The organism is Jatrophihabitans fulvus, assembly GCF_054781375.1.
In genome coordinates this window covers 790,780-846,663 of the sequence record NZ_BAAGUN010000001.1, presented here as the reverse complement: position 1 = coordinate 846,663, position 55,884 = coordinate 790,780, and the positions used below count along the sequence as shown (strand labels likewise).

56 protein-coding genes and 1 riboswitch (2 of these 57 cut by a window edge) are annotated in these 55,884 nt (G+C 71.1%); of the genes, 23 read left to right on the top strand and 33 right to left on the bottom strand.

Features of this window, described 5'->3' with window-relative positions; translation table 11 throughout:
- The 3 genes in view from ACYVP9_RS04120 to ACYVP9_RS04110 are tightly spaced (at most 4 nt apart) and all read right to left on the bottom strand, a layout consistent with a single transcriptional unit that may run on beyond the window.
- Positions 1-437, bottom strand: the 5' portion of a protein-coding gene (locus ACYVP9_RS04120; protein ID WP_460603425.1) for a tetratricopeptide repeat protein. It extends 658 nt beyond the left edge of the window; 437 of the gene's 1,095 nt are visible here — the first part of the coding sequence; it begins with the start codon at positions 435-437; its stop codon lies beyond the left edge, outside the window.
- The gene (locus ACYVP9_RS04115) at positions 434-1,468 is read right to left on the bottom strand and encodes a tetratricopeptide repeat protein (RefSeq protein WP_460603424.1); all 1,035 of its coding nucleotides are present in this window, start codon (positions 1,466-1,468) and stop codon (positions 434-436) included. Before ACYVP9_RS04115 ends, ACYVP9_RS04120 begins: the two co-directional genes overlap by 4 nt.
- A 4-nt stretch (positions 1,469-1,472) precedes the next feature.
- The gene (locus ACYVP9_RS04110) at positions 1,473-2,705 is read right to left on the bottom strand and encodes a tetratricopeptide repeat protein (protein ID WP_460603423.1); all 1,233 of its coding nucleotides are present in this window, start codon (positions 2,703-2,705) and stop codon (positions 1,473-1,475) included.
- A gap of 119 nt (positions 2,706-2,824) precedes the next feature.
- On the opposite strand from ACYVP9_RS04110, the gene ACYVP9_RS04105 reads away from it, so the two are divergent.
- Positions 2,825-4,618 carry an AMP-dependent synthetase/ligase gene (locus ACYVP9_RS04105; protein ID WP_460603422.1) on the top strand — a complete coding sequence of 598 codons (1,794 nt, stop codon included), beginning with the start codon at positions 2,825-2,827 and terminating at the stop codon, positions 4,616-4,618.
- Positions 4,619-4,720: 102 nt separating this feature from the next.
- Here ACYVP9_RS04105 and ACYVP9_RS04100 read toward each other — a convergent pair whose 3' ends face one another.
- The 5 genes from ACYVP9_RS04100 to ACYVP9_RS04080 all read right to left on the bottom strand — a co-directional run bounded on the left by ACYVP9_RS04100 (position 4,721) and on the right by ACYVP9_RS04080 (position 10,225).
- Positions 4,721-5,845, bottom strand: coding sequence for a glycosyltransferase family 4 protein (locus ACYVP9_RS04100; RefSeq protein WP_460603421.1), 1,125 nt, complete (start codon positions 5,843-5,845; stop codon positions 4,721-4,723).
- Positions 5,842-6,927, bottom strand: a complete 1,086-nt coding sequence (locus tag ACYVP9_RS04095; protein ID WP_460603420.1) for a hypothetical protein — start codon at positions 6,925-6,927, stop codon at positions 5,842-5,844. The genes ACYVP9_RS04100 and ACYVP9_RS04095 overlap by 4 nt, the downstream gene beginning before the upstream one ends.
- Before the next feature lie 203 nt (positions 6,928-7,130).
- Positions 7,131-8,159, bottom strand: coding sequence for a C40 family peptidase (locus ACYVP9_RS04090; RefSeq protein ID WP_460603419.1), 1,029 nt, complete (start codon positions 8,157-8,159; stop codon positions 7,131-7,133).
- Positions 8,160-8,172: 13 nt separating this feature from the next.
- Positions 8,173-8,337: riboswitch (cyclic di-AMP (ydaO/yuaA leader) on the bottom strand.
- A gap of 144 nt (positions 8,338-8,481) precedes the next feature.
- Complete coding sequence (locus ACYVP9_RS04085; protein WP_460603418.1) at positions 8,482-8,745, bottom strand: hypothetical protein; 264 nt, start codon at positions 8,743-8,745, stop codon at positions 8,482-8,484.
- 118 nt (positions 8,746-8,863) lie between these two features.
- Positions 8,864-10,225 (bottom strand): NYN domain-containing protein, encoded by a 1,362-nt coding sequence (locus ACYVP9_RS04080; RefSeq protein ID WP_460603417.1) that lies wholly within the window; start codon positions 10,223-10,225, stop codon positions 8,864-8,866.
- A 69-nt stretch (positions 10,226-10,294) separates the two neighbouring features.
- Here ACYVP9_RS04080 and ACYVP9_RS04075 point away from each other — a divergent pair, with 69 nt between their 5' ends.
- A complete protein-coding gene (locus tag ACYVP9_RS04075; protein WP_460603416.1) occupies positions 10,295-12,121 on the top strand; it encodes a DEDD exonuclease domain-containing protein in 1,827 nt (608 codons plus the stop codon).
- Positions 12,122-12,130: 9 nt separating this feature from the next.
- Positions 12,131-12,409, top strand: a complete 279-nt coding sequence (locus ACYVP9_RS04070) for an Lrp/AsnC family transcriptional regulator (protein ID WP_460603415.1) — start codon at positions 12,131-12,133, stop codon at positions 12,407-12,409.
- Positions 12,410-12,413: 4 nt separating this feature from the next.
- On the opposite strand, the gene ACYVP9_RS04065 is transcribed toward ACYVP9_RS04070, so the two are convergent.
- From ACYVP9_RS04065 to ACYVP9_RS04055, 3 genes are all read right to left on the bottom strand, one after another.
- Positions 12,414-13,529 carry a cytochrome c oxidase assembly protein gene (locus ACYVP9_RS04065; RefSeq protein WP_460603414.1) on the bottom strand — a complete coding sequence of 372 codons (1,116 nt, stop codon included), beginning with the start codon at positions 13,527-13,529 and terminating at the stop codon, positions 12,414-12,416.
- 61 nt (positions 13,530-13,590) lie between these two features.
- Positions 13,591-14,652, bottom strand: a complete 1,062-nt coding sequence (gene trpD, locus ACYVP9_RS04060) for an anthranilate phosphoribosyltransferase (RefSeq protein ID WP_460603413.1) — start codon at positions 14,650-14,652, stop codon at positions 13,591-13,593.
- The gene (locus ACYVP9_RS04055; RefSeq protein ID WP_460603412.1) at positions 14,649-15,068 is read right to left on the bottom strand and encodes a hypothetical protein; all 420 of its coding nucleotides are present in this window, start codon (positions 15,066-15,068) and stop codon (positions 14,649-14,651) included. Before ACYVP9_RS04055 ends, trpD begins: the two co-directional genes overlap by 4 nt.
- A gap of 181 nt (positions 15,069-15,249) precedes the next feature.
- On the opposite strand from ACYVP9_RS04055, the gene ctaE reads away from it, so the two are divergent.
- From ctaE to qcrB, 4 genes are all read left to right on the top strand, one after another.
- On the top strand, positions 15,250-15,873 hold the full coding sequence (gene ctaE, locus ACYVP9_RS04050) for an aa3-type cytochrome oxidase subunit III (RefSeq protein WP_460603411.1): 624 nt from the start codon (positions 15,250-15,252) through the stop codon (positions 15,871-15,873).
- On the top strand, positions 15,870-16,772 hold the full coding sequence (gene qcrC, locus ACYVP9_RS04045) for a cytochrome bc1 complex diheme cytochrome c subunit (RefSeq protein ID WP_460603410.1): 903 nt from the start codon (positions 15,870-15,872) through the stop codon (positions 16,770-16,772). Before ctaE ends, qcrC begins: the two co-directional genes overlap by 4 nt.
- Positions 16,769-17,893: a ubiquinol-cytochrome c reductase iron-sulfur subunit gene (gene qcrA / locus ACYVP9_RS04040; protein WP_460603409.1), complete on the top strand. Its 1,125-nt coding sequence runs from the start codon at positions 16,769-16,771 to the stop codon at positions 17,891-17,893. Before qcrC ends, qcrA begins: the two co-directional genes overlap by 4 nt.
- Before the next feature lie 82 nt (positions 17,894-17,975).
- The gene (gene qcrB / locus ACYVP9_RS04035; protein WP_460603408.1) at positions 17,976-19,628 is read left to right on the top strand and encodes a cytochrome b; all 1,653 of its coding nucleotides are present in this window, start codon (positions 17,976-17,978) and stop codon (positions 19,626-19,628) included.
- 179 nt (positions 19,629-19,807) lie between these two features.
- Here the strand turns inward: qcrB and ACYVP9_RS04030 are convergent, their stop codons facing one another.
- A complete protein-coding gene (locus ACYVP9_RS04030; protein ID WP_460603407.1) occupies positions 19,808-20,920 on the bottom strand; it encodes a glycosyltransferase family 39 protein in 1,113 nt (370 codons plus the stop codon).
- A gap of 92 nt (positions 20,921-21,012) precedes the next feature.
- Between ACYVP9_RS04030 and ACYVP9_RS04025 the strand changes: the two genes are divergently transcribed.
- A complete protein-coding gene (locus ACYVP9_RS04025; RefSeq protein WP_460603406.1) occupies positions 21,013-21,663 on the top strand; it encodes a DedA family protein in 651 nt (216 codons plus the stop codon).
- A gap of 28 nt (positions 21,664-21,691) precedes the next feature.
- Here ACYVP9_RS04025 and ACYVP9_RS04020 read toward each other — a convergent pair whose 3' ends face one another.
- Positions 21,692-22,138 carry a cytochrome c oxidase subunit 4 gene (locus ACYVP9_RS04020; RefSeq protein ID WP_460603405.1) on the bottom strand — a complete coding sequence of 149 codons (447 nt, stop codon included), beginning with the start codon at positions 22,136-22,138 and terminating at the stop codon, positions 21,692-21,694.
- A 1-nt stretch (position 22,139) separates the two neighbouring features.
- Positions 22,140-23,168, bottom strand: coding sequence for an aa3-type cytochrome oxidase subunit II (ctaC, locus tag ACYVP9_RS04015; protein ID WP_460603403.1), 1,029 nt, complete (start codon positions 23,166-23,168; stop codon positions 22,140-22,142).
- Between the two features lie 35 nt (positions 23,169-23,203).
- Between ctaC and ACYVP9_RS04010 the strand changes: the two genes are divergently transcribed.
- The 3 genes from ACYVP9_RS04010 to asnB all read left to right on the top strand — a co-directional run bounded on the left by ACYVP9_RS04010 (position 23,204) and on the right by asnB (position 26,583).
- Positions 23,204-24,340 carry a cysteine desulfurase family protein gene (locus ACYVP9_RS04010; protein ID WP_460603402.1) on the top strand — a complete coding sequence of 379 codons (1,137 nt, stop codon included), beginning with the start codon at positions 23,204-23,206 and terminating at the stop codon, positions 24,338-24,340.
- 97 nt (positions 24,341-24,437) lie between these two features.
- On the top strand, positions 24,438-24,659 hold the full coding sequence (locus ACYVP9_RS04005; RefSeq protein WP_460603401.1) for a sulfurtransferase TusA family protein: 222 nt from the start codon (positions 24,438-24,440) through the stop codon (positions 24,657-24,659).
- 22 nt (positions 24,660-24,681) lie between these two features.
- Positions 24,682-26,583 (top strand): asparagine synthetase B family protein, encoded by a 1,902-nt coding sequence (asnB, locus tag ACYVP9_RS04000; protein WP_460603400.1) that lies wholly within the window; start codon positions 24,682-24,684, stop codon positions 26,581-26,583.
- A gap of 84 nt (positions 26,584-26,667) precedes the next feature.
- On the opposite strand, the gene ACYVP9_RS03995 is transcribed toward asnB, so the two are convergent.
- The 3 genes from ACYVP9_RS03995 to ACYVP9_RS03985 all read right to left on the bottom strand — a co-directional run bounded on the left by ACYVP9_RS03995 (position 26,668) and on the right by ACYVP9_RS03985 (position 28,399).
- Entirely contained in the window at positions 26,668-27,636 is a 969-nt protein-coding gene (locus ACYVP9_RS03995) for a carbohydrate kinase family protein (RefSeq protein ID WP_460603399.1), read from the bottom strand.
- Between the two features lie 87 nt (positions 27,637-27,723).
- A complete protein-coding gene (gene erpA / locus ACYVP9_RS03990; RefSeq protein ID WP_460603398.1) occupies positions 27,724-28,104 on the bottom strand; it encodes a HesB/IscA family protein in 381 nt (126 codons plus the stop codon).
- Between the two features lie 73 nt (positions 28,105-28,177).
- The gene (locus tag ACYVP9_RS03985; protein ID WP_460603397.1) at positions 28,178-28,399 is read right to left on the bottom strand and encodes a hypothetical protein; all 222 of its coding nucleotides are present in this window, start codon (positions 28,397-28,399) and stop codon (positions 28,178-28,180) included.
- Between the two features lie 74 nt (positions 28,400-28,473).
- Here ACYVP9_RS03985 and nadA point away from each other — a divergent pair, with 74 nt between their 5' ends.
- From nadA to ACYVP9_RS03960, 5 genes are all read left to right on the top strand, one after another.
- Complete coding sequence (gene nadA, locus ACYVP9_RS03980; RefSeq protein WP_460603396.1) at positions 28,474-29,637, top strand: quinolinate synthase; 1,164 nt, start codon at positions 28,474-28,476, stop codon at positions 29,635-29,637.
- 24 nt (positions 29,638-29,661) lie between these two features.
- The gene (locus tag ACYVP9_RS03975) at positions 29,662-30,303 is read left to right on the top strand and encodes a DUF3043 domain-containing protein (RefSeq protein ID WP_460603395.1); all 642 of its coding nucleotides are present in this window, start codon (positions 29,662-29,664) and stop codon (positions 30,301-30,303) included.
- Between the two features lie 14 nt (positions 30,304-30,317).
- Complete coding sequence (locus tag ACYVP9_RS03970; RefSeq protein ID WP_460603394.1) at positions 30,318-31,961, top strand: long-chain fatty acid--CoA ligase; 1,644 nt, start codon at positions 30,318-30,320, stop codon at positions 31,959-31,961.
- Positions 31,962-32,423 (top strand): hypothetical protein, encoded by a 462-nt coding sequence (locus tag ACYVP9_RS03965; protein ID WP_460603393.1) that lies wholly within the window; start codon positions 31,962-31,964, stop codon positions 32,421-32,423.
- A 391-nt stretch (positions 32,424-32,814) separates the two neighbouring features.
- Entirely contained in the window at positions 32,815-34,395 is a 1,581-nt protein-coding gene (locus tag ACYVP9_RS03960; protein WP_460603392.1) for an RNA-directed DNA polymerase, read from the top strand.
- Positions 34,396-34,661: 266 nt separating this feature from the next.
- On the opposite strand, the gene ACYVP9_RS03955 is transcribed toward ACYVP9_RS03960, so the two are convergent.
- The 4 genes from ACYVP9_RS03955 to ACYVP9_RS03940 all read right to left on the bottom strand — a co-directional run bounded on the left by ACYVP9_RS03955 (position 34,662) and on the right by ACYVP9_RS03940 (position 38,431).
- Positions 34,662-36,074 carry an efflux MFS transporter permease gene (locus ACYVP9_RS03955; RefSeq protein WP_460603391.1) on the bottom strand — a complete coding sequence of 471 codons (1,413 nt, stop codon included), beginning with the start codon at positions 36,072-36,074 and terminating at the stop codon, positions 34,662-34,664.
- 75 nt (positions 36,075-36,149) lie between these two features.
- Positions 36,150-36,674, bottom strand: coding sequence for a TetR/AcrR family transcriptional regulator (locus ACYVP9_RS03950; protein WP_460604282.1), 525 nt, complete (start codon positions 36,672-36,674; stop codon positions 36,150-36,152).
- A gap of 96 nt (positions 36,675-36,770) precedes the next feature.
- Positions 36,771-37,808, bottom strand: a complete 1,038-nt coding sequence (locus tag ACYVP9_RS03945; RefSeq protein WP_460603390.1) for an aldo/keto reductase — start codon at positions 37,806-37,808, stop codon at positions 36,771-36,773.
- A 233-nt stretch (positions 37,809-38,041) separates the two neighbouring features.
- Positions 38,042-38,431: an OsmC family protein gene (locus ACYVP9_RS03940; protein WP_460603389.1), complete on the bottom strand. Its 390-nt coding sequence runs from the start codon at positions 38,429-38,431 to the stop codon at positions 38,042-38,044.
- A 222-nt stretch (positions 38,432-38,653) separates the two neighbouring features.
- Between ACYVP9_RS03940 and ACYVP9_RS03935 the strand changes: the two genes are divergently transcribed.
- Positions 38,654-40,321, top strand: a complete 1,668-nt coding sequence (locus ACYVP9_RS03935; RefSeq protein ID WP_460603388.1) for a peroxidase family protein — start codon at positions 38,654-38,656, stop codon at positions 40,319-40,321.
- A gap of 18 nt (positions 40,322-40,339) precedes the next feature.
- On the opposite strand, the gene ACYVP9_RS03930 is transcribed toward ACYVP9_RS03935, so the two are convergent.
- Positions 40,340-41,239: an SMP-30/gluconolactonase/LRE family protein gene (locus ACYVP9_RS03930; protein ID WP_460603387.1), complete on the bottom strand. Its 900-nt coding sequence runs from the start codon at positions 41,237-41,239 to the stop codon at positions 40,340-40,342.
- Between the two features lie 133 nt (positions 41,240-41,372).
- Here ACYVP9_RS03930 and ACYVP9_RS03925 point away from each other — a divergent pair, with 133 nt between their 5' ends.
- Entirely contained in the window at positions 41,373-42,218 is an 846-nt protein-coding gene (locus ACYVP9_RS03925) for a hypothetical protein (RefSeq protein WP_460603386.1), read from the top strand.
- A 76-nt stretch (positions 42,219-42,294) separates the two neighbouring features.
- Here ACYVP9_RS03925 and ACYVP9_RS03920 read toward each other — a convergent pair whose 3' ends face one another.
- Positions 42,295-43,728 (bottom strand): MFS transporter, encoded by a 1,434-nt coding sequence (locus ACYVP9_RS03920; RefSeq protein ID WP_460603385.1) that lies wholly within the window; start codon positions 43,726-43,728, stop codon positions 42,295-42,297.
- 126 nt (positions 43,729-43,854) lie between these two features.
- Positions 43,855-44,508 (bottom strand): response regulator transcription factor, encoded by a 654-nt coding sequence (locus tag ACYVP9_RS03915; RefSeq protein WP_460603384.1) that lies wholly within the window; start codon positions 44,506-44,508, stop codon positions 43,855-43,857.
- A gap of 140 nt (positions 44,509-44,648) precedes the next feature.
- On the opposite strand from ACYVP9_RS03915, the gene ACYVP9_RS03910 reads away from it, so the two are divergent.
- The 3 genes from ACYVP9_RS03910 (at position 44,649) to ACYVP9_RS03900 (ending at position 46,977) form a co-directional block, all read left to right on the top strand.
- The gene (locus ACYVP9_RS03910) at positions 44,649-44,927 is read left to right on the top strand and encodes a GlsB/YeaQ/YmgE family stress response membrane protein (protein ID WP_460603383.1); all 279 of its coding nucleotides are present in this window, start codon (positions 44,649-44,651) and stop codon (positions 44,925-44,927) included.
- A gap of 109 nt (positions 44,928-45,036) precedes the next feature.
- Positions 45,037-46,029: a GlxA family transcriptional regulator gene (locus ACYVP9_RS03905; RefSeq protein ID WP_460603382.1), complete on the top strand. Its 993-nt coding sequence runs from the start codon at positions 45,037-45,039 to the stop codon at positions 46,027-46,029.
- A gap of 123 nt (positions 46,030-46,152) precedes the next feature.
- Complete coding sequence (locus tag ACYVP9_RS03900) at positions 46,153-46,977, top strand: alpha/beta fold hydrolase (RefSeq protein WP_460603381.1); 825 nt, start codon at positions 46,153-46,155, stop codon at positions 46,975-46,977.
- An 88-nt stretch (positions 46,978-47,065) separates the two neighbouring features.
- Here ACYVP9_RS03900 and ACYVP9_RS03895 read toward each other — a convergent pair whose 3' ends face one another.
- Positions 47,066-47,950 carry an SDR family NAD(P)-dependent oxidoreductase gene (locus tag ACYVP9_RS03895; protein ID WP_460603380.1) on the bottom strand — a complete coding sequence of 295 codons (885 nt, stop codon included), beginning with the start codon at positions 47,948-47,950 and terminating at the stop codon, positions 47,066-47,068.
- Positions 47,947-49,146 carry a zinc-dependent alcohol dehydrogenase gene (locus tag ACYVP9_RS03890; protein ID WP_460603379.1) on the bottom strand — a complete coding sequence of 400 codons (1,200 nt, stop codon included), beginning with the start codon at positions 49,144-49,146 and terminating at the stop codon, positions 47,947-47,949. Before ACYVP9_RS03890 ends, ACYVP9_RS03895 begins: the two co-directional genes overlap by 4 nt.
- A 121-nt stretch (positions 49,147-49,267) precedes the next feature.
- Here ACYVP9_RS03890 and ACYVP9_RS03885 point away from each other — a divergent pair, with 121 nt between their 5' ends.
- On the top strand, positions 49,268-49,600 hold the full coding sequence (locus ACYVP9_RS03885) for a hypothetical protein (protein ID WP_460603378.1): 333 nt from the start codon (positions 49,268-49,270) through the stop codon (positions 49,598-49,600).
- On the top strand, positions 49,600-51,180 hold the full coding sequence (locus ACYVP9_RS03880; protein WP_460603377.1) for a phytoene desaturase family protein: 1,581 nt from the start codon (positions 49,600-49,602) through the stop codon (positions 51,178-51,180). The genes ACYVP9_RS03885 and ACYVP9_RS03880 overlap by 1 nt, the downstream gene beginning before the upstream one ends.
- Here the strand turns inward: ACYVP9_RS03880 and ACYVP9_RS03875 are convergent.
- The 7 genes from ACYVP9_RS03875 to ACYVP9_RS03845 all read right to left on the bottom strand — a co-directional run.
- Positions 51,177-51,998, bottom strand: coding sequence for an alpha/beta fold hydrolase (locus ACYVP9_RS03875; protein WP_460603376.1), 822 nt, complete (start codon positions 51,996-51,998; stop codon positions 51,177-51,179). The two genes, ACYVP9_RS03880 and ACYVP9_RS03875, sit on opposite strands and share 4 nt — an antisense overlap.
- Before the next feature lies 1 nt (position 51,999).
- A complete protein-coding gene (locus tag ACYVP9_RS03870) occupies positions 52,000-52,758 on the bottom strand; it encodes an isocitrate lyase/PEP mutase family protein (RefSeq protein ID WP_460603375.1) in 759 nt (252 codons plus the stop codon).
- A gap of 10 nt (positions 52,759-52,768) precedes the next feature.
- The gene (locus tag ACYVP9_RS03865; RefSeq protein WP_460603374.1) at positions 52,769-53,311 is read right to left on the bottom strand and encodes an LbetaH domain-containing protein; all 543 of its coding nucleotides are present in this window, start codon (positions 53,309-53,311) and stop codon (positions 52,769-52,771) included.
- A 28-nt stretch (positions 53,312-53,339) separates the two neighbouring features.
- Positions 53,340-53,714, bottom strand: coding sequence for a YccF domain-containing protein (locus ACYVP9_RS03860; protein WP_460603373.1), 375 nt, complete (start codon positions 53,712-53,714; stop codon positions 53,340-53,342).
- Between the two features lie 35 nt (positions 53,715-53,749).
- Positions 53,750-54,598 (bottom strand): helix-turn-helix transcriptional regulator, encoded by an 849-nt coding sequence (locus ACYVP9_RS03855; RefSeq protein WP_460603371.1) that lies wholly within the window; start codon positions 54,596-54,598, stop codon positions 53,750-53,752.
- Between the two features lie 100 nt (positions 54,599-54,698).
- The gene (locus ACYVP9_RS03850) at positions 54,699-55,337 is read right to left on the bottom strand and encodes a hypothetical protein (RefSeq protein ID WP_460603370.1); all 639 of its coding nucleotides are present in this window, start codon (positions 55,335-55,337) and stop codon (positions 54,699-54,701) included.
- Positions 55,338-55,523: 186 nt separating this feature from the next.
- A protein-coding gene (locus ACYVP9_RS03845) for a hypothetical protein (protein WP_460603369.1) crosses the window boundary here: on the bottom strand, positions 55,524-55,884 show its final stretch. Its footprint extends 380 nt past the window's final position; the window shows 361 of its 741 coding nt (coding positions 381-741); its start codon lies off the right edge, out of view; it ends in the stop codon at positions 55,524-55,526.

Below are 55,884 nucleotides of genomic sequence, written 5' to 3'. Positions count from 1 at the left end.
CGCACGGCCTCGCGGGCCGACGCCATCGCCGCCTTCGTCACGATGCCGAGCAGCGCCACCTGCGCGTGGGTGGTGTGGACGTCCGCGTCGTGCGGCGACCGCGCGACCGCGGCCCCGATCAGCTCCCGCGCTTCCCACCCGCGGCGGCGGACGGCGGCGGCCAGGGCGGCGACGCACAGTGCGTCGACGTCCTCGGGAGCCACGGCCAGCGCCGCCCGCGCGGCGTCGTAGGCCCGCGGATCGCCGCGCAGCAGGCCGCCACGCGCGAACGCGAGCAGCGCCGCCGGGTGCTGCGGGTCGACCCGCAGGATGCGCGACGCCGCGTCCTGCGCCTGCTCGCCGCGGCCGAGGTCGAGCAGGTGCTCGACGCGCTCCAGCTCGGGTGCGTGCGGGTCGCCGCCGTCGTCCGGGGGCAGTGGTTCGGGGGCGGGGTTCACGCCCGGCGCCTGCGACCGAACCGGGCGCCGACGATCATGGCGACGACCACGAGGGTGGCGGCGAACAACGTGCCGGTGGCCGCGCCGAGCACCATCGCGCGGGCACCCGGCGGCACGACCGCGCCCAGACCGAGCAGCAGCAGGGTCAGCACGAGCAGGGCGAACCACACCGCCAGCGACCGCTGCCGGCGCAGCACCGAACGCGCGAGCCGCCACGTGTTCGGTCTCGCGCCCCACCAGAGCACGACCACGAACGCCCCGAGCGCCAGCGCCGCGGCGAGGAACCCGACGACCGCATAGACGCCCCGGCCGGTGTCCAGGGCGGCCCGGCCGCCGGTCACCATCGCGATCCAGGTGATGAGGTGGACGACCTGCAGCGCGCGGGTGCCCATCACCACGAGGTTGTGGGCCGCCATCCTGTCGTCCGGGTCCGCGGCCGCCGCGGCGGCGAAGCCGGCGGCGGCGCGGCCGATGTTGCGGCGCCGGGCGTGCACGAGCGCCATGCCGTGCCTCGAACCGGCGTGCTGCGGGTCCAGGTGCAGCGCCTGCCGGTAGGCGGCCGCGGCCTCCCGGGTGCGGCCGCGGTCGAGCAGCACGTCGCCGAGCACCTCGTGGCAGTCGGGGTTGGTCGGGTCGAGGCGCACCGCCGTCCGCGCGGCCGGTTCGCACTCCAGCGAGCGGACGGGCAGCCCGACCTGCGCGAACACCACGTGCGGACGCCAGTCGTCCGGCGAGACCTCGACCGCCCGGAGCGCCGCCTGTCGCGCCGCGGCGTGGTCGCCGAGGCGCGAGTACGCCAGCGCCTCGAGCCGCAGCGGCCAGTCGTCGTGCGGTGCGACGCGGGCGGCCGCCTGGGCGGCCCGCACCGCGCCCGCGGCGTCGTGCGTGCCCAGGCAGGCCCGGGCCAGCAGGCACAGCGCCCGCGGATGGTCGGGCTCCTGCGCCAGCAGGCGCGTGACGACGTCCCGGGCCTGGGCGTCGCGGTCGAGTTCGAGCAGGTTCTCGGCCTGCGCGAGCAGCGCGGCGTCCATCGCGCTACAGGCGCTTCGAATTCTTCAGGTACGCCCGCAGCTCGGCGTACGTGCCGTCGTCGTCGCCGAACTCGACGACGTTGCGCGCGGTGTCCAGCCACGGTCCGATCGACGGGCGCACCTCGCGCAGCGAGGCGGCGAGGTCGTCGTGCGTGATCATGCGCGGTTGCCCGGTGCGGACGCTGTCGAGCAGGGCCCGTTCGGACGCGAGCTCGCACGCGTAGGCGATGTCGGCGCCCGACAGCCCGTCCGACGATCCGGCGAGCTTGCGCAGATCGACCCGTTCGACCGGGCGCTGCTGCAGGTGGTGGCGGAAGATCTGCTCGCGCGCGGGAGCGTCCGGCGGCAGCACCAGCACCGTCCGGTCGAAACGCCCGGGACGGCGCAACGCCGGGTCGACGTCCCAGGGCTGGTTGGTCGCGGCGAGCACGAACACGCCCTCGTTGACCGAGTCGACGCCGTCGAGCTCGGTCAGCAGCTGGTTGGTGGCGCCCCGGATCGCGTTGTTGCGGGTCTGCGTGCGCCGCTGACCGATCGCGTCGACCTCGTCGAGGAACAGCACGCACGGGGCGTTGCGGCGAGCCAGCTGGAACAGCTCGTGCACGTTGCGCTCGCTGCTGCCGATGTACATGTCGAGCACGTCCGACAGCGCCACGGGAATGAACGCCGCGCCCAGCTCGCCGGCCACCGCCCGTCCGAGAAAGGTCTTGCCGCACCCGGGCGGGCCGTAGAGCAGCAGACCGCCACGCAGGCTCTTGCCGTAGAGCGCCCGCAGCTGCGGATTGCGCATAGGCGCGAGAAAGGCCGCCTCGAGCCGTTCCTTGACGTGCACCATGCCGCCCACGTCCGAGAGGCGGACGGACGCCCGCTCGACCTCGTGGGCCTCCCGCAGCGGCTGGCCGTCGTCGGACGTGTCCGCCCCGTCGTCGGAGACGAACATCGGGCCGGCGAGGTCGGACACCTCCTGCTCGGCGGCGTGCCAGTCGAACCGGTCGGGCTGTGCCGGCGCGGTGGCCGGCGGCTGCGCGGGCGCCGCTCCCCCGCTCAGGGCCCGGGCCATGGCGTCACGGGCGGCGGGGTGGTCTGGAACCTGCTGCAGCACCGCGGCGGCCTCGACCACGGCCTCGCCCCCACGTCCCGCGGCGATGAGCTGCTCGGCCAGGTGCAGCCGCAGGTCGTGGTCGTCCGGGGCCGCCGCGACCGCGCGGCGCAGGGCGTCGATCACCGGATCGGTCACCCTGCGGACAGTACGTCAGCCGGACGGGCCGGTCGCGTCGCGCGGACGGGGAGGGCGCCCCGCGCGGACGCACAGCCGGGCCCCGTGTCGTACCGGCTACTCACCGGTACGGTGCAGACGTGCAGGAGTTGCATGTCGCCGCGACGGCGACCACCCTCAGCCAGAGCAACACCGCCGACTTCGTGTTCACGAACGCGCAGCAGCGGCCCGATCACGTGGCGCTGCGGCGGCGCGTCGGCGGCAGCTGGCGCGACGTCACGGCACGGCAGTTCGCCGACGAGGTGACCGCCACCGCCAAGGGCCTGATGGCCGCCGGCATCGACCCCGGCGACCGCGTCGCGGTGATGAGCAAGACGCGTTACGAGTGGACGCTGCTCGACTTCGCGCTGTTCACGATCGGCGCCGCGGTGGTGCCCATCTACGAGACGTCCAGCGCCGAGCAGGTCGAGTGGATCGTCACCGACTCCGGCGCGCGCGGCATCGTCGTCGAGACGACCGAGCACGCCGCGATCGTCGACGAGATCAAGGGCAACGCCCCCGACCTCGCGCACGTGTGGTGCCTCGACGACGGCGGCATCGACGCGCTCGTCGCCGGCGGCAAGGACGTGTCCGACGCCGACGTCGAGCAGCGCCGCACCGCCGTGACCCTCGAGGACCTCGCCTCGATCATCTACACGTCCGGCACCACCGGCCGTCCGAAGGGCTGCGAGCTCACGCACCGCTCGTTCGTGGTCGAGTCCGTCGAGCTGATGAACCTGCTCGAGGACTTCTTCAACGCCGAGACCTCGACCCTGCTGTTCCTGCCGATCGCGCACGTCTTCGGGCGGGTCATCGAGATCGGCTCGCTCGCGGTCGGCTGCACGCTCGGCCACACCCCGGACGTCAAGAACCTGCTCGAGGACCTCGCCGACTTCAAGCCGACCTTCGTGCTCGCCGTGCCCCGCGTGTTCGAGAAGGTCTACAACGGCGCGAAGCAGAAGGCGCACGCCGACGGCAAGGGCAAGATCTTCGACCTCGCCGACTCCGTGGCCGTCAAGTACTCCGAGGCCACCTCGACCGGGTCGGCCGGGCTGCTGCTCAAGGTGCAGCACGCGATCTTCGACAAGCTCGTCTACGGCAAGCTGCGGGCAGCGCTCGGCGGCAACTGCATCGCCGCGGTCTCGGGCGGCGCGCCGCTGGGCGCCCGCCTGGGCCATTTCTTCCGCGGCATCGGCGTCACCGTCTACGAGGGCTACGGCCTCACCGAGACCTGTGCCGGCATCACCGTGAACCGTCCGGACGCCGTCAAGATCGGCACCGTCGGACGTCCGGTCGGCGGCACCACCGCCCGCGTCGCGGACGACGGCGAGCTGCTGTTCAAGGCGCCGCACGTGTTCCGCGGCTACTGGAAGAACCCCGACGCCACCAAGGAGGCGCTCGAGGACGACGGCTGGTTCCACACCGGCGACATCGGCGAGATCGACGACGACGGCTTCGTCCGCATCACCGGCCGCAAGAAGGAACTCATCGTCACCGCCGGCGGCAAGAACGTTGCGCCCGCCGTGCTCGAGGACCGCGTCCGCGCCCACTGGCTCGTCAGCCAGTGCCTCGTCGTCGGCGACCAGAAGCCGTTCATCGGGGCGCTGATCACCGTCGACCCCGAGGCGCTGCCCCAGTGGCTCGAGCAGCAGGGCCGGTCGAAGGACACCCCCATGGCCGACCTCGTCGACGACGAGGCACTGCGCAAGGAGATCCAGACCGCGGTCGACGACGCGAACAAGGCGGTCAGCAAGGCGGAGTCCATCCGCAAGTTCACGCTGCTCGCCGAGGACTGGACCGAGGAGGGTGGCCAGCTCACCCCGTCCATGAAGGTCAAGCGCAACGTCGTGCACCAGGAGAACTCCGACCGGATCGCCGCGCTCTACAGCAAGTAGCGCCGCCCCGAATCCTGTTGAGTGGCGCGATAACCCGTTGAGTGGCGCGAGATTTCGCGCCACTCAACGGCTTTGTGGCCACTCAACGTCTGAGCGAGGGCCCTAGCCGTCGAGCATGGCGCGCAGGGCGTCGGCGGAGTCCTGCCAGCGCCAGTCGCGCTCGACCCACGCCCGTCCGGCGGCGCCCATCCGGCCGCGCAGGTCGGCGTCCTGCAACAGGGTGACGAGGCGGCGCGCGATCGCGGTGTCGTCACGTCCGTCGACCAGGTAGCCGGTCTCGCCGTCGAGCACGGCGTCGGGCGAGCCGCCCGAGTCGCCGACGAGCACGGGCAACCCGGCGGCGGACGCCTCGAGGAACACGATGCCGAGCCCCTCGACGTCCATGCCGCCGCGCCGGGTGCGGCAGGGCATCGCGAACACGTCGCCGGCGGCGTAGTGCTCGGGCAGCCGTCCGAACGGCACTCCCCCGGTGAACACGACCGCGTCTTGCACCCCGTGCCGCTCGGCCAGCTTCTCGAGCGTCGGACGGTAGGGACCGCTGCCGACGAGCAGCAGCGCGGCGTCAGGCACCGCCCGGCGGACGGCGGGCAGCGCGCGCACCAGCGCGTCCTGGCCCTTGCGCGCCACGAGCCGGGACACGCACACGATCACCGGACGGTCGGTGAGCCCGTACTCCGCCCGCACGGCGGACCCGTCCAACTCGGGCCGGAAGGTCTCGACGTCGACTCCAGACTTCAACTGTCGCAGCGTGGCACGTCGCATCACGGGCGACAGGCGGACGCGGAAGTACTCGTTCAGGTAGGTCACCACGTCGACGTGCGCGGCGATGCGGCGCAGCAACTGGCGCGCGCCGGGCAGCAGCGCCCACCCCGCCTCGTGGCCGTGGGTGGTCGCCACGAGTCGCTCCGCACCCGCCTGCCGCAGCGCCGGGGCGAGCAGGCCGAGCGGCGCGGCGGCGCCGAACCAGACCGACGTGCAGCCGTGTTCCTGCAGCGCCGCGACGGTGCGCCGGCGCGCCCCGGGGGTGGGCACGAGCAGCCCGGACGGGTGCCGGATCACCGGGAACGGCTGCTGCGCGTCGAACTCGGCCGACCCCTCGTGGTCGGAGGCGTAGACGACGATCGAGCCGGCCGGCTGGCGGACGGCCAGCTCGTGCACGAACGACTGGATGCCGCCCTGCCGCGGCGGGAAGTCGTTGGTCACGAGCAGGGTGCGCCGCCGGGTCACCCGCGGAACTCCGTCCGCACGTAGTCGCGCCAGCCGGTGACGAACTGATCGCTCGACACCCCCAGCACCGACCGCAGCGCACGCGGCACCGCCGTCGCCGGGTCGCCGGTGTCGTCGAGGACGGCCCGGTACAACCGCACCAGGCGGTCCTGGCCGAAGCGCTGCGCGACCCAGCGGCAGGCCAGCCACGCGAGCTGGTAGGCGCTCGCGCCCGTGCTCGCCGCGTCGAACGCGGCGGCGTCGGGCAGCGAGCGGGGCACGAAGCCCGCACGCAGCCGCGCGGCGAGCTCGCGGGCGATCGTCGGCACCGGCTCGTCGGTGCGGGCGTAGCCGACGTAGTCGGCGAACCCCTCGGCGAGCCAGCGCGGCACCGAGTCGGTCTCCCGCCCACCGACGGCGATGTGCGTGACCTCGTGACGGACGAGCACGAGCGACCCCGCCGGGCTCAGGCGCCGGTACTGCGACGGGTCGATGACCATGCGCGGCGCCACCAGCAGGCTGGTGGTGGTGTCGTCGTCCGCCTCGCTCACCGCGGCCGCCGCCAGACCTGCGGTGGCGGACGCGGGCGACCCGATGAGCGCGTCGCGTTCGGCGGTCGTCGCGGGCACGAGCGCCGCGACGTAGCGGCGCCATCCCGTGCCGACTACGTCGCTGACGCCGCTGACGGCGCGGTCGAGGGTGTCGGCGACCACCGGGCCCAGCTCCGCGTCCTGCGGGTGCACGATGACGAGCGACGACGTGCCGCGCACGACGTCGACGGGCCCGAAGTCCCACGGACCGCGCCAGCTCGCGCCGCCCTCGCGGGCGAGGTCGGAGTCGGACACGACCACGACCCGGCCGCCCTGCCGGGCGAGGGTCCAGTAGACGGTCTGCTCGGCCGGCCGGTCGTCCGCCCGCTGCAGGGCGTACGCGAGCGTCAGGCGGACGACGAGCGCGTCGCCGCCCCGGGTGCGCCGCACCTCGCGCTGGGTCACCTCGTCGACCGTCGGCCCCCGCGACCATTCGAAGGTCGTGAACCGCAGCTGCGCCAGGTTGGCGAAGACGGTCTGCTGCCGGGCCCGGAACGCAGCGGACCCGCCCACCCCGTCGAGGAACTGCGCCCGGTCGCGGTCGCGGACGGCGGCCGAGTGGTCGCGCAGGAAGCTGGCGACCTCGGCGCGCGACGGCGGGCCCGAGGGTCCGTCGTCGGTGCAGGCCCCCAGCAGCCCGATCGCCGCCAGGACAGACGACAGCAGGACGGCCGCGCGGGCCGTCCTGCTGCGTCGTCTGTGCGTGATGCGGGCCGTCAGGCGAGGTGCGTCGCGCCGACGATGTCGCCGCTGAACTGGCTGACCGGCACGACCTGCACCGGCTGGCCCTCGGTCGGGGCGGACACCATCATGCCGTCGCCGATGTAGATCGTGACGTGCCCGATCGGCTGGTACATGAAGATGAGGTCGCCCGGGCTGAGCTGGTCGAGGCCCACGTGCGTGCCGTAGTTGTACTGGTCGGCGGCCGAGTGCGGCAGCGAGACACCACCGGCGGCCCAGGCACCCTGCGTCAGGCCGGAGCAGTCCCACGCGTCGGGACCGGCGGCACCGAAGACGTACGGCTCGCCGACCTGCGCGAGCGCGAACTCGACGGCCCGCTTGGCGGACGCCGTCGCCTTGATCGGCAGGTCCTTCCACGTCTTCTTGGCGACCGTCGGGTTCGTCTGCCGCTCGTAGCGCGCCTGCTGGCGGGCGGTGAGCGTGGCCAGCAGGTTGCGGTACTCGTCGATCTTCTTGCGGACGGCGTCCCGCTTGGAGCCGAGGGCGTTGCGCTCGCGCTTCGCGCCGGCCAGCGCCTGCTCGGCGTCGTCGGCCTTGGACTTCGCGTCCGCGCGGGTCGACTGCAGCCGCGACACGATGTTGGCGTCGTAGGTGGAGATGAGGTCGAGGGTGTTGAGGCGGTCGAGGTAGTTCGGGCCGCTCTCGCTGTCGAACAGCGCGCCCGCGGCACCGAGGTCGCCGGAGAGGTACTGCTGCTGGACGTTGCGGGCGAAGGTGAGCTTCGCGGTGCGGTACTGCGACGACGCGACGGCGGCGGCCCGCTGCGCGGCGCCCGCCTTCGCGTCGAGCTTCTGCACCTTCACACGCGCCTGGTTGTACTGCTCGACCAGCTGCGAATTGGTCATCGCCAGGGTGCCGAGCTTCTTCTCGACCTGGTCGATGGTCGGTTCCTGGCGCGGGGCGCTCGGAGCGGCGGACGCCACGGCCGGCACGGCCACGGCGGTCGCCACGAGCGAGACGGCGACCAGTGCGGGTCGAACACGGTGCTTGAAACGGATCGCCACGGGCGGCGCGACTCCTTCTTCCTCGTACCGCCTACCGGGTTAGCTGACGGGTTCGGGCCGGGAAGTAGCCCTACGGGTTCGACGGGGGTGGCTGCGATCAGCGCCCCGTATCACCCGATTCACCCCGGAACTGCGTGGGTCCCCGGTTTACCGGCACCTCACCCGGGGTATCCGGGCAGCGAGGCGTCGTTCTGGATGTAATTCGGCGGAACCTGCTCGGCGGTGGCCCGGTGGGCACCCATGGAACCGATTAGGTCTCGGAAAGGTTACGACAGTCCCAATTCGCCGTGCAACGGCGGGGTGGGCCTCGCGTGCACACCTGTCACGCGATTTCCCGTCCGGCGCCGGGTTCCGGAACCGGACGAACCAGACGCAACGGCGGCACCAACCCCGCCGCGGCCAGGGTCTCGATGGCCTCGCGGGAGCCGTCGTCGAGCTCGACGGACGACGCCGGACCCGGTGCTGCAGTGACCGGCCGGCGCGGCGGTCGCGCCGCCCGCACCGGCGGTGTGGCCAACAGCACACTGATCACGCAGTCGTCGCAGGCGACGTGGCGTGCCGTGCAGGTGTCGCAGTCGATGAGCATCGTGCCTCCGAAGCACTCGCGGCCCGTTCGTCCCGCCCGGTGCGGGACACCCGGAACGCTGGCACGGCCCTCCGACAGTTTTCGCGGACGCCCTCGGCCCGACCGCTCGGCCGGCCGCTCAGCCCAGCCGCTCGAGCAGCACCGCGGACGGCACCGCCCACACCGCCGGGCCTGCCGTGTCACGCACGATCTGCCGGTCGCTGGTGACGACGAGCAGGCATCGTCCGGACGGCTCCGCCGCCACGACCCGCCGGATCACGTCGTCGGCGATCTCGCGGCGCCCGCCCTCGCCGGACCCCGGGTCCGCGGGCGGCGTCTCCCCCGCGCTGAACAGCACCCGCACCCCGCGCGGCGCCACCGGTTGCACGGCCGGGCGGGCCGCACCGTCGAACACGACCGTGACCTCGACGCGCGCGGCCAGCGGCGCGAGCGCGCCCAGCAGCCGCGTCCGCTGCTCGGCGAGCGTCAGGTGCGGGTAGCCGGTCTTGGTCACGTTGTAGCCGTCGACGATCAGGTGCGGGTGCGGCAGCGCCATCAGGTCGTCGAGCGCGCCGGGACGATCGACCACCCGCGGTGCCGTGCCCGTCCCGGGGTCGTCGACCGCGACCGCGTCCGCCGGACGGGCGGTGGGCTCGGGCAGCGCGAGTTCGCGCCGCACGCCCGACGCGGCCTGCACGAGCGTGTCGACCAGCAGCCACAACCGCGCGTCGTCGATCTCGCGCTCGGCGCGGGTGCCCTGGCGGGCGGTGTCGGCCGCCTGCTCGGCGGCCGCGATCCGCGATCGCAGCGCCGCGAGCTCCGCCTCGTGCCGCGCGGCCTCGCCGGCGATCGCCGCGCGCAGGCCGTCGATCTCGGCCCGGGCGGCGTCGCGGTCGCGCTCGGCCTCCCGCACCTGCCGCGTCCGGTCGCGCGCGGCCCGGCGCAGCGACAACAGCTCGGCGTCGGTGGCGGCCTCCGCCTCGGCGAGCGCGGCCTCGACGGCCTCGCGGACGCGGGCCGCCTCGCCCCGCACCTGCGTGCGCAGCTCCGCGACCTCCGCCCGCACCCGCGCCAGCTCGGCCTCGGCGTCCGGGTCGGACCGGTTCTCCTCGCGCCAGCGCCGTCCCAGCGCCGCGAGCCGCTGCTGCCACCCGTCCGGACGGAGCAGGAACGTCAGCACCGCCACGTCCAGCGGGTCGGACGCCGGCAGCGGGTCTCCCGAGCGGACGGCGTCGGCCAGCTCGGGTGACGCGGCCTCGGCGGCCTCGGCGACCCGGCTGCGGAAGTCGTCGTCGGTGTCGAGCGCGCCGGCGAGTGCGAAGGCGCCCAACCGCAGCCGCTTCGCGGGGGTGAACCGCGCGACCGGGCGCAACGGCACCGGCACCTGATCGGCGGGCAGCCGGCCGAGCACGTCGTCGGCGATGGTCAGCAACCGCTGCCGCGCGGGCTCGACCAGGGCCGTGTCGTCCCCCGCGTCGGGCGGTGGCGCGTCGGGGGACATGCCTGCCGAGCGTACGGACGTCCGCGCGTCGACCCGGTTTCGTCAGACCCCCCGCCTAGCTTCCCGACCATGACCGCGGCTCGTCCCCTCACCCCGACCGGCGCTCCCCCACCCGCCCCGTCGCGGCTGCGTCCGGTGCCGGCCGCCCAGCAGCTGTCCTTCGACGAGCTGGGCGAGCCGCTGCGCGACACCACGTTCGTCGTCGTCGACCTCGAGACCACCGGCGGCGCGGCGAACAGCGACGGCATCACCGAGATCGGTGCGGTCAAGGTGCGCGGCGGTCAGGTCCTCGGCGAGTTCCAGACCCTCGTGAACCCGCAGCGCTCGATCCCGGCGTTCGTCAGCGTGCTCACCGGCATCACCGACTCGATGGTCGTGCAGGCCCCCACCATCGACAGCGCCGTCCCGTCGTTCCTCGAGTTCGCCCGTGGGGCGGTGCTCGTGGCCCACAACGCGCCGTTCGACATCGGGTTCCTCAAGGCCGCGTGCGCCGAGCTGGCGACGCCGTGGCCCTCGCACGCCGTCGTCGACACGGCGGTGCTGGCCCGCCGGGTGCTCACCCGCGACGAGGTGCCCAACTGCAAGCTGGGCACGCTGGCACCGTTCTTCCGGGCGACGACCACGCCCACCCACCGGGCGCTCGACGACGCCCGCGCCACCGTCGACGTGCTGCACGGCCTGCTCGAACGGCTCGGGCCGCTGGGCGTGCACTCGCTCACCGAGCTGCGCTCGTTCACCGCTCAGGTCAGCGAGGCGCAGCGGCGCAAGCGGCACCTCGCCGACGGCATGCCCACCGGGCCGGGGGTCTACATCTTCCGCGACGCGCAGGGCCGTCCGCTCTATGTCGGCACCAGCCGCAACCTGCGCACCCGGGTGCGGCAGTACTTCGTCGCCAGCGAGACCCGGTCCCGCATCGGCGAGATGATCGGCATCGCCGAGCGGGTCGACCCCATCCCCTGCGCGCACGCTCTCGAGGCGCAGGTGCGCGAGCTGCGGCTCATCGCCGCCCACAAACCGCGGTACAACAAGCGCTCGAAGTTCCCCGAGCGCTCGGTGTGGCTGAAGCTCACCGTCGAGCCGTTCCCCCGGTTGTCGGTGGTGCGGCAGGTCCGCGCCGACGGTGCCCCCTACCTCGGGCCGCTGCGCACGCAGCGGCAGGCCGAGGTGGTGCGCGATGCGATCCACGACGCGGTGCCGCTGCGGCAGTGCACCGACAAGCTGTCGCTGCGGCGGGTCGTGCGGGCCGCGTGCCTGCTGGCGGGCATCGGCAAGTGCTCCGCGCCCTGCGAGGGCGGCACCAGCCCCGAGCAGTACGACGCGCTCGTCGGCCTGGTCGCCCAGGCCTGGACCGGTGACGTCCGTCCGCTCGTCGCGCCGCTCGAGGCCAAGCTGGCGGCGCTGGCCGGGCAGCAGCGCTACGAGCAGGCGGGCACCGTCCGCGACCGCATCATGACCGTCGTGCGTGCCGCGGCGCGCATGCAGCGGCTGTCGTCGCTGCGGGCCGTCACCGAGCTCGTCGCCGCCCGCCCCGACGGCGACGGCGGCTGGGAACTGTCGGTCGTGAGGTCCGGACGGTTGGTCGCCGCCGGCGTCGCCACACGGGGCATCGCGCCCTGGCCGGTCATCGACGCGCTGCGCGCCACCGCCGACGTCGTCGATCCGGCGCGAAGCCCCAGCGAGGGCCCGCTGGCCGAGGAGACCGAGTGCATCCTGAGCTGGCTCGAACAGCCGGGCACGCGGCTGGTCGACACCTCGCAGCCGTGGGTGATGCCCGCCTACGGCGCCGGGTCACTGACCACCTATCTCGCCGGCGGGGCGGGGTCGGGACGCACCGACCCGTTCGCCGACCGGCGTCGGCTGCCCATGACCGCGCAGCCGGCCCGCGCCGCACGCTAATCTCGGCGGGTGATCACGACCATCGTCATGGTGTCGGTCGAGTCCGACAAGATCCCCGAGGTCGCCGAGACCATCGCGGGCATCGACGGCGTCAGCGAGGTCTACTCCGTCGCCGGCGACGTCGACCTGATCGCGATCGTCCGGGTGCGCGAGTTCGAGAAGATCGCCGAGGTGATCGCCGGGCGGCTGTCCAAGGTGCCCGGCGTCATCGCCACCGACACCCACGTGGCCTTCCGGGCCTACAGCCGCCACGACCTCGAGTCGACGTTCAGCCTCGGCATCGACTAGCCGACTAGTGGCTGTTGATCTTCTCCAGCCACCGGTTGTAGGCCTCGCGGGCGCGCTCGTCCTCGTCGTCGATGCCGTCGGCCGCGTCGTCGTCCGAGCCGGTGTGCTGGGCGAAGGTGGCCGAACGGGCCTGCTCCAGCCAACCACGCTCGACCGGCCCGGTCTCGACCTGACGCAGCCAGGTGATCACCAGCCCGATCATGATCACGGCCATGATGCCGTCGCCGGCGAACCACATGATCGCGCCGCCGGTGCGGGTGTCGTCCAGCGCGTTCACGGCGACGTCCGAGGGCAGCAGCCCGATCGGATCGGTGCCCTGCATCAGCACGATGCCGGTGAAGGTGTCGACGGCCATGCCGAGCGCGAGCAGCAGCCAGCGGGCCGGTGAGCTCAGCTTCCAGCGGATCGGCTCGTCGCCGACGATGAGCACGAAGAACTGGCAACCGGCCACCAGGTAGACGAGGTGCTCGATCTGCCCGGCCCACGTCGAGGCCATGATCGTGTCCATCAGGCCGGTCAGGTGGCTGCCCACGATGACGGCCGTGTACGTCGCCAGCGTCACCGGCGGCGCGGTCAGCAGCGAGACGACCCGTCCGGTGAGCACCCGCTCCCACCGCGCCCGGCGCGCGGGCGTGGACGACTCGAGCAGCAGCCGCAGCGGACGTCCCCACATCAGCAACGCCGGGGCGACCATGACGAGCGCGAGGTGACCCGCCATGTGGGCGCTGAACAACACCTGGTCGTAGACCGCGATCGACCCGTTGGTCGCGAACGCGGTCACCCCGAGGCCGGCGAGGAAGAACAGTGTGTTGCGCACGGGCCAGCGCGCACCCGGCGTGCGGACGGGCACCAGCGCCGCGCCGGTCAGGTAGAGGGCGGCGACGACGACCAGTACCGCGACCGCGGTCGCGTCCAGGTGCCAGGCGCTGAAGAGCACCTCGTGCAGCGGACGGGACAGGTCCGAGGCCGACTCACCGCCGCGGGTGAGCGCGTTCGCGGTGTGCATGTGGCCGCTGCCCGACGACAGGTACCGCGCCACCGCGACCGCGAGCACCGCGAACACGGCGACGGCCAGCGCCCAGGCGACGAGCGCGAGGCGCGGGATTCGCTTGCGGGTCACCCCTCGATTGTGCGCCCCGCGGCTGTGCCGCTCGAGGCGACCTGCCCCGCGGTGGCGCGGGTCAGGTGACCTGTGCGGCGGCGGCGCGGCTCGAGGAGATCCACGCGTCGAGCAGGCGCGCGGCGGCGCCGGAGTCGACGGCCTCGGTCGCGACCTGCAGTCCCCGCCCGACCGCGACGTCCAGCTCGTCGTGGTCGACCCCGTCGTGGGCGGCGATCGCGGCGGCGGCGTTCAGCAGCACCGCGTCGCGGGCGCCCGCGCCCCGGCCGGCGAGCACCTCGCGCACGACCTCGGCGTTGAAGGTGGCGTCACCGCCGCGCAGGGCCTCGGGCGGCACGGGTGTGACGCCGAACGCGGCCGGGTCGAGCGTGGTCTCGCTCACCGAGCCCTGCGCGGCGATCCACACCCGCGAGGTGGTGGTCGTCGTCAGCTCGTCGAGGCCGTCGTCGCCGCGGAACACCAGCGCGGTGTCGCCCCGTCCGGCCAGCACCTGCGCCATGACCGGGGCCATGCGCGGGTCGGCGCAGCCGATCGCCGACGCGCTGACGCGTCCGGGGTTGGTGAGCGGGCCGAGGAAGTTGAACGCGGTGGGGATGCCGAGTTCGGCGCGGACGGGCCCGGCGTGCCGCATGCCGGGGTGGAAGACCCGCGCGAAGCAGAACCCGATGCCCACCTCGTCGACCGTGCGGACGATGCCTGCCGGCGGCAGGTCGATGACGACGCCCAGCCGTTCGAGCACGTCGGCGGCCCCGCAGGCGGATGTCGCCGCCCGGTTGCCGTGCTTGACCACGCGCCGTCCGGACCCGGCCACCACGAGCGCGGCCATCGTGGAGATGTTGACGGTGTGGGCGCGGTCGGCACCGGTGCCGACGACGTCGACGGCCGGGCCGGCGACCGGCAGCGGGGTCGCGCGCTCGAGCATCGCGCGGACGAGCCCGGCCAGCTCGTCGGGCGTCTCGCCCTTGGCGCGCATGAGCACCGCGAACGCCGCCAGCTGCGCCGGCGAGGCGTCGCCGGCCATGATCTCGCCCATCGCCCACGCGGTGTCGTCGGCCGTGAGGCCCGATCCGGACGCGAGGACGGACAGCACCTGGGGCCAGGTGCGCGACTCGCCCGCGGTCACCGCACGACGGGGATGCCGGTGTGCCGCTTGCGCAGCTGCTCGGCCACCACCGCGGCGCTCTCCACCGGGTCGATCGGCGTGTTGATGACGGCGTCGGCGAGCGACCAGCTGGCCAGCCAGCCGTCCTGCCGGCGGGCGATCAGCACCACGATCGGCGGGCAGTCGTCCAGCTCGAACTTGAACTGCCGGGCCAGGCCCATGCCGCCGGTCGGCTGGGCCTCGCCGTCGAGGATCGCGACGTCGATGTCACCGCGGTCGAGTTCCTTGACGACCTCGGCGTTGGTCTCGCACTCGACCCAGTCGATGCGCCCGGTGTCGGGGGCCGGACGCCGCCCGACAGCGGTGCGGACCGCAGCGCGCACGTCCGCGTGGTTGCTGTAGACGAGCACGGTGACCCGGTCGGGCACGACGGACATCGGATGGCTCCCCGGAGGACGGCGCTGGAGTACCTGCCGCCTGATCGTATCGACGCGCCGTGTCGGCTCCGGGCGCCCGGTACCGGTACGGCGTCGGCCGCCCTCGTGCGTTGCGCAACGAACCCGCAACACGACCCACCCCGGCGACCGGGTTGTCCGTCCGCCGAGGCACAATACGAACGTGACATCGACAGCAGCTGTGCCCGGCTTCGAGTCGAGCAAGGTGCACTCGCTGACGCGGCCCAACATCGTCAGCGTCGGCACCATCGTGTGGCTGTCCAGCGAGCTCATGTTCTTCGCCGGACTGTTCGCCATGTACTTCACCGTGCGCGCCGTGCACGGGTCCGACTGGCCGATGACGCTGCCCGACGGCAACCCCATCGAGATCAGCCTGGCCTACGCCACGCCGTTCACCGTGATCCTGGTGGCCTCGAGCTTCACCTGCCAGTGGGGTGTGTTCGCGGCCGAGCGCGGCGACGTGTTCAAGCTCCGTCGCTGGTTCGTGATCACCTTCATCATGGGCCTGATCTTCGTGCTCGGGCAGGCGAACGAGTACCGCATCCAGGTGCACGAGGGCAACACCATCTCGGCGACCGGCTACGGCTCGGTCTTCTACCTCACGACCGGCTTCCACGGCCTGCACGTCATCGGCGGCCTGGTCGCGTTCGTCTTCTACTTGATCCGGACGGCGCTCGGGAAATTCACGCCCGCGCAGGCGACAGCGGCGATCGTGGTGTCGTACTACTGGCACTTCGTCGACGTCGTCTGGATCGGGCTGTTCGCCGTCATCTACATCATCAGATGAGCAAGGGGCACCGCGTGAAGGACGACTCCACCCGCGACATCGCCGTCGGCGACTCCGACGACGAGCTCGGTTTCGAGCCCGCGGTCACCACCGCCACGCCCCGGGCCGCGCGCGTGCGCCGCAGCCGGGCGGGCTTCCGCCGCCGGCTCACCGGCTCCGTCGTGCTGCTGGCCGCGCTCGGCGCGATGGGCACGCTGTACTCCGCGTTCGCGACGTCCTCGGGCGCCGAGAGCCAGGCGAACAGCTCCGAGGACATCGCGCGCGGCAAGGCGATCTTCCAGAACAGCTGCATCAGCTGCCACGGCGCGAACCTCGAGGGCGTCAAGGGCAACGGCCCGTCCCTCATCGGCACCGGCGGCGCGGCGACGTACTTCCAGGTGATCACCGGCCGCATGCCGGTGGCCGCCCAGGGCGCGTACATCGACCGCAAGGAGCCGAAGTTCGACGAGGAGCAGACGCGCCAGCTCGCGGCCTACGTCGAGTCCGTCGGTGGCGGTCCCGACGTGCCGTCCGGCAACCTGCGCTCCTCCAACAAGGAGATGGGCAAGGGCGGCGAGCTGTTCCGCACCAACTGCGCGTCCTGCCACGGCAACACCGGCGCGGGTGCGCCGCTGTCCGCCGGCAAGGTCGCCCCGTCGCTGCACGAATCGACGGACAAGGAGATCTACACCGCGATGCTCTCGGGTCCCGAGAACATGCCGGTGTTCAGCGACAACACGCTCACTCCGAGCGAGAAGCACCAGATCATCAGCTACATCCAGACCCTCAAGGCCTCCCAGGACCCGGGCGGCGCGGGCCTGGCCCGCATCGGGCCGGTGTCCGAGGGCATCGTGATCTGGGTCGCCGGCGTCGGCGCCCTGATGATCGCCATCCTGTGGATCGGAGCCCGGTCTCGATGACCACCACCGACAAGTCGGCCGAGCACGGCACCAGCGAGCCGCTGACCGCCGACGAACTGCGCGGCATGTCCGCCGAGGACGCCATGATCGCCGGCGCCGAGGCCGACGACATCCGCATCGTCCACCGGCGCAACCGCTTCCCCATCCCGGGCACCAAGGCCGAGAAGCGGGCCGAGCGCGCGGTCGCCGCCTGCTTCGTCATCTCGGCGCTCTCGGGCGTGGGGTTCATCGTCGCGTTCGTCGCGATCCCCTTCAAATGGCACCTGCCCGGCACCCCGCAGGACTTCCGCTTCTTCACCCCGGCGCTGGGCATCCTGCTCGCCACGCTGCTCACCTTCATGGGCATCGGCATGGTGCTGTGGGCCAAGTGGCTGATGCCCGAGGAGGAGGCGGTCCAGGAACGGCACGACGACCCCTCCACCGAGGAGGACAAGCTGATGACCGAGGCCACGCTGCTCAGCGGCCTCGAGGACACCGGCCTGCCCCGTCGCTCGCTCATCCTCAAGACGCTCGGCCTCGCCGGTGGCGCGATCGCCACCGTGCCGCTGGTCGCGGTCGTCGGCGCGATGATCAAGAAGCCGGGCAACGCGCTGTTCCACACCCTGTTCGACAAGAAGTGGGCGCCGAAGGGTCTCGACCGGGTGCCGCTCGTGCGTGAGGACTTCTCGCTCGTCGGGCCGAACGATCTCGAGCCCGGTGGCCTGCTGACCGTCTTCCCCGGCGTCCGAGAGAAGGTCGAGGGCAAGGACGGCGTGAACACCGCCTCCTCCCCCACGCTGCTGATCCGGCTGCGTCCCGGCCAGACGGTCAAGGCGCGCAAGGGTCAGGCCAACTACGGCTGGCCGCAGGAGAACCCCGAGTTCGTCGCGTTCTCCAAGATCTGCACCCACGCCGGCTGCCCGGCGTCGCTGTACGAGCAGCAGACGACCCGCCTGCTGTGCCCGTGCCACCAGTCGCAGTTCGAGGTGCTCCAGGACGCCAAGCCGGTCTTCGGGCCCGCGTCGCGGTCGCTGCCGAAGCTGCCGCTCGACGTGCGCACGGACGAGAACGGCCGGCAGTTCTTCGTCGCGCGCTCCGACTACCAGGAGGCCGTCGGTCCCGCATTCTGGGAACGGCCGTGAGTTCGGTGAGTATCTCGGCGCATAATGGACACCGGGTGCGTCAAGCCACGCGCGCACTCACAGCACTGAAGCGAGGACGCGCATGAGTCCGACGAAGCAGGCAGCGCGCCGTCCCGGCGCGCCGCGAACGCCTCAGGGCAAGGCCGGTGCGTGGGCCGACGACCGGCTCAACATGGCGGGCCCCATCCGCAAGCAGCTGAACAAGGTCTTCCCGGACCACTGGTCCTTCATGATGGGCGAGATCGCGCTCTACTCGTTCGTCATCCTGCTGCTCTCGGGCACGTACCTGACGTTCTTCTACGACCCGTCGATGGCCGAGACGACCTACGACGGCCGCTACATCCCGATGCAGGGCGTCGAGATGTCGAAGGCGTACGAGTCGACGCTGAACATCACCTTCGACGTGCGCGGCGGCCTCATCGTCCGGCAGATCCACCACTGGGCGGCGCTGCTGTTCCTGGCGGCGATGATCGTCCACATGTTCCGGGTGTTCTTCACCGGAGCGTTCCGCAAGCCGCGCGAGCTCAACTGGCTGATCGGCCTCGGCCTGATCGCCCTGGGCATCGTCGAGGGCTTCGCCGGTTACTCGCTGCCCGACGACGGCCTGTCCGGCACCGGCCTGCGCATCGCCGAGGCGATCATGCTGTCGATCCCGGTGATCGGCACCTGGGTGTCGTTCCTCGTCTTCGGTGGCGAGTTCCCAGGCGAGTTGATCATCGGGCGGCTCTACATCGCCCACGTCCTGCTGATCCCGGCGATCCTGGCGGCGCTGATCGGCGCCCACCTCGCGCTGGTGGTGCGCCAGAAGCACACCCAGTTCCCGGGCGCCGGGCGCACCGAGAACACCGTCTCCGGCGAGCGGGTCTTCCCCGTCTACGCCGCGAAGGCCGGTGGCTTCTTCTTCGTGGTCGCGGGCATCACCTGCGCCCTGGGTGGTCTCGCGCAGATCAACCCGGTGTGGCTGTTCGGCCCATACAAGGCCTACCAGGTGTCGGCGGGCTCGCAGCCCGACTGGTACATGATGTTCCTCGACGGCTCGACCCGTCTGTTCCCGTCCTGGGAGATCAGGCTGTTCGGGCACACGGTGCCGGCCCTGTTCTGGCCCACGGTGGTGCTACCGGGCATCCTGTTCACGCTCGCCGGCGCCTATCCGTTCATCGAGGCCAAGCTGACCAAGGACAGGGCGAGACACCACCTGCTGCAACGGCCGCGTGACGTTCCCGTCCGCACCTCGCTCGGCGCCATGGCGATCACGTTCTACGTCGTGCTGCTGCTCTCGGGCGCGAACGACATCATCGCCAAGGCGTTCCACATCTCGCTGAACGCGATGACGTGGGGTGGCCGCATCACGCTGCTCGTGCTGCCGCCGCTGGCGTACCTGGTCGCGTACCGCATCTGCCTCGGCCTGCAGCGGCACGACCGCGAGGTGCTCGAGCACGGCATCGAGACCGGCGTCATCAAGGTGTTGCCGAACGGCGAGTTCATCGAGGTGCACCAGCCGCTCGGCCCGGTCGACGACCACGGCCACGGTCTGCTCAGCTACGCCGGCACCCCGGTGCCCAAGCGCATGAACCACCTGGGTTCGGCGAACCCGGTCAAGGCCGTGCGCGGGTTCCTCTGGCCGGTCAAGGAGAAGGACGACATCCAGGCGCAGCTCGACGCCATCGAAGCGGCCGAGCGTGACGCGCACGCCGACGTCGAGGCGCGTGAGCAGCGCAAGCAGCTCACCGACTGACGCTCGTCCGCACGACCTCCGGGCCGTCGCTCCCCCACCGGGAGCGGCGGCCCGAGTCGTTGTCGGGCCTCTACCCGGATGGCTTGGCCCCATCGCAGCGTCATCAGTCGATCTCCGCCGCGACCCGGGGATGGGGCCAAGCGGTGACGACCCCTGCCCGCCGGACGACCGCCCCCTGCTCACGGCGGGCCGGACCCCAGCAGCCAGACCGCCCCGTAGACGCTGGACACCACCGCGAGACCGCCCACGACCACCCACCGCCACCGCGAACCTGCCAGGCGGACGGCCAGGGGCAGCAGCAGCGCGAACGCCGGCAGCAGGTAGCGCGGCTTCGAGCCGAAGTAGCCCGACGTGCCGAAGGCCATCGCGACCAGGACGCCGGTGTAGACCAGCAGCGCGGGAGGTTGCCGGTCGCGCACGCCGAGCACGAACAGCCCCACCAGCGCCGCGACGGCGAGCACCAGCAGCACACCGATCGGCCACGAACCGTCCGCGAAGAACCGACCGACCCAGGCGGCGAACGCCCGTCCGCCGTCGAGCCCGTTGTGCCAACCCCGGGTGACCTCGAGATACCCGCCGACGTCGTGACGGCGCAGGGCGACCCACCCCAGGTAGCCGACCGGTCCGAGCGGGGCGATCACGGCCCCCGCGAGCGGTGCCGGGCCGCGCACCCGCCGCCACTCGAGCACGGCCGCGACGATCACCGCGGCGGCGACGGCCACCCCGAGCGGACGGGTGAGTCCGGCCAGCGCGGCGAGCACGCCCGCGAGCAGCCAGCGCCGGGTCAGCGTCGCGTGCAGCGACCACGCGGCCAGCGCCGTGAACAGCGCCTCGGAGTACGCCATCGACAGCACGTCGGCCACGGGCAGCGCCGCCCAGAGACCGACGAGCAGCAGCGCGGGTCCGCGCCCGGACACCCGCTCCCCCACCGCGTACACGCCGGCTGCGGCGACGGCGGTCGACAGCCACGCGATGAGCAGCCCGGCGTCCGCGTAACCGAGGGGCGAGACGGCGTGCAGCCACCGCTCGAGCAGCGGGTAGAGCGGGAAGAACGCGTAGTCGGCCAGCGCGCGGCCGTCCGGCGCGGTCACGACGGTGCCGTAGCCGTGGGCGGCGATGCGCACGTACCAGTCGGCGTCCCAGCGGGTCAGCCGGGCGTGGGCGTCCCGTCCGGTGCGCGACGCGCCGACGACCAGCCCGAGCACCCCCACGACGCGGACGGCCAGCGCGAGCGCCACGGCCTGCAGCGCGCCCGGGCCCACCCGCTGCCGGAGGCGTCCTGCGGTCGTCACCGCGGGAGCCTAACGTGCACCGAACGCCCACCGGGCTCGCTCCCAGCGAGCGCCGAGCAGCCACCCAGCGGCCGCATCTAGCGTGGGCGCACGTGAGCGCATCGGACCCCGGCGGCATCGTCGGCTGGGCCCTGTCGGTGATGGAGACGGTCGGGGCGCCCGGCGCCGGGCTCGTCGTCGGCCTCGAGAACCTGTTCCCGCCGATCCCGAGCGAGGCAGTGTTGCCCCTGGCGGGGTTCGCCGCCGGCCAGGGTCGCTTCAGCGTGCTCGAGGCCATCGTCTGGACCACCGCCGGCTCGACCGCGGGCGCCGTGCTGCTCCACCTGCTCGGCGCCTGGCTCGGACTCGAGCGGCTGCGCCGCATCGCCGACCGCATCCCGCTGCTGTCGGCCACGGACATCGACAAGGCGGACGCCGCGTTCGAGCGGCACGGCAGCGCGTACGTCTTCTTCGGACGGATGGTGCCGCTCGTCCGCAGCATGATCTCGATCCCGGCGGGGGTCTCGCGCATGCCGCTGCCCCGGTTCGTGCTGCTCACCGCGCTGGGCAGCGGCATCTGGAACACCGCGTTCGTGCTCGCCGGTTACGGCCTCGGCGACCAGTGGCACCGCATCGAGCCCTACGCGGGAACGATCAGCAAGGCCGTTCTCGTCGCCCTCGTCGTCGCGGTCGTGGTGTGGGTCGTGCGTCGCGTGCGGGCCCGCCGGGCCGCCGACGACGACGAAGCCCGCCCGGTCGGGTGACCGGACGGGCTTCGAGGACGGGCTGGAGTCAGGCGCCGCGCGACGGGGCCTCGCGCTTGCCGCCGGTGTAGTACTCGAACAGCAGGCCGCCGATCATGTACAGCAGCACGATGGCGGCCACGATCAGCAGCCACACCTGCACGAAGGCGAGAGCGAGGCCGGCGAGCGTGGCGGCGGCGGCGAGACCGAGCGGCCAGTAGCTGCTCGGGCTGAAGAAGCCGTAGTCGCCCGCCATCTCGGCGATCTCACCGTCGTTGCGGTCCTCGGGACGCAGGTCGATGCGCCGCGAGATGAAGTAGAAGAACGACCCCGGGATGCCCAGCAGACCGCCCGAGAGCACCAGCGCCGAGACGCCGACCCACTCGAGGTGGCCGTTGCTGAAGCTGTTCGGCAGGTCCGTCCAGATGCCGTAGCCGATGGCGGCGATCCAGCAGAAGACGGCGACACCGAGGAAGAGCCTGGCTTCGACCCTCACGTCAGTTCCCCTCTCCCTGCGGCTGGGACGGGGCCTTGTAGTCCCGCTCCGTCTCGAAGGGGTGCGTCGTGGTGGCGTACGGGCTCTGGTTCGGCATGGCCTTGCGCAGCGCCAGCGCCTGCCGGTTCGGGTTGTCCGGACCGATGGTCTTGAGCGCCTCGAGGTAGGCGGTGAAGGTCTGCTGCGGCACGACGCGGACCTCGAAGTTCATCTGCGCGTGGTAGGTGCCGCAGAGCTCCGCGCAGCGGCCGACGTAGCTGCCGACCTTCGTGGCGGTGAACTCGAACTTGTTGTCGCGGTCGGTCTCGTACTTGTCGATGCCTTCCTTGGCACTCGGCTTGGCGTACGGGATCACGTCGCGCTTGAACAGGAACTCCGGCACCCAGAACGAGTGGATGACGTCGAAGGAGTGCTCGCGGATCTGCACCGACTGACCGACCGGGATGACCAGGATCGGGATGGTGTTCGAGTCGCCGACGGTCGACAGGTAGTACGGGATGCCGTCGTGCTGGGGGTCGGGGCGGGCCTTGCCGGACGCGTCGGTGTAGACGGTCTCCTGCGCGTTGCCCTTGTTCGCCTCGACGCCGCGGTAGGAGTGGTACTCGAACTCCCAGTTCCACTTGAACGCGTCGACCTGGACGACGACGTCCGGGTTGGCGGTGGTCTTGTTCACGTAGTCCTCGACCACGACGGTGCGCCAGAACAGCACCGCGATGACGATGAACGGGAACGTGAAGCAGACCGCCTCGACCAGGAAGTTGTACTTCGTCTGCCGCGGCAGGACGTCGTCGCGCTTGCGGTAGCGGATGCAGGCCCAGAAGATCAGGCCCCACACGATGACGCCGAGCGCGAGCGCGGCCACACCGGCCCACGTCCACAGCACGCGCATGCGCGTGGCCTGCTCGGTCACACCGGTGGGCCAGCCGAAGCGCAGATTGCGCTCCCAGTCCTGCGCGGAACAGCCGGCGAGCAAGAACGTCCCGGCGACGAGCAGCAACGCAATGCGGCTCTTTCGTGCCCATCGACTCACGAGGCCGAGAGTACCTGCCGCCTACCCTGCAACTCGTGTCGCCCCACCGGTTGTCGAACCTGGACGCCGCCGCCGGTTGCCCCCTTCATCCGGTCGCCCGCGAGGCCCTGTTCGCGGCCCTGGACGACGGCTGGGCCGACCCCCGCAAGATCTACGGCGCGGGCCGCCGGGCGGCCGTCCTGCTCGACGCCGCGCGGGAGTCGGCGGCGGCGTGTCTGGGGGTCCGTCCGGACGAGGCGGTGTTCACCGGTTCGGGCACGCAGGCCCTGCACACCGCGGTGCTCGGAACCCTCGCCGGCCGTCCGCGCCGCCGCACGGTCGTGCATTCGGCCGTCGAGCACTCGGCGGTGCTCGCGGCCGTCGCCCGGCACGTCGCGGACGGCGGACGGGCGGTGGCCGTCGGGGTCGACCGGCTCGCCCGGGTCGACGCGGACGAGCTGCTCGCCGCCGTCACCGACGACACCGCCGCGATCGTCCTGCAGGCGGCCAACCACGAGGTGGGCACGCGCCAGCCCGTGAGCGCGGTGGCTCCGGGCTCCGACGTCCCGCTCGTCGTCGACGCGACCCAGACCCTCGGCCACGACGAGCTCCCGGACGGGTGGGCCGTGCTCGCCGCCGACGCCCGCATCTGGGGCGGCGGGCCGGCCGGGTTGCTGGCCGTCCGCACCGGCACCCGGTTCCGCTCGCCCTACCCGGCGGACGAGCACGAGCGCGGGCTGGCGCCCGGGGTGCCCGACATCCCTGCGATCGTCGCCGCCGCGGCGTCGCTGCGGGCGGTGCTGGCCACGCGCGACGAGGTCGGGGCGCGGCACCGGGCGCAGATCGAGCGCATCCGGCGGACGGTCGCCGCCACGATCGCGGACGTCGACGTCCAGGGCGACCCGGACGACCGCCTCCCCCACCTGGCCACCTTCTCCTTCCTCTACGTCGACGGCGAGGCGCTGCTCACCGGCCTCGACCGGCGCGGGTTCGCGGTGTCGTCCGGCTCGTCGTGCACGTCGTCGACCCTCGAGCCGTCGCACGTGCTGGTGGCCATGGGGGCGCTGACGTCCGGCAACGTGCGGGTCTCGCTGCACCACGACACGTCGGACGAGGAGATCGACGCCTTCCTGGCCGCGCTGCCCGAGGTGGTGGCCGAGGTCCGCGCCGAGCTGGGTGCGGCGGGGCTGTGACCGGGCTCGGAGCGCGGGTTTGCACCTGCCGAGGTCGTCAACGGGCCGCCCGCGCCGGAGTTGGCGACCTTGCCGGGTGCAAACCCGGGGACCTCGCGTGATCCTCGACTGCCGGGGGCGCCGGTGCCCGCTGCCGATCCTCGACCTGGCCCGCCACATCGGCGACGTCGAGGTCGGCGCCACGGTCGCCGTCGAGGCGGACGACCCCGCCGCCCGTCCGGACGTGCAGGCGTGGTGCCGCATGCGCGGGCACGAGTACGTGGGCGAGCGGGCTGCGGCGGACGGCACGCCCGGCTACGTCGTCCGCCGCCTCACCTGACCCGGACGGGATACTGGTCGGCGTGTGCGGTCTCATCGGATTCCTGTCGGCGAACGCGGACGCGGCTGCCGTGGCGCCGGCCCTGGACGGGTCGATCTCCCAGATGCGCCACCGCGGTCCCGACGAGGGCGGCGTGTGGCACGACGACGACGTCGCGATCGGCTTCCGCCGGCTGTCGATCATCGACATCGACCACTCGCACCAGCCGCTGCCGTGGCTGGCCGGCCGCTACCAGCTGATCTTCAACGGCGAGATCTACAACTACCTCGAACTGCGCGAGCGGCTCGCCCGCGACTTCGGCGCCACCTTCGAGACGGACGGTGACGGGGAGGCGATCGTCGCCGGCTACCACCACCTCGGCCCCAAGATCGTCCGCGAGCTGCGCGGCATGTTCTCGTTCCTGATCTGGGACTCGCAGGAGCACGTGCTGTTCGGCGCCCGCGACTGGTTCGGCATCAAGCCGCTGTTCACGATGACCGACGCCCGCGGCACGTTCTTCGCGAGCGAGAAGAAATCGCTGCTGGCGGTGTCGGACCCCTCCGACGTGACGGACGTCGACACGACGTCGCTGCAGCACTACCTCACGCTGCAGTACGTGCCCGAGCCCGCGACGATGCACGAGAGCATCCGGCGGGTCGAGTCGGGCACGTACTTCACGATGCGTCCGGGTGAGCAGCTCAAGACCCACCGGTACTTCCACCCCGACTTCGAGATCCGTCCGGTCAGCGACGAGACGAAGCTGTTCCGCGAGGTCGCCGAGGCGCTCGAGGACTCCGTCGCCAAGCACATGCGCGCCGATGTCACCGTCGGCTCGTTCCTGTCGGGCGGCATCGACTCGACCGCCGTCGCGGCGCTGGCGAAGAAGCACAACCCCAAGCTGCTGACGTTCACGACCGGTTTCGAGCGCGAGGGCTTCAGCGAGATCGACGTCGCCGCCGAGTCGGCCGCCGCGATCGGTGTCGAGCACATCACCAAGGTCGTCACGCCCGAGGAGATGATGACGACCCTGCCGCTGATCGTCTGGTACCTCGACGACCCGGTGGCCGACCCGGCACTGGTGCCGCTGTACTTCATCGCCCGCGAGGCCCGCAAGCACGTGAAGGTGGTGCTCTCGGGCGAGGGGGCGGACGAACTGTTCGGTGGCTACACCATCTACAAGGAACCGATCTCGCTGCGCGGTTTCGAGAAGGTGCCCGCTCCCCTGCGCCGGGGTCTCGGCAAGCTGTCGACCCGCATCCCCGAGGGCAAGCGCGGCAAGGACCTGCTGCGCCGCGGCTCGATCGGCATCGAGGAGCGGTATTACGGAAACGCGCGCATATTCCGTCCGGACGAGATGCAGGGCCTGCTCAAGACGTACGACCCGTCCGTCTCGTACATGGACGTGACGCGCGATCTCTACGCGCGCACGACCCACCTCGACGACTCGACGCGCATGCAGTACGTCGACCTGTTCACGTGGCTGCGCGGCGACATCCTCGTCAAGGCCGACAAGATGACGATGGCGAACTCGCTCGAACTGCGGGTGCCGTTCCTCGACACCGAGGTCTACCGGGTGGGCTCGTCGATCCCGGTCGATCTGAAGCTGACGAAGGAGACGACCAAGTACGCGCTGCGGCGCGCGCTGGAGCTCATCGTCCCCGCGCACGTGATCAACCGTCCGAAGCTGGGCTTCCCGGTGCCGATCCGGCACTGGTTGAAGGACGTCATGTACGACTGGGCGCGCACGATCATCACCGAGTCGCAGGCCGACGACCTGATCGACAAGGGTGCCGCGCTCACGCTGCTCGACGCGCACCGCGCCGGCCCGCACGACTACTCGCGCAAGATCTGGACCCTGCTGGTGTTCCTCATCTGGCACGGCATCTTCGTCGAGCAGCGCATCGCGATCACGCCGCCGGAGCCGGTGTATCCCGTCCGCCTCTGAGCGCTTCCCGGCTCGATCGGCTGCGGACACGCCGGCGTGTCGCAACCGGTCCGGCCGGGAAGCGGTCGACGACGGAGACGTGGCTCAGACGAGGTGCGGCTCGATGCGCGCGGCGGCCTCGTCGCCGTAGGACTCGGCGAGGCGGGCCTGGAAGTCGTTCTTGTCGACCGCGTACTCCTGCGGCCCGTTGCTCTCGAGCACGAGGGTGGCGAGCAGGCTGCCGACCTCGGCGGCCTGCTCCCAGTCGAGTCCCCACTCGAGCGAGGTGAGGAAGCCGCCGCGGAACGCGTCGCCGACGCCGGTCGGGTCGACCTTGGCGCGCTCCTTGGCAACAGGGACGTGGATGGTGCCGAAGTCGCCGACGATCTCGACGCCCTTCGAGCCGAGCGTGGTGACGCGGACGTTGACCTGCGCGTCGATGTCGGCGGTCGAGTAGCCGGTCTTCGACTCGAGCAGCTGGCGCTCGTAGTCGTTGGTGAACATGAGGTCGGCGCCCTCGATGAGCTGCTTGAGGTCGTCACCGTCCATGCGGGTGACCTGCTGCGACGGGTCGGCGACGAAGCGCAGCCCCTTCTCGCGGCACTCGGCGCTGTGCTGCACCATCGCTGCCGGGTCGTAGGCGCTGATGATGACGAGCTCGGCGCCGGTGGCCGACCAGATGGGCTCGATCTCGATCTGCGCCGCCTCGCTCATGGCGCCGGCGTAGAAGGACCCGATCTGGCACAGCTCCTCGTCGGTGGTGCAGACGAAACGGGCGGTGTGCTTGGTGTCGGAGACGAGCACGTGTTTGGTGTCGACGCCGGCGCCCTCGAGGAACGCGCGGTACTCGTCGAAGTCCTTGCCGACGTTGCCGACGAGCACCGGAGAGCCGCCGAGCTGGGCCATGCCGTAGCTGATGTTCGCGCCCACGCCACCGCGCTTGACGTCGAGCGCGTCGACGAGGAACGACAGCGAGATCTTGTGCAGGTGCTCGGCCAGCAGCTGGTCGGAGAACTTGCCCGGGAAGTGCATCAGGTGGTCGGACGCGATGGATCCGGCGACGAGAGTCGGCATGAACGGGAGCCTAACGGGAGGTCACGGAAACGGCCGAAAGCCGCGTCCGGTGCAACACCGGACGCGGCTTTCGGAAGGGTCTGGGTCTCAGCCGCAGAAGCTGTTGCCGCAGGCGCAACCGCCCTGGGCGTTGGGGTTGTCGATGGTGAAGCCCTGCTGCTCGATCGTGTCGGTGAAGTCGACGACGGCCCCGCCGAGGTAGGGGGCGCTCATGCGATCGATGACGAGCGGCACGCCGTGCGGCTCGAGCATCACGTCGCCGTCGAGGGCGCGCTCGTCGAAGAAGAGCTGGTACTGCATGCCCGAGCAGCCACCGGGCTGCACGGCGATGCGCAGGCGCAGGTCGTCGCGACCCTCCTGGTCGAGCAGGGCGCGCACCTTGACGGCGGCGTGCTCCGTCAGCGTGACGTCGCTGCTCGGGGCCTCGGTCGGGGTGGTGGTCAGCTCGACGGGCGTCTCGGTGGTCATGTCGCTCCCAGCGGTTCGGCTACTGCTTTCGGACGGGTCAACCTGTGAGGGCCGACCGGCATTCCGTACCTCTCTACTGTAACCGCGCGTCGTCCGATGTGCCGTGACGCAACTCGAGGACGGTGACCGCGCCGAAACCGACCAGCAGTGCGATTCCGATGACGGCGGTCTCGCCCGCCCCGACCTTGTGGCCGAACAGGACGACCCCGGCGACGAACGGCGCGGCCACGATGACGAGCACGCCGACGAACGCCACCACGGCGGTGACCCGGGCGAACCAGGAGACGCGGCTCATCGCCTCATCGTCGCACCGTGCGATGTGACGAACCCAGGGCCCGGATTTGGGGGCCTGCGGCCTATCCTGAGGGGGTGACCTTCGTCGAGCCCGCCCCGTCGGCCACGGCCCTGCTGCTGCTCGGGCACGGCAGCGACGCCGACTCCGAGCGGGGTGTCGACTGCCCCGGCGAGTTGCCGCCGGCGTCCGACCCGCGGCTGGTCGAGCGTGCCGAGGCCGCTCGCGCCGCGCTCGGCGACCGGGCGTTCGTGCTCGGCCACCACTACCAGCGCGACGAGGTCATCCGGTTCGCCGACGTCACCGGCGACTCGTTCAAGCTCGCCCGCGACGCCGCGGCCCGGCCGTCCGCCGAGTACATCGTCTTCTGCGGCGTCCACTTCATGGCCGAGTCGGCCGACATCCTCACCACGGACGAGCAACAGGTCGTGCTGCCCGACCTGGCCGCCGGGTGCTCGATGGCCGACATGGCCGAGATCGAGCAGGTGCTCGAGTGCTGGGACGTGCTCACCGAGGCGGGCGTCGCCGACGTGACCGTGCCGATCACCTACATGAACTCGACCGCCGCCATCAAGGCGTTCACGGGCGAGCGCGGCGGGGCGGTCTGCACGTCGTCCAACGCCGAGAAGGCGTTGCGCTGGGCGTTCGACCAGGGGCAGAAGGTGCTGTTCATGCCCGACCAGCACCTCGGACGGAACACCGCGGTGCTGCAGCTGGGCCTCGAGCTCGGCGACTGCGTCGTCTACAACCCGCACAAGCCGAACGGCGGGCTGACCACCCAGCAGCTACGCGACGCGACGATGATCCTGTGGCGGGGCCACTGCTCCGTCCACGGACGTTTCACCGCCGAGAACGTGGCCGAGGTGCGGCGCCGCATGCCCGACGTGAACGTGCTCGTGCACCCGGAGTGCCGCCACGACGTCGTCCTGGGCGCCGACCTCGTCGGGTCGACGGAATTCATCATCAAGACGCTGGACGCGGCCCCGGCGGGCTCGTCCTGGGCGGTCGGCACCGAGCTCAACCTCGTCCGCCGGCTGGCCAACGCGCATCCGGACAAGAAGATCGCGTTCCTCGAGAAGACGGTCTGCTACTGCTCGACGATGAACCGCATCGATCTGCCGCACCTGGTGCGCCAGCTCGAGACCCTCGCCGCGGGCGAGGTGCGCAACCGCATCACCGTCGACCCGACCGTCGCCGCGAACGCCCGGCTGGCGCTCGACCGGATGCTCGCGCTGCCCTGATTTCCGGGACGTAGACTGCCCGGCGTGAAGCTCTCCCGCCGCGACAACGCTGCCGCCGAGTCCGAGACCGTCGACATCACGAAGGAGTCGACGGCGGGGTCGGAGGAGGTCACGGCCAAGGCGTCCACGGCCAAGGGCCGTCCGACGCCGAAGCGCCGCGACTCGCAGGGCAAGCGTGGCCCCGTCACCGCGCCGAAGACGCGCAAGGAGGCCTACGCCCGGCAGAAGGCGCAGGCCAAGGAGCAGCGGTCGGCCGCGAAGTCGGCCAAGCCGCGTTCGGTGGCCGAGCAGCGGGCGGCGCTCAAGCGCGGCGACCCCGACGCGCTCCCCCGCCGCGACCAGGGCAAGACGCGCAAGCTGGCCCGCGACTGGGTCGACTCGCGGCGCATGCTCTCGAACTACCTGCTGCTGATCTTCCCCATCATGATCATCGCGTCGTTCGTGCCCGCGCTCGCCGCCGTGCAGATCGTGGTGCTGTTCGCGCTGGTCGTGCTGATCGGCGAGTGGTACATCACCGGCAAGCGGGTGCGTGCGCTGGCGATGGAGCGCTACGGCGAGGCGGACGGCGGCAACATGTCGATCGGCTTCTACGCCGGCAGCCGCGCGTACATGCCGCGCCGCTGGCGACTGCCCGGGCCCCAGGTCGAGCGGGGCGACGAGATCTGAGTAAGGATGCGGGCATGACCTTCGACGTGCAGAGCACGATGCAGGACGACTTCCCGCTCACCCTCACCTCGATCCTGCAGCACGGGTCGCGCATCTATCCCGACAGCGAGGTCGTCACCTGGACGGGCGGCGGTGCCCGCCGGGCCACGTACGCCGAGGTCGCGGTTAACGCCGAGAAGCTGGCGTCTGCGCTGGCGAAGCTGGGCGTGTCGTCGGGCGACCGCGTCGGCACGTTCTGCTGGAACAACCAGGAGCACCTCGAGGCCTACTACGCGGTGCCGTGCATGGGCGCGGTGCTGCACACGCTGAACATCCGGCTGACGCCCGAGCAGGTCGTGCACATCGTCGGCCACGCCGAGGACCGCGTGATCATCGTCGACGGCACCCTCGTCGGGCTGCTCGCGCCGATCGCCGCCGAGCTGAAGACGGTCGAGACGTTCGTCGTCATCGGCGATGCGGACGCGTCCGCGCTGGGCGCCGGCGGCGCGACGGTCGTCCGCTACGAGGACATCGTCTCGGCCGAGGAGCCGGGCTACGACTGGCCCGAGCTGGACGAGCGGTCGGCCGCATCGATGTGTTACACGAGCGGCACCACCGGCGACCCGAAGGGCGTCGTCTACTCGCACCGCTCGACGTACCTGCACGCGCTGGCCACCATCGCCACGGGCGTCACCGGCTTCACCGAGCGCGACCGCATCCTGACGTTCGTGCCGATGTTCCACGTCAACGCGTGGGGCATCCCGTTCGGGGCGTTCCTGTGCGGCGCGACGCTGCACTTCCCCGGCCCGCACATGACCCCCGAGCCGGTGTGCGACTTCATCAAGGCCGAGCAGTCGACCCTGGCCGCGGCGGTCCCGACGATCTGGGGCGGCATCCTGCAGTACGCCCGCGCCAAGAAGGACGTCGATCTTTCCTCCCTGCGCATGGGCACGTCCGGTGGCGCGGCCATCCCGCAGGCGATGCTCGAGGCGCTGCAGAACGAGTTCGGCGTGCGCGTCATCCAGGGCTGGGGCATGACCGAGACCTCGCCCGTCGGCGGCATGGCGCACCCGCCGGCCGACGTGGAAATCGGGTCGGACGAGGAGATCCCGTTCCGCATGAAGTCCGGACGGATCATCCCGGGTGTGCAGATGCGCATCGTGTCCGACGACGGTTCTGAACTGCCGTGGGACGGCAAGGCCGTCGGCGAGATGGAGGTGCGCGGTCCGTGGATCACGGGCTCGTACTACCGCGCCGACGTCCCTGAGAAGTTCCACGACGGCTGGCTGCGCACCGGCGACATCGGCACCATCGACCGCCGCGGGTACTTCCAGATCACCGACCGTTCGAAGGACGTCATCAAGAGCGGTGGCGAGTGGATCAGCTCCGTCGAGCTCGAGAACCTGCTCATGGCCCACCCCGCCGTCGCCGAGGCCGCCGTCATCGGCATCCCCGACGAGAAGTGGACGGAGCGCCCGCTCGCCACCGTCGTCCGCTCGTCGGACGTGACTGCCGAGGAGCTGGCCCAGTTCCTCGAGGGCAAGGTCGCCGCGTGGCAGGTGCCCGAGAACTGGACGTTCGTCGACGAGGTGCCGAAGACGACCGTCGGCAAGTTCGACAAGAAGGTCATCCGCGCCCAGCACGCGGACGGCGTACTCACCGTGGAGCGGACGAAGTAGGTGGCCGACGTCCTCGGCAAGCTCGAGCCGGTCGTCGGGCCGCTGCTGCAGCCGGGCGAGACCCTGCTCGGCGGCTGCAAGTGCGCCGGGATGAACGCCGCGCTCAAGGCGGGGTTGTCGGCCGGTGGCGGGGTGATCGGTGATGTCGCCGGTTCGGCCCTGGGTTCTGGTGCGGGTTCGGGTGGTTACGGCGCGGCCGTGCCGCAGGTGAAGGTGTTCTGGATCGCCGTCACCAACCTGCGGCTGATCTACTTCTCGGTCGGCGCGCTCACGTCGGGCCCGAAGAAGTACGCCGGCGAGGCTCCGATCTCAACGGTCCAGAACGTCGTCATCAAGCCCGGCAAGATCTTCCGGCGGTTCACCATCGTCTTCACGGACGGGACGCAGGCGACCGTGGACGCGTACCGGGCGTCGAATCCTGACTCGCTGCAGGAGTCGCTAGCGCGGGTGCTGCCACAGTAGAGCCCCCCAGGGCGCTTGGCGGCCGCCCAGATCGCTAAATATGCACTCGCGAGACGGGGCATCCAATTCACTTCGGCGGGTCGCTGAGAGCGGCGCCGCGAGCCGCTCGAGGACTGAGTCACGCTCGACCGCGGTCGTGCGATCTGGTTTGCAGCGGGAGGTTAGTGCTGCGAACGGCCCGGCGGCCAAGACGAGACTTTCGGACCAGCCATTGGCTGCGTTTGTGACCAGGTGAGACTCTCGCGCCCTCACCAGCCCCTGCAGCGAGAACAATTGGTGCGCGCGGAATCGCAGCACGAAGCCGCAGGACTAGCGTCCGCCACCAGTCGACCTGCGAGAGCTCAGGACAGGTAGCGTCGGGCGGCGTGGCTGCTGCTCAGAAGGTCTCGTCGTGAGGTACGGCCTGAATCTGCGCGCGGCGGTCGGCCTCTTTCGCGCCGAGATGTACGGGGACTGGTACCGGGACCCGTGGGGATGGCCGGAAGTCACTGCGCTGGAACGCGAGCCAGACGCGGACGACGTGCTCGACGAACTGCTAGTTCGAGACGGCAATAAGCGGCGTCCGCGCGAACAGGCCGAGTTCAAGCCCTTACAAGTTCCGAAGAGCATGCTCGGTGTTCGACCGGCGGTCGTGATGTCCGTTGATGCTCGGCTCCTGTACTTGGCGGCGGCAGCAACGACGGCACCTCGGCTTCACGCCAATCTGCCGGAGTGGGTGTTCGGATGGAGAATGCGGCAAGGACCTGGCCTCGCACCCAACGACGATGAGTGGGACCAATACGTCGGTTCGCTAAATGATGCTGTGCCGCCTTGGGATTCTGTTCTTGCAACTGATGTGACCTCGTTCTTCGCCTCTGTCCGTGTCGATGAACTGCTGGACGACACGAATCGCCTGATTGGAGATGGCACCGCCCTTCACGTGTTTGACGACTTAGTGCGAGCCCACGATCGCATGGCGGCTTTTGGCGGACTACCGCAACGAAGTTGGGCGTCCGCGGTGTTGGCGAACCGCTATCTGTGGCCGCTCGACCAAGTCGTCGGACGGAACGTCCAAACCAACGGCCCCATTTGGCGAGCAGCCAGATGGATGGACGATATTTACATCGTCGGCAGGGATAGTGCCCTCTATGCTCTTAACTTAGAACTCCACGATAGGGCCCGTCAGCTCGGACTCGAGCTGAACGCCTCAAAAAGCCACCTCATGGAAGCCGGCGATTTCGACAGACACTTCCGCCACGTTGGCATGAGGGACGTACCGAGAGGGCAACTGCCTCCGGCAGGGGCGGCTAGTGGACCCGGTCGCCGTCGCAAAGCGCAAATTGACCCATCTTGGCTCTCCGAAATGGAATCGGAGATTCTCGCTGGCGCCTCCGTCGGCTTTGATCGGCCAGTCGTTCGACTGGTGCTACGAGGCGTCCGGGATCAACAACTTTTCACCCGATGGGCCGAGTGGCGCGACATGGCTCATCGCATGCCCCAGCACGCCGATCTAATTGGCCGTTACCTACGCGACGCGGCGTCTGACAACGACGCGTCACTGTCCCAGGGCGAACTCGGCGAATGGTTCTCCGATTTCGTCAAATCTAGTTGGCCCACGCTTCCGTGGGTAGCTGGCCAACTTGCACTTTCCCTTGGGTCGCGGCAGGACTCGCAGCAACGCTTTGACGCTCTATATCGCGATTGGATCTCCGAGTCCGATGATCTGCAACAGGTCGCAGTTGCCATTCACCGCCTAGGACGCACGGCCCCTGACGCAGTCCGTGAAGCGGTACGCGACCGGCTCGACCAAACCACAAGCCCGTTACTCCTCCGCGTGTTCGCGCTCGGGCTCCTACCTAGCGGCGAGGGCGCAGCCTTCGTTCGCACCGTCGCCGCCCGCGATCCACGCAACCGACTGCTTCTACGCACGCTCGAGCGCGACGGTTACCGCGCGCGGAAAGTACCCGCAGATTTCGACGAGCCGGGCGATTAATCTGCACCACGCGAATTGCAAGGCTGATGCACGAAGATCGACGGCTCGGCGCGCGAATAGGTCAGAGCGTCAACCAGGATGACGTTCCGCAGGGGACCGTTTTGTGGTGCGCGAATGGGTGGGGCAGTCCACTGCCGGCACGCGTTGCGCGCGCCGCGGGGCCGGGATCGCGCTCGACGGCGGCGTGCTGCCGGTGCCCATCCTCGTCCTCTGCACTTAGCCGTCAGCCGGGAGCGCGAGGCTCCCGGCCGACGAGGACGAGCAGATCAGGCCGCGACCAACTCCGGCGTGGGAGTGGGACCCTCAACGACCGGCTTCGCCCGGCGGGCCCGCGGGATGAGCGCGGCGGCGACGGCGCCGCCGATCACCGCGAGTCCGCCGACGATCATCGCGGGCTGCAATCCGTCCACGAAGGCTTGTCCGCTCGTGAACCCGCCGCGGGCGGTGAAGATCGCGCCGAGCACGGCGATGCCGAGCACTCCCCCGACCTCGCGGATGCCGTTGTTCGCACCGCTCGCGACACCCTGCATCTCCGCCGGAACGCTGCCCATGACGATCGAGGCGACGGGGACGAAGAACAGTCCCATGCCGATGCCGGACAGGATGAACGGCAGCAGCATCGAGGTGTAGCTCGTGTCGACGGCGATCTCGAGTCCGAGCCAGCCGAGGCCGACGCCCTGCAGGATCAGTCCGACGACGAGCAGCGGACGTCCGCCGATGCGGTCCGAGAGCGGGCCGGCCAGCGGCGCGACGAGCACCGGCATCGCCGTCCACGGCAGCGTCCGCAGACCGGCCGCGAGCGGGTCGTAACCCTGGACGTTCTGCAGGAACTGAGCGAGGAGGAAAATCGAACCGAACATGCCGAGGCTCATGACGAGCGACGCGGCGTTGACCGCGCTGAACCCGCGTGACCGGAAGAGGCGCAGCGGCAGCATCGGCGCGGCCGTCCGGCTCTCCCACACCACGAACCCGACCAGCAGCACACCGCCGCCAATCAGCGCGAGCAGCTGCGTGGGGCTCGTCCAGCCGTGGGCGTTGCTGCGCACAAGTCCGAGCACCAGCGCGAACAGTCCACCACTGACGAGCGCGAGGCCCACGGGGTCGAGCCGCTTGGCCGGACCGTGCGACTCACCCAGACGGCGCAGGGCCAGCGGCGCGAGGGCGATGCCGATCGGCACGTTGAGCCAGAAGATCCACTGCCACGACCCGCCCTGCGTGATGGCGCCGCCGAGCAGCGGACCGAGCGCGACGGCGAGTCCGCTGCTCGCACCCCAGATGCCGAGCGCGGCACCGCGACGTTCCGCGGGCACGGCTGCCGTCAGCAGCGTGAGCGACAGCGGCAGCACCGCTGCCCCGCCGACGCCCTGCAGTGCTCGGGCGGCGACGAGCAGCTCGATGTTCGGCGCGAGCGCCGCCCCTGCGCTGGCCACCGTGAACAGCGCGAGCCCGGCGACGAACACCTGCCGGCGTCCGAGCCGGTCGCCGACCACCGCGGCCGGCAGCAGCAGGACGGCGAACGTGAGCGTGTACGCATTGACCGTCCACTCGAGCTGGTCGATCGAGGCGTTCAGGTCGGCGCGGATCGACGGCAGCGCCATCGTCACCACGAGGTTGTCGAGGGCGACCATGAACGCCGCGACCGCAGTCACGACGAAGGTCCACACCACGGATCGGGACATCAGGACTCCTTGTTAGTTGTGATCGGTCACTAGCAACTACGGGCAAAAAGAAACGCCCGCGGACGGGCGCTTCGGTCAGGCTGGTTGGGCGTCGGCGATGAGGTGGTCGATCATCGCCGGCGTGGCCGTCATGCGGCGGGACAGGGTGTCGTCGTCCGACTCGTCGATGCCGAAGACGGCAGTCAGGTTGCAGAGCATGCCGTGGGCGACGAACGCCTGCGCGAGCTCCTCGGACATGCCGCCCCAGGTGATCACGCCCTCCCATAGCCGGGCGAACTGCCGGCGGGTGACGGCGCGGACCTCGTCGTCTCCCCCGCACGCCGCGTAAGCCTGCATCTGCATGCCGAGCACGGTGCGGTTCTCGGCGAGGAGGGTGTTGTACGCCGCGCCCATCGCGTGCTTGGCCTCGACACCGGTCAGGCCGTCCGACGCCTTCTTGAACGACTCGATGACCTCCGCGAACGTCCGCTCGATCGCGGCGACGAACAACGCCTTCTTGGTCGGGTACAGGCGGAACAGGTACGGCTGGCTGATGCCGGCCCGCTTCGCGATCGCCTCGGTCGACGTGCCGGCCAGGCCGCCCTGCGAGAACTCGATCATGGCGGCCACCAGCACGTCCTCTCGACGCTCGTCGGCGCTTCCGCGGACCCCTCGTGGCGACATGTCCGCTAAGTTAGTGAGCACTCACAACTTCTGTCAACCCCGTCCGCCGGTGATCTTGCGGTCCCGCTGCTCGCGGCCCATGACGCCGTACGGGTAGTCGTGGACGACCGGCTCGCTGACCTCGGTAAGCGTGGCGGTCTCCTCGTCCGTCAGGTGCAGGTCGCCGGCGGCGAGGTTGTCCTCGAGCTGCTCCATCGTCCGCGCGCCGAGGATGGTCGAGGTGACGGCCGGACGGTCGGTCACCCACGCCAGCGCCAGCTGCGCCATCGACACTCCGCGCTGCTCGGCGATCTGCTGCACTGCCTCGATGACGTCCCAGGTGAACGCCTCGTCGTTGCGCTTGTCGAACGCCTCCATGCCGCGGTTCGGGTCCTCCCCCAGCCGCGTCGCGCCGGACGGCCGCTGGTCGCGCTTGTACTTGCCCGACAGCCAGCCGCCGCCGAGCGGCGACCACGGCAGCAGCCCGATGTTCGCGTCGAGCGAGGCCGGCACGACCTCCCACTCGATCTCGCGGACGAGCAGGTTGTACTGCGGCTGCAGCGTGACCGGCGCGGCCAGGTTCATCGCCTTGGCCAGGTGCACCGCCTTGGTCAGCTGCCAGCCGGTGAAGTTCGAGAAGCCGTAGTAGCGGATCTTGCCGGCGCGGACGAAACCGTCCAGCGTCCGCAGCGTCTCCTCGATCGGGGTCAGCGGATCCCACGCGTGGCACTGGTAGAGGTCGACGCTGTCGAGCTGCAGCCGCCGCAGCGACGCGTCGAGCGCGCGGGTGAGGTGGCGCGACGACAGCCCGAGGCCGTTGGCGGTCCTGTCCATCGGGAACCGGCCCTTGGTCGCGAGCACGACCCCCTCGGTCACGTCCGCCGGACGGTCCTTGAACCAGCGTCCGATGATCTCCTCGGACGTGCCGGACGAGTACACGTCCGCGGTGTCGACGAGGTTGCCGCCCGCCTCGACGAAGCGGTCGAGCTGCGCGTGCGACACCTGCTCGTCCGATTCGGCGCCGAACGTCATCGTCCCCAGCGCGAGGTTCGACACGGCGCAGCCGCTGTTGCCCAGAAGTCGGTATTCCATGCCGTGAGCCTTCCCCATCGGTTCGGACGCCGTCACGACAGGCGCTGTGATCGGGTCTGCGCGCCGGGTGACCGCTTCGAGGTGACCGAACCGGCAACCTGGGGTGCAAACCTGAGCCAGCCGGGCGGTGAGCGTTCCTCGCTCAGCGACGCTGGATGCGCCCGCCGGCGTCACCCAACGAAGAAAGGCCGCTGCGTTTCCTCGCTGAGTGACACCGGGACGCCCGCAGCACGTCACCCATCGAGGAAACGGCTCACCGGCGCGCCCGCACGCACGGCCTTCGGGATCTCCGCGACCGCGTCCACCGCGGCAAGCACCGACGTGGTGTCGTCCGGGCTGTCGATCTCGACCGTGTAGGTGATGCCCGTCGACGTCCACGTGTCGGTGTCGAAGCCGCCCGAGGCGCTGACTCGGACGCCGTCGACGACGACGCCGAGGCGCGCGGCCTCGCGGTGGACGTCGTTCAGCACGCACCCGGCGACCGAGAGGTGCAGCAGGTGCGCCCCGGTGAACGTGGTCGCGACGGTGACGCCGGCGTCCGTCCACGGGTGCGGGAACCGCACCACGCCGTCACCGGACAACGACAGCGATCCCGCACCCACGACGGCCTCGAATCCATTCATGCCGCCATCGTGGCACCGGGTTCCCGTGACACGGCGTGCGCATTTCGTGTCCGTACGGTGCGCCCGGACTGCACGAGCAATAGGGCTTTCGACCCATCGCGCCGTAGGCGAACCAGGGCTAGCTTCGACGGCACCGTAAGGGCAGCACACGGCGTTGCCGGGGTGACGCGGTCCGAGCGCCCGCGCCCCGGCCGGGCCACGACCTGCCCGAGGTGACCCCCGTTGACCACCACCGAGAACGCCACCACCGCGACGCACATCGTGTCGATGGAGAGCGTCCCGCTCGCACCGGCCGGCCTGCCGATGACCACGCCGACCGCCGCCGCCGGCCACGGGACCATGCCCCGCGGACTCGGCACCACACCGGCGTCCCCGACGACCACCGGACGCTTCGGCCGCATGTTCCGTCATCTACCGGTCTACGACGTGGCCGATGGCAGCCTCATCGCCCTGGCGCGCGCGATGATCCAGGACGCCGAACCCGACAAGCCCATCGGCACCCCGGACGAGGACGAGAACACCAGCACGCTGCCGAGCGGCGAGCTGCGCCTGCCGGCCGGCTACACGTACTTCGGCCAGTTCGTCGATCACGACATCACGTTCGACCCGGTGTCGAGCCTGGCCCGGCAGGACGACGTCGACGCGCTCGTCGACTTCCGCACCCCGCGCTTCGACCTCGACTCGGTGTACGGGCGCGGACCGTCCGACCAGCCGTACCTGTACGAGACGGACGGCGTCCGCCTGGCGCTCGGGAACACCGTGGCGCCCGACCCGAAGTTCGCGGGACCGGACCTGCCCCGCGCGGCGAGCGGTCGCGCGATCATCGGCGACCCGCGCAACGACGAGAACCTCATCGTGTCGCAGTTGCAGTCGACCGTGCTGCGCTTTCACAACGCGGTCGTCGCCGCCACGAAGGTGCAGCACCCGACGCTGTCACCGTCCGATCTGTTCAAGTTCGCGCAACAGCAGGTGCGCTGGCACTACCAGTGGGTTGTGGTCCACGACTATCTCGCGCGGCTCGTCGGCGAGGGCGTCGTCGAGTCCATCCTCGGCACGTCGTCGTACGCGGCGCCGGGGGGCACCGGGACGACCGTCCGTCCGGACCTGCGCTTCTACCGTTGGAGAAACCAACCCTTCATGCCCGTCGAGTTCTCGGTCGCGGCGTACCGGTTCGGGCACTCGATGGTGCGGCCGAGCTACGACATCAACGACGTCGCGAAGACGAACCCACCGGTGAGCGGCGTTCACCGCATCCCCGTCTTCACGCAGCAGACGGGCGAGCTGCAGAACCTGAACGGGTTCCGTCCGCTGCCGCCCTTCTGGGGCGTGCAGTGGAAGTTCTTCCTGCCCGTCGACGGCGCGTCCGGCGGGCTGCCGCAACCCAGCTACAAGATCGATTCGACGCTCGCGCACCCGCTCGGCGCGCTGCCGCGCTCGGTCGCCGAACCGGAGCTGGTCTCCCCCGGCCGCGCGCCGTCGGTCGCGCAGATCCTCGCCGCTCGCAACCTGCTGCGCGGCAAGCGGCTCGGCCTGCCCGGCGGGCAGGACGTCGCGCGCGCCATGGGCATCACGCCGCTGACGGAGGACGAGCTGTACGGCGCGGACCCGGCCCGCGAGATCGAGGGCAAGGACCTGTCGGCGTCCGCGCGGGCGGACCTCGAGGGACGGGCCCCGCTCTGGTACTACGTGCTGCGCGAGGCCGAGGTGCTGACCGGCGGGGCGCACCTCGGCCCCGTCGGCGGACGGATCGTCGCCGAGACCCTCATCGGGCTGCTCGCCGCCGACCCGATGGGCTACCTGCAGGTGGATCCGTTGTGGCGCCCGAACCTGCCGTCCGCGGCCGCAGGACACTTCACGCTCGCCGACCTGGTGACGATGGCAACCGGCTGAACCCCGCGGTGGGGCGGACTACGGACGCCCCGCGTGCGGGACGTCGACCGTCGTCTCGAGCAGCACGGCCTCGCGGACGGGCGCGCGGTTGTGCTCGTAGAAGTCCGGGGCGGCGCACATGAGCAGGGCCTTGCCGTCGTCACCGCCGAGCATGCAGGCGAACACGCCGAGGCCCTGGGGAGCCGCGATCTCGTCGACGATCTCGCCGCCCTCGGCGACGCGCACGACCCGTCCGCCCACGGCGTCGGCGGCCCAGATGCGTCCCTCGGCGTCGAGGGCGCAGCCGTCGGGGGCGACGGTGACCTGACCGAGCACCTCGTCGACCGTCGTGCCGGTGACCTCGGGGCCCAGCTGTGCCCACGTCCGCCGGTTCGACAGCGACCCGTCCGCGGCGACGTCGAATGCGCTGTAACGGTTGCCGAGCGTCTCGCCGACGATCAGGGTCGAGCCGTCCGGGGTGATCACCGAGCCGTTCGGGAACTGCAGCCCCTCGGCGGCGATCGAGACCGTGCCGTCGGGGTCGACCCGCTTGAGCGTGGCCGTGGCCGCGTCGCCACCGCCCATGAGGTCGAAACCGAAATCGCCGACGTAGGCCCGTCCCGAAGCGTCGACGACGACGTCGTTGAGGTGCCCGCCGCAGTGCGCGTCGAGGTCGGCGTGGGTGGTCAGCGACCCGTCGGCGAAGCGCAGCAGGCGGTGGTCCTTCATGGACACGATCAGCATCGACCCGTCCGGCAGCCATCCGAGCCCGGACGGTTGCTGCTCGACCTCGGTGATCACCTGCTCGCCACCCGACCCGTCGAGCCGGCTGACGGTGTGGCGGTAGAAGTCCGACACCCACCAGCTGCCGTCGTGCCAGCGCGGGCCCTCGAAGAACCCGCCACCCTCGAACACCGTCCGGAGCTGTCGTTGCGCCATGTCCGGACCCTAGCCGCGCGCGGGCGTCCGCCGGTACTAGTACTGATGGGCAATGGCGGGCAGTACCGCGCAGCCTGCAGATTGATCTTCGCCGGTGATCACCACCGATCCCCCCGTCCCGAAGGTCAATCGCATGCCCAGCATCCGCACCGCGTCCGCCGTCACCCTCGGCGCCGCGCTCGCCGCCACCGCCCTGCTCACGCCGTCCGTCGCACAGGCCAAGGCCGCCCCGACCGGTGACTTCGCCGTCACCGTCAACGGCACCACCTACAACCCCGCGTCCGGCAAGGACGTGAAGCTGCAGAACCTCACGCCCAAGAGCCGTATCGCCGTGCGCGGCGTGAACGTCGGCTTCGACATCGACCCGGCCACCCTCGGCGTCTACGACTACACGCTGACCGGCGCGCCGTCCGCCGACCGGATGGTCACCTCGCCGACGGTGATCTTCGCGTCCAAGGTCCCTTCGCTCTCCGCCACACAGCTCGCCAACCCGAAGCTGTCGCAGCTCGAGATCAAGGACGACTCGCTCGTCGCGATCCTCACGACGTCCGCGGGCAAGTTCAAGGTGCAGGCCAAGGACGCGCCCGCCGGCGGCATCTTCCAGATGGAGCCGGAGTTCGCGACGCCGGTCTCGATCACGCACGTGCTCGGCGCCGGACTGTTCTACTTCGTCAACCCGTACACCAACAAGATCAACTTCGGGGACGGGAAGGACCCGGTGACGTCCGGACCGGGTGCGCACCAGATGCTGCTGGGCAAGGACAGCCCGCAGGTCGCGACCAAGACCTACCAGGACGGCACGACCACCCGCTGGACGGTCCAGTCGGGCGGACGGATGGGTGGCGTGCTCGGCGAGGACGCGATCGAACTGTCGGCCGGCGCCACCAACTGCACCAGCAACTGCCAGGCGCAGAACCAGGTGCGCGGCTCGCTGCCCGTCCCGCCGCCGCCGCTCGACCCGACCCCCATCGGCGGCTGACCTCGTCACCAACCCCCCGGAACACCAGAACGCCGAGGACGCAGATGCGTCCTCGGCGTTCTGCCGTCCGCCCGTCCTACTCGGCCGTGGCGCGGGCCCGCATCGGCAGCCGGAAGATCAGCGCGAAGCCGAGCGCGACCGGGATCAGGCAGGCCCAGGCGGTGACGGCCAGGGCGTGGGTCGAGTGAGTGACGGTGTGGTCGTCGAAGGCGGCGAAGAAGACCGTGCCGAGCGCGGCGACGCCGATCGCGGTGGCCAGCTGCTGCACGGCCTCGAGCACGCCCGACGCCGAGCCGACCTCCTTCTCGCCCACCGACGAGATGATGAAGTCGAACAGCTGGCCCATGCTGGTGCCGGCGCCGAGCCCGATGAGGAACAGGCCCGGTGCGAGGCCCATCGTCGAGACGGTGACCGCCCCGGTGACGGTGGTCGCGAGCACCACGATGCCGATCGCGACGAGCACCATGCCGATGTGCAGCAGGTGGCGTCCGAGCCGGGCGACGAGCGCCATCGAGGCGCCCATTCCGGCGATCATGCCGACGACCATGGCCATCAGCGTGAGCCCCGCGTGGATCGGGCCGAAGCCCATGCCGAGCTGGGCGAAGAGCCCGACGCAGAGGATGAGGCCGCCGAACGCGCCGAAGAAGGCGAGCAGGACGAGGACGCCACTGACGTACTGGCGGTTGGCGAGCAGCGTCCGCTCGATCAGGGCGTCGCTGCGGCGGCGCCGCTCGTAGAGCGCGAAGGCGACGAGCAGCACGGCGCCGAGGCCGAGCAGCACGAACGTCCACGCGGGCCAGCCCTCGGTCTGACCCTGGATGAGCGGGTAGATGATCGCGGTCAGGGCGCCGCCGACCAGCAGCATGCCGGGGACGTCGAGCCGCATGCCGGGGTGCGACACCGTGCGGGGCAGGACCTTCACGGCCAGCGCGAAGCAGACGAGCCCGACCGGGACGTTGATCAGGAACACGAGCCGCCAGCCGGTCGAGAACAGGTCGGCCTCGATGAGCACGCCGGCGAGGATCGGGGCGACGAGGGCAGTGAGGCCGAGCATGGGTCCGAAGACGCCGAACACCTTGCCCATCTCGTCGTCCTCGAAGCTCTCCTTGAGCATGCCGACCCCCTGCGGGATGAGCAGCGCGCCGAACGCGCCCTGCAGCACCCGGAACGCGATCAGGGAGCCGGTGGTCGGCGCGGCGGCGCACGCCGCGGACATCAACGTGAACCCGGCCGAGCCGATCAGGAACAGCCGTCGCCGGCCGAACATGTCGCCGAGGCGGGCGCCGGTGACGAGGAAGACGGCGAAGGCGAGTGTGTAGCCGGCGCTGAGCCACTGCAGCGTCGAGTCGCTGCCCCCGAGTTCGGAGCGGATCGACGGTCCGGCGATGTTGACGATGGTGGCGTCCATCAGGTCCATCACGTTGGCGATGACGACGACGGTGAACACCAGCCAGCGCAGCGGGTTGCGGGCGACGGCCTTCACCAGGGACGGGGCGAGGGTTTCGGTCATGGTTACCTCCGGGCAGGAGCGGTTGCTCGACCCAGAGATTCGTCCGACCCGCTGTCAGCAGGCGTTCACGCCACTGGCACGGGGTGACGGGCGCTGACAGGCAGTGACAGGCACTGACAGCTGGTGTCAGGGCCCGCCCTTCCAGTGGTCGATGCGGTGGTGGTCGGGCGAGAACCCGTGCTCGACGCCCCAGAGGACGGCCTGGGTGCGGCTGTCGACCTCGATCTTGCGGTAGACCGAGCGGATGTAGCTCTTGATCGTGTTCGGGCTCAGGTACGTCAGTTTCGCGATCTCGGCGTTGCTCTTGCCCTGCGTGATGAACGCGAGGATCTCGGCCTCGCGGTCGGTGAGGCCGTGGCGGCGGCCGGGCCAGTCGAGGAACGGCGCGCTGCGCGTGCGGGCGGGCGCGGGGCTGACGACGTTCTCGCCCGCGTGCACGGCCTCGAGGGCCTCGACGAGCTCGCGGGCGGTGAGCGTCTTGGACAGGTAGCCGTCGACGCCGGCGCGTTCGGCGCGGTCGAGCAGTTGCTGGTGGAAGTTCCAGGTGTAGACGACGACCTTGCGGGCCCGCGGGCTCGCCACGAGCACGTCTATCTCCTCGTGGTCGCTCTCGGGCTGCGCGAACGAGTCGTAGAGCGCGATGTCGACGGTGTCGTGCAGGCCCTTGTTGGTGTCGATCTCGGCGACGAGCACGCGGTCGCGGTAGTCGTCGAGCATCGTCGCGACGCCGGTGAGCACGACGTCGTAGTCGTCGATGAGCGCGATGAGGATCGGCGGCATGCCTCCACCAAACCACCCCCAGGGGTGTAACGCACCAGCCCTAGGGGTGTGACCGTTGGACCTACGGCACAACCGCCCCGGTTCGGACCAAACCGGGACGCCCGTCCTCGCGACGGGCGACCAGCGAAAGGTGCGTACCCATGCTCGGACTCATCATCGGCATCGTCGTGATCGGCCTGATCGCCGGCGCGGTCGCACGGCTGCTCGTGCCCGGCAAGCAGGACATCGGCATCCTCATGACGATCGTGCTCGGCATCGTCGGCTCGTTCGTCGGCGGCTTCCTCGGCTACCTGATCTTCCACAAGGACTCGAAGGGCGGGTTCCTGCAGCCCGCCGGCATCATCGGCTCGATCATCGGCGCCGTCATCGTGCTGCTCATCTACACCCGGATGGGCAAGCGGCACACCGTCCGCCACTGACGCGGACGCCCGCGGGTGCGCCGGCTCCCCCGGCCGGCGCACCCGCACCGGGGCGATTCACAGCCCCCCGGACATTGATCACGACCCCGCCCTGGACCATGATGCGGCGATGGTCGTGCCCGCCCGCCCCGGAGAGCGCCGCCGTGTCGGCGTGCTCGCCTTCGACGGCGTGAAGTTGCTCGACCTCGCCGGGCCTGCCGAGGTGTTCACCGAGGCGACGACCGACGCCGGTGGGTACGAGGTCGTGTTCGCCTCTCCCGACGGGCGGGACGTCGTGTCGTCGGTCGGCGCGCGGATCGGGGTGCAGGCCGCCGCCGCGGACGTCGGGCCGTGCGACACCGTCGTCATCCCCGGCAGCGACGCCGTGCCCGTCCGCTTCGTCACGCCCGACGTGCTCGACGCGGCCAAGGCCATGACGCACGAGAGCCGCCGGCAGGTGTCGATCTGCAGCGGCGCGTTCGTGCTTGCTGGCCTCGGCCTGTTGGACGGCCGCCGCGCGACGACGCACTGGAAACACACGGCCGAACTCGCCCGCCGGTACCCGTCGATCGCCGTCGAGCCGGACTCGATCTGGGTCAAGGACGGTGACGTCTACTCCTCCGCCGGGGTCGCGGCCGGGGTGGATCTGGCCCTCGCCCTGGTCGAGGAGGACTTCGGCGCCGACACCGCCCGCCGCGTCGCCCGCACCCTGCTGGTCCACATGCAGCGCGCCGGCGGGCAGTCGCAGTTCTCCGCACCGTTGCGCGGGCCGTCACCGAAGAGCGACGCCGTGCGCTCGGTGGTCGAACTCATCCACGCCGACCCCACGGACGACCGCACCGTGGCGGACCTGGCCGCCCACGCCCGGGTGAGCACCCGCAGCCTGACCCGCATGTTCCGCGCCGAGCTCGCGGTGTCGCCGACCGAGTACCTCGCGACGATCCGGTTCGACCACGCGCGCGACAAGCTGGACGCCGGCATGTCCGTGACCGACGCCGCGGTCGCGGCGGGCTACGGCAGCAGCGAGTCGATGCGCCGCGCGTTCGTCGCCCGGCTCGGCATCCCGCCCCGCGCCTATCAGCAGCGGTTCACGTCCACCGGGTCGTCACCCGCTCGTCACTGACGCCGGAACCTGGCCGAAAGTCTGGTGTCGGTGACCGCTGCCGTGGGGCGGCGCACGCCGCGCGCCGTGACACTCGGATCATCGGGTCCGGAGCCGTCCGGACCCTTCACGAGAGGCGGACGGATGGGCACGGTCACGACCAACGACGGCGTCGAGATCTTCTACAAGGACTGGGGGTCCGGGCAGCCGATCGTGTTCAGCCACGGCTGGCCGCTGTCGTCCGACGACTGGGACGCACAGTTGATGTTCTTCCTGGCGCAGGGCTATCGCGTCGTCGCCGCCGACCGGCGCGGGCACGGCCGTTCCGAGCAGGTGGGTACCGGGCACGACATGGACCACTACGCGGACGACCTGGCCGCGGTCGTGCAGCACCTCGACCTGCACGACGCGATCCACGTCGGCCACTCCACCGGCGGCGGCGAGGTCGCGCACTACATCGCACGTCACGGTGAGGAGCGGGTCGCCAAGGCGGTGCTGATCAGCGCCGTCCCGCCGCTGATGGTGCAGACCGACAGCAACCCCGACGGCGTCCCGAAGAGCGTGTTCGACGACATCCAGACGCAGGTGGCGACCAACCGGTCGGCGTTCTTCCGCGACTTCGCGGCCACCGCGTTCTACAACTTCAACCGGCCCGGCGTGGAGCCGGTCGAGGCGATCATCCAGAACTGGTGGCGGCAGGGCATGACCGGCAGCGCGCAGGCGCACTACGAGGGCGTGCCCGCGTTCTCGCAGACCGACTTCACCGACGACCTGCGCAGCATCTCCGTCCCCGTGCTCGTCATGCACGGGCAGGACGACCAGGTCGTGCCCTACGAGATCACCGGCGTGAGGTCGGCCGATCTCGTGCAGAACGGGGAGCTGAAGCTCTACCCCGACTTCCCGCACGGCATGCCGACCACGCACCACGAGGTGATCAACGCGGACCTGCTCGCGTTCTTCCGCAGCTGAGACCGGCAGGGCCCCTGGTCGAAACAATTGAACCCGCTTCACGAGAGGCTCTCGTGAAGCGGGTTCAATTGTTTTCAGGGTCGGTGTGTCAGCGCAGCACCCCCGGCCAGCGGCCGGTCTTCTCCTCGAACGACGGACGCGGCCCGCGGACGTTGCCGTCCTCCGGCTCCGCCGGCGAGGTGAGCGCCGCCAGCCGGAACAGCGGGTTCACCAGTGCGTCGTACACGGCCGGCAGGAAGCGGTAGCCGAAGATCGCGAGCGGGTTCACCGGCCCCACCGGCACCGACACGTGGTGCCGCGGGTGGTCGAGCAGGCGGGCGATGACCCGTCCGGCCTGGTCGGGCTGCAGCACCGGCACCGGCGGACGGGCGTTGCGCCCGGTGTAGTTCGCGCCCTGGTAGTAGATCGGCGTGTTGATGCTGCCGGGGCTGACCATGCAGATCTTGACGCCCTTGGCGTCACGCGTCTCCTGCTGCAGGGTGCGGACGACCGCGCGCTGCGCCCACTTCGACGTCGCGTACGCGCCCATGTTGGGCACCGTGATCGATCCGAGCAGCGAGTTGACGAAGACGACGACTCCGCGGCCCTGCTCGCGCAGGACGGGCAGCACGGCGCGGGCGATGTTGGCGGTGCCGTGGACGGCGGTGTTTACCACCGTCTCGAACACCTCCGGCGGCATCTGCTCGACGGTGCCGTAGCCCATCACGGTGGCGGTGTGGATCACGGCATCGATGCGCCCGTGGTCGGCGCGCACCTGCTCGACGACGCGCTGCATGTCCTCGAGCGAGTTGACGTCGGCCGCAATCGTGCGCACGTCACCCGCGCCCGCGGCCTTCACCGCCCGCACGGCGTCGTCGAACGAACCGCCCTCGCGCGCGACGAGCACGATGCGGTCGCCCTTGGGGGCGAGGTGTTCGGCGGCCGCGAGGCCGATGCCACTCGTACCGCCGATCACGACGGTCACCCGGCTCACGGCTTCAGCACCACCTTGATGCAGCCGTCGTCCTTTGCGCGGAACATCTCATAAGCACCGGGCGCATCGGCGAGCGGCAACTGGTGCGTGGTCAGGTCGAGGGTGCCCAGCGGGTCGGACGGGTCCTGGCACAGCGGCACGATGTCGTCCGTCCACCGGCGCACGTGCGCCTGGCCCATGCGCAACTGCACGCCGCGGTCGAACATCTCCATCATGGGCAGCGGGTCGACCTCGCCGCCGTAGACGCCGCTGATCGACACGGTGCCGCCGCGCCGCACGCCCTTGATGGCGGCGACGAGCGCGTCGAGCCGGTCGACCGCGATCTTGTCCGTCAGCTTCTGCGCGATGGGGTCGGGCAGCAGCCCGGTGGCCTTCTGCGCGATGGACGCCAGTTTGCCGCCCGGAACTCCGCCGTGGCTCTCCATGCCGACCGCGTCGATGGTGCTGTCGGGACCCCGTCCGTCGACGAGGTCGAGCAGCGTGGCCGACACGTCGTCGACGGTCGACAGGTCCAGCGGCTCGGCGCCGTACTTCTCGGCCAGCGCGAGGCGCTCGTGCACGGAGTCGATGCCGATCACCCGTCCCGCGCCGAGATGACGAGCGATGCGGACGCACATCTGGCCGATCGGCCCGAGGCCGAACACCGCGACGCTGCCGCCCTCGGGGACGTCCGCGTAGGCGACCGCCTGCCACGCGGTGGGCAGCACGTCCGAGAGGAACAGGAACTGCTCGTCCGGCGTGCCCTCGGGGATCTTGATCGGCCCGAACTGCGCCTGCGGGACGCGCAGGTACTCGGCCTGCCCGCCGGGCACGGAGCCGTAGAGCGACGTGTAGCCGAACAGCGTCGCGCCCTTGCCCTGGCTCTTCACCTGTGTGGTCTCGCACTGCGCGAACAGGCCGCGCGAGCACATCCAGCAGTGACCGCAGGAGATGTTGAACGGTACGACGACGCGGTCGCCGACCGAGAGGTGCGGCGACGCCTCGGGCCCGACCTCCTCGACGACACCCATCGCCTCGTGCCCGAGCACGTCACCGGGCTTCAGGAACGGCCCCAGCACCCCGTACAGATGCAGGTCCGAGCCGCAGATCGCGGTGGAGGTGACGCGGATGATCGCGTCCGTCGGCTGTTCGATACGCGGATCGGCCACGTCCGTCACGTCGACGTTCTGGTTGCCTTGCCAGGTCAGTGCCTTCATGCGGGTTCCTTCGGCGTAGCGGTCAAAGCGGTCCGTGTCGCGACGGTCCCCGACCCGCAGCAAGGACTATCGAGACGAATCAGGCAGGGACGCGCTGCTGCGTCGTGGGCACGACTCCCCCGTGACGACCGCATCCGCCCGCGCCCTGGGCGTCGCGAACCTGATCGCCGGCGCCGTGATGGCCGCCCGTCCGCAGGCGGTCGCCCACGCGGCGGGGCGTCCCGGCGCACGTCCGCACCCGGGCATCGTCCGCGTGCTGGGACTTCGGCAGCTCGCGCAGGGCGCGGTGACGCTCGTGAGCCCGAGCGCGGACGTCCTGTGGCTCGGTGCCGCCGTCGACAGCGCGCACGCGGCGAGCATGCTGCCGTTCGCGGTGACGCGGTTCCGGCGGGCGGCGCTGCTCAGCGCCGCCATCGCGGCCTCGTCCGCGCTGATCGGCCGGGAGCTGGCCTGATGGACGTCGACGCCGTCGTCGTCGGCGCCGGCCACAACGGCCTCGTGGCCGCGAACCTGCTGCGCGACGCCGGGTGGGACGTCGTCGTGCTCGAGGCCGCCGACGTGGTCGGCGGTGCCGTGCGCTCGGACCGCACCCTGCATCCCGACTACGTCACCGACCGGTTCAGCGCGTTCTACCCGCTGGGCTACGCGTCGCCGGTGCTGCAGGGTCTCGAGCTCGGCCCGCACGGCCTGCACTGGACGCACGCGCCGGCGGTGCTCGCGCACGTGCTGCCCGACGACCGCTGCGCGGTGCTGTCGCGCGACCTCGACACGACGGCCCGCTCGCTCGACGGTTTCGCGCCCGGCGACGGTGACACGTGGCGGGTGCTGACGGAGCAGTTCGAGTCGATCCGCGAGCCGTTGCTGACCGCGCTGTTCACGCCGTTCCCGCCACTGCGCTCGGCGGCGTCGATCGCACGCCGGCTCGGAGTGGCGGACGGCCTGCGCTTCCTGCGCTTCGGCGTGCAGCCGGTGCGGCGCGCGGGCGACGAGCTGTTCGAGGGAGTCGGCGGCACGCTGCTGCTCGCCGGCAACGCCCTGCACACCGACCTCGCGCCGGAGAACGCCGGCAGCGCCCTGTACGGATGGCTGCTCGCGATGCTGGGGCAGACGGTGGGGTTTCCCGTGCCGGTCGGCGGTGCCGGCGAGCTCGCGCTCGCGCTCGAACGTCGCCTGACGGCGAACGGCGGTGTCGTGCGGACGAGCACCCGCGTCGACCGGGTGCTCGTCGAGGGCGGACGGGCGGTGGGGGTGCGCACCGCCGGCGGCGAGACGATCCGCGCCCGCGCCGTGCTCGCCGACGTCGACGCCCCGACGCTGTACCGCAGGCTCGTCGGCGAGGCGCACCTGCCGCGACGGCTCGTCGACGACCTCGACCGGTTCCAGTGGGACAGCCAGACGATGAAGCTCGACTGGGCACTGTCGGCACCCGTGCCGTGGACGGCCGACGACGCCCGCGGCGCGGGCACCGTGCACCTGGGCGTCGACCTCGACGGGCTGACCCGCTACGCGGCCGACCTGGCGACAGGCACCGTGCCCCGCGACCCGTTCGTGCTCTTCGGCCAGATGACGGTGGCGGACGCGACCCGCTCCCCCGCCGGCACCGAGTCGGCATGGGCGTACACGCACCTGCCCAGTGGCATCGACCACGACGCCGGCACGATCGAGCAGCAGGCCGAACGGGTCGAGGCGCTGATCGAACGGCACGCCCCCGGCTTCCGCGCCTCGATCGTGGCCCGGCGCGTCGAGTCGCCCGGCGACCTCAACGCCGCCGACGCCAACCTGGTCGCGGGCGCCATCGGCGGCGGCACGTCGAGCATCCACCAGCAGCTGTTCTTCCGTCCGACCCCGGGGCTGGGTCGCAGCGAGACGCCGCTGGACGGGCTGTACCTGGCGTCGTCGTCCGCCCACCCCGGCGGCGGGGTGCACGGCGGGCCGGGCGCGATCGCCGCCCGCGGCGCGCTCACCCGGTTCCGTCCGACCGGCCGGGTCAAGCGGCGTCTGATCGACGCCGCTTTTGCGCGAATCTACGCTTAGTCGCCGCGAACACGGTCCAGGATCAGCTCGGCGAGACGGTCGGGCGCCTCGTCCGGGATCCAGTGGCTGAGCCCGGGCAGCACCTCGAACCGGTACGGGCCTTTGACGAACCGCTCGGTGGCCTCGGCCCCGGCGCGGCCGAGAGCGGCGTCGCCGTCGCTCCAGACGTACGTCGTCGGGACGGTCGTGCGCCGGCCGTACCCGTGCTCGCCCTGCGAGAACGGCAGCGCGCGGTACCAGTTGAGCGCGGTGGTGAGGCCGTCGCGTCCGAGCGGCGCGATGTACGAGCGCACCTGCTCGGGCGTCAGTCCCGACCCGCCGAGGAGCTTCTCGACCCGCGTGGTGGGGAGCAGCCGCTCGGGCAGGACGGGCAGCTGGAAGAACAGCATGTACCAGGACTTCAGCGCCTGCCCGTGCTTCAGCGCCCACGTGAAGGCCTGCGGGTGCGGCACGCTCACCGCGGTAAGGGTGTGCACCCGCTCCGGGTGCTTGGACGCGAGCGACCACGCCACCTGGGCGCCCCAGTCGTGCCCGACCACGTGCGCCTTCTCGACCCCGGCGGCGTCGATGAGCGCGACGACGTCGTCGACCAGTTCGGAGATCACGTACGCCCTCCGGCCCTCCGGCCGCGCGCCCGGGGAGTAGCCGCGCTGGTCGGGCGCGAGCACGCGCAGCCCGGACGCCGTGAGGTGCGGCGTCACCGAGCGCCACTCGTGACGGTTCTGCGGGAAGCCGTGCAGCAGCACGACGACCTCGCCGTCGGACGGGCCCGAGTCCGACACGTCGAAGGTCAGGCCGTTGCGCGTGTAGGTCTCCATGTCAGCGCCACGCCTCGATCATGTCGGTCATCGAGTCGGTGAGGGCGGACATCAGCAGCGGGCCGAAGGTGATGCGCCCGACGCCGAGCCGGCGGAAGCGCGCGAGGTCGTGCTTGACCGGGTGCGCCGTGCAGTTGACGGGCACGGACACCCCCTGGACGACGGCGGCGATGAGGTCGTCGTCGTCCTGGATGCGGACGGGATACACGCTGTTCGCGCCGGCCTCGACCAGCCCGTTCAGCCGGGCGATGGCGTCGTCGAGCACGGCGGACCTGTCGTCCGCGTGCAGGAAGACGTCGGTGCGGCCGTTGATCCAGATCGGCACTCCGGCGTCGTCGGCGGCCGAGCGCAGGCCGCCGATGTACTCGGCGTGCTCCTGGGCGCTGCGCAGGCGGCGGTTCTCGGAGTGCACGGTGTCCTCGAGGTTGAGCCCGACACCGCCGGCGTCGAGGAGCCCGGCGATCACGTCGCCCGGCGTCTGCCCGTACCCGGCCTCGAGGTCGACCGACACCGGCACCTCGACGGCGTCGACGATCGTGCGGGCCGCGGCGACGACCTCGTCGAGCGTCTGGCCCTCGTTGTCCTCGGCGCCGCGCGACTCGGCGAGCGGATGGCTGCCGATCGTCAGGGCGCCGAAACCGGCGGCCACGGCGGTGCGGGCCGACCACACGTCCCACACGGTCGGCAACACGAGCGGCTGGTTCTCGGCGTGCAGGGCGGCCAGTTGTTCGGCCCGCGCGACGAGGGTGTCCCTGTCCATGACACGAACCCTAGAGGCGACGCCGCTCGATCTGCCCGTGACCCGTGACCACGCTCATCGGCGGGACGTCCTTCGCGACGACGGTGCCGGCGCCGACGATCGAGTCGTGGCCGATGGTGACGCCCGGCAGCACGGTGGCGGCCGCGCCGATCCACACGTTCTGCTCGATGACGATCGGCGCGACGGTGACGGCGCCGTAGCGCTCGTCCGGTGAAACCGGATGGCCCTCGGTCACCAGCGTGACCTTCGGCGCGATCATCGAGCGCGCGCCGATGGTGATGCCTCCGAGATCGAGGAACGAGCACGCCTGGCCGACGAACACCCGGTCGGCGAGCGCGATGCCGAGACCGTGCGTCGTGTAGAGCGGCGGGTGGATCACCGCGCTCCCGGGAACGGGGGCGCCGAACAGCTCAGCCAGCAGCGCACGCCGGGCGTCCGCGTCCGACCACGGAAGCACGTTCAGGCGCGACGTGAGCTCCAGCGCGACGTCGATGCGCGCGGCGATCGCGCGCCACTCGTCGGAGCGGACGGGGATGCGGCGTTCGGCGAGCACCAGCGGATGCTCGCACGCCCGTCCGACGTCAGGGCAGCGGGACGATCTCCCGTCCGAGCGGGGTCAGCGACACCGGCACCATCTTGAAGTTCGCGACGCCCAGCGGGATGCCGATGATCGTGATGCACAGCAGTGCGCCGGTGACGACGTGGCCGATCGCCAACCAGATGCCGGCGAGCACGATCCACAGCACGTTGCCGATGGCCGACCCGGCACCCGCGTCCGGGCGCCGCACGATCGTGTTGCCGAACGGCCACAGCGCGTACCCGGCGATGCGGAACGACGCGATGCCGAACGGGATCGTGATGATCAGGATGCAGAACACCACCCCGGCGATCGCGTACCCGATCGCCATCCAGAAGCCCGACAGCACGAGCCAGATGATGTTCAGCAGTAACCTCACCGGCCGACCGTAGCCCGGCCGGCTGAGCGGATCACCTACCCGTCGTGCGCGACCAGGTCCTGAGTGCCGATGACCGCCAGCAGCTGCAGCTTCTCGCGGCAGTCGGTACCCGGGCGCGGTTGCAGCAGCACCAGCGTCGAGCCGTCGACCTCGCTCGTGAGGTGCTCGCACAGGAACTGGAGGACGCCGACCTCGGGGTGCTGCAGCCGTTTGGTCATCGCGCGGCGGACGGCCACCTCGTGCTCGGCCCACAGCGCACCGAACTCGTCGCTCGCCACGAGCAGGTCGTCGACGAGCCCGCGGACGTCCGGGTCGTCGCCGCGCCGGCCGGCCGTGGCCCGCAGGTCGGCGACATGGGTGCGGGAGTGCTCGGGCCAGTCGTCCTCGGGCACGTTCGCGCGGCTGGCGGGCTCGGTGAACCAGCGCCAGAAGTGGTTGCGTTCGCGCATCGTGCCGACGGTGCGATCGCCCGACAGCAACTGCGACATGCGGTTCTGCATCAGCGTCGTGCCGATGTCGTCGATGACGAAGGCGGGCGTGTCGACGAGCCGGTCGAGCAGGTAGAGCACGGCAGGACTGACGTGGCCGCCGACCGAATGCCGTTCGGGAGCCGGGTGCCCGGCGAGGTGGAACAGGTGGTCGCGCTCGTCGTCGGTCAGGCGCAGCGCCCGGGCGATCGCGGCGAGCACCGGCGGCGACGGGTGCGGGCCCCGCCGCTGCTCGAGCCGCGTGTAGTAGTCCGTCGAGATCGCCGCCAGGGACGCGACCTCGTCGCGCCGCAGTCCCGGCGTGCGCCGCCGCTGCCCCGGCGGGAGGCCGACGTCCGCGGGGGTCAGCCGTTCGCGGCGGCTGCGCAGCAGATCGGCGAGGGCGGTGCGGTCCATGCGTCCAGCGTGCCCCTCCGTCCGCCTGTCATCCAGGGACCGCCGCTCCCCCCGTGACACGGTGAGGACCCGAGGCGCACCTCGTACGGCGGACGGCGGATCAGCAGCCGCGCTTCGCGCCGGTCAGGACGAAGCCGGTGTGGTCGCCGAAGGTGATCGTCTCGAACCGGTCGAAGGCACCGACCCGCACCGTGAGGTCGAGCTGGTCGAACGTGATCGAGCGCCCGGGGACGCACACGTTCTCGGTCACGTAGACGTGCAGCGCGCGGAACGCGCCGGGTGGCACCGCGACCGGCGCGGGCAAGTACCGCGCGGGCCCGCCGGGCCGGCCGGGCTCGCGGTCGCTGATGAGCAGGCGCGTCGGCTCGCCGGAGTCCGCGGCCGACCGGGGATAGCGCAGGCCGGTGATCGTCTGCGTGACCGAGGACGGGTTGTGCACCCACACCACGAAGCCGCGCGTCTCGCCCTGGCGCACGTAGGTCTGGAAGATGTCGTAGCCGCCGACCGTGATCGTCCGGTCGGTCGGACGCGCGGTGGGATCGAGCCAGCCCAGCTCACCGCCGGCGTTGTCGAGACCGGGCGCCGCCGAGTAGTGGCGCACCCACACCGTTGCCGTGACGATGCCGGCGGCGAGGACGAGTACGACCACGGCGGCGAGCACGAACAGGCGCCGCCGCCGTCGGCGCGGCGCGGGCGGAGCGGCCGTGTCGACGTGGTCCACCTGCGCTGTGTCGGTCACGGCGTGATGATCACACCGGTGGACGAGCCGGACAACCCCGATGCGCCCCCTGGGTGCGCCTCCTACGGCGTGTTGGTCGATCAACAGGACTGTTGATCAACCAACACGCCGTGGGAGGCGCAGTACGAGAGGGGACGGCCCGCGCACACACGTGCGGTCGCGTCCGGAGCGCGCGGCGGCCCGTCCTCAGCAGGTGACGGTCACCTGGAAGTACGCGTCGGCGGTCTGGGTCCCCAGGTACCGGGTGTTGACAGAGATGCTGGTCCCACTCGCGTAGGCGGCAGCGTCGTAGCTTCCCCATGCGGCGGCGACGATGCTGCAGTTGGTCAGGCTCGTGTCGCCGGTCAGGGTGTACGCACCGCTGCTGATGGTGTGGCTGGCCACCTTCAGCCGCGAGCTGTACAGCAGGGTGCCGTTCGAGCTGACGACGGCGTAGATCGACGGCGCGTAGTAGCCGGTGATGTCCATCCCGAACCGCGCGCTCGCTCCCTCGGGTCGGATCGACACACCGGACGCCGACGTACCGACGGTCACGCCGGCGAGCGAC

What these genes read in the sequence shown, in the direction of transcription:
- ACYVP9_RS04115 (WP_460603424.1), bottom strand. Translation starts at nt 1,468, where the DNA reads ATGGACGCCGCGCTGCTCGCGCAGGCCGAGAACCTGCTCGAACTCGAC.
- ACYVP9_RS04085 (WP_460603418.1), bottom strand. Translation starts at nt 8,745, where the DNA reads ATGCTCATCGACTGCGACACCTGCACGGCACGCCACGTCGCCTGCGAC.
- ACYVP9_RS04080 (WP_460603417.1), bottom strand. Translation starts at nt 10,225, where the DNA reads ATGTCCCCCGACGCGCCACCGCCCGACGCGGGGGACGACACGGCCCTG.
- ACYVP9_RS04075 (WP_460603416.1), top strand. Translation starts at nt 10,295, where the DNA reads ATGACCGCGGCTCGTCCCCTCACCCCGACCGGCGCTCCCCCACCCGCC.
- ACYVP9_RS04055 (WP_460603412.1), bottom strand. Translation starts at nt 15,068, where the DNA reads ATGTCCGTCGTGCCCGACCGGGTCACCGTGCTCGTCTACAGCAACCAC.
- qcrC (WP_460603410.1), top strand. Translation starts at nt 15,870, where the DNA reads ATGAGCAAGGGGCACCGCGTGAAGGACGACTCCACCCGCGACATCGCC.
- qcrA (WP_460603409.1), top strand. Translation starts at nt 16,769, where the DNA reads ATGACCACCACCGACAAGTCGGCCGAGCACGGCACCAGCGAGCCGCTG.
- qcrB (WP_460603408.1), top strand. Translation starts at nt 17,976, where the DNA reads ATGAGTCCGACGAAGCAGGCAGCGCGCCGTCCCGGCGCGCCGCGAACG.
- ACYVP9_RS03995 (WP_460603399.1), bottom strand. Translation starts at nt 27,636, where the DNA reads ATGCCGACTCTCGTCGCCGGATCCATCGCGTCCGACCACCTGATGCAC.
- erpA (WP_460603398.1), bottom strand. Translation starts at nt 28,104, where the DNA reads ATGACCACCGAGACGCCCGTCGAGCTGACCACCACCCCGACCGAGGCC.
- ACYVP9_RS03985 (WP_460603397.1), bottom strand. Translation starts at nt 28,399, where the DNA reads ATGAGCCGCGTCTCCTGGTTCGCCCGGGTCACCGCCGTGGTGGCGTTC.
- ACYVP9_RS03970 (WP_460603394.1), top strand. Translation starts at nt 30,318, where the DNA reads ATGACCTTCGACGTGCAGAGCACGATGCAGGACGACTTCCCGCTCACC.
- ACYVP9_RS03955 (WP_460603391.1), bottom strand. Translation starts at nt 36,074, where the DNA reads ATGTCCCGATCCGTGGTGTGGACCTTCGTCGTGACTGCGGTCGCGGCG.
- ACYVP9_RS03950 (WP_460604282.1), bottom strand. Translation starts at nt 36,674, where the DNA reads ATGATCGAGTTCTCGCAGGGCGGCCTGGCCGGCACGTCGACCGAGGCG.
- ACYVP9_RS03945 (WP_460603390.1), bottom strand. Translation starts at nt 37,808, where the DNA reads ATGGAATACCGACTTCTGGGCAACAGCGGCTGCGCCGTGTCGAACCTC.
- ACYVP9_RS03940 (WP_460603389.1), bottom strand. Translation starts at nt 38,431, where the DNA reads ATGAATGGATTCGAGGCCGTCGTGGGTGCGGGATCGCTGTCGTTGTCC.
- ACYVP9_RS03930 (WP_460603387.1), bottom strand. Translation starts at nt 41,239, where the DNA reads ATGGCGCAACGACAGCTCCGGACGGTGTTCGAGGGTGGCGGGTTCTTC.
- ACYVP9_RS03925 (WP_460603386.1), top strand. Translation starts at nt 41,373, where the DNA reads ATGCCCAGCATCCGCACCGCGTCCGCCGTCACCCTCGGCGCCGCGCTC.
- ACYVP9_RS03920 (WP_460603385.1), bottom strand. Translation starts at nt 43,728, where the DNA reads ATGACCGAAACCCTCGCCCCGTCCCTGGTGAAGGCCGTCGCCCGCAAC.
- ACYVP9_RS03915 (WP_460603384.1), bottom strand. Translation starts at nt 44,508, where the DNA reads ATGCCGCCGATCCTCATCGCGCTCATCGACGACTACGACGTCGTGCTC.
- ACYVP9_RS03910 (WP_460603383.1), top strand. Translation starts at nt 44,649, where the DNA reads ATGCTCGGACTCATCATCGGCATCGTCGTGATCGGCCTGATCGCCGGC.
- ACYVP9_RS03905 (WP_460603382.1), top strand. Translation starts at nt 45,037, where the DNA reads ATGGTCGTGCCCGCCCGCCCCGGAGAGCGCCGCCGTGTCGGCGTGCTC.
- ACYVP9_RS03900 (WP_460603381.1), top strand. Translation starts at nt 46,153, where the DNA reads ATGGGCACGGTCACGACCAACGACGGCGTCGAGATCTTCTACAAGGAC.
- ACYVP9_RS03890 (WP_460603379.1), bottom strand. Translation starts at nt 49,146, where the DNA reads ATGAAGGCACTGACCTGGCAAGGCAACCAGAACGTCGACGTGACGGAC.
- ACYVP9_RS03880 (WP_460603377.1), top strand. Translation starts at nt 49,600, where the DNA reads ATGGACGTCGACGCCGTCGTCGTCGGCGCCGGCCACAACGGCCTCGTG.
- ACYVP9_RS03875 (WP_460603376.1), bottom strand. Translation starts at nt 51,998, where the DNA reads ATGGAGACCTACACGCGCAACGGCCTGACCTTCGACGTGTCGGACTCG.
- ACYVP9_RS03870 (WP_460603375.1), bottom strand. Translation starts at nt 52,758, where the DNA reads ATGGACAGGGACACCCTCGTCGCGCGGGCCGAACAACTGGCCGCCCTG.
- ACYVP9_RS03855 (WP_460603371.1), bottom strand. Translation starts at nt 54,598, where the DNA reads ATGGACCGCACCGCCCTCGCCGATCTGCTGCGCAGCCGCCGCGAACGG.